This window comes from Oceanobacillus sp. Castelsardo, from assembly GCF_001659985.1.
In the GTDB taxonomy this organism is placed as follows: domain Bacteria; phylum Bacillota; class Bacilli; order Bacillales; family Amphibacillaceae; genus Oceanobacillus.
The window spans coordinates 1-57,671 of record NZ_LYCS01000003.1; the positions used below are offsets into that span (position 1 = coordinate 1).

Annotated in this window: 49 protein-coding genes (1 of these 49 running past the window's edge); 5 read left to right on the plus strand and 44 right to left on the minus strand. The window is 38.9% G+C overall.

What is annotated here, in order from left to right; translation table 11 throughout:
- Positions 1-425: 425 nt before the first annotated feature.
- From A9178_RS06815 to A9178_RS06930, 23 genes are all read right to left on the minus strand, one after another.
- Entirely contained in the window at positions 426-695 is a 270-nt protein-coding gene (locus tag A9178_RS06815) for a zinc ribbon domain-containing protein (protein ID WP_068673679.1), read from the minus strand.
- Positions 696-709: 14 nt separating this feature from the next.
- Entirely contained in the window at positions 710-8,071 is a 7,362-nt protein-coding gene (locus A9178_RS06820) for an Ig-like domain-containing protein (protein WP_068673681.1), read from the minus strand.
- A 391-nt stretch (positions 8,072-8,462) separates the two neighbouring features.
- The gene (locus A9178_RS06830) at positions 8,463-9,323 is read right to left on the minus strand and encodes a hypothetical protein (protein WP_068673685.1); all 861 of its coding nucleotides are present in this window, start codon (positions 9,321-9,323) and stop codon (positions 8,463-8,465) included.
- Entirely contained in the window at positions 9,320-11,014 is a 1,695-nt protein-coding gene (locus A9178_RS06835) for a serine/threonine protein kinase (protein WP_068673687.1), read from the minus strand. The genes A9178_RS06830 and A9178_RS06835 overlap by 4 nt, the downstream gene beginning before the upstream one ends.
- Before the next feature lie 15 nt (positions 11,015-11,029).
- A complete protein-coding gene (locus A9178_RS06840) occupies positions 11,030-11,797 on the minus strand; it encodes a PP2C family protein-serine/threonine phosphatase (RefSeq protein ID WP_068673689.1) in 768 nt (255 codons plus the stop codon).
- A 14-nt stretch (positions 11,798-11,811) separates the two neighbouring features.
- The gene (locus tag A9178_RS06845; RefSeq protein WP_068673692.1) at positions 11,812-12,996 is read right to left on the minus strand and encodes a DUF6382 domain-containing protein; all 1,185 of its coding nucleotides are present in this window, start codon (positions 12,994-12,996) and stop codon (positions 11,812-11,814) included.
- A 33-nt stretch (positions 12,997-13,029) separates the two neighbouring features.
- Positions 13,030-13,335 carry a WXG100 family type VII secretion target gene (locus tag A9178_RS06850; RefSeq protein ID WP_068673693.1) on the minus strand — a complete coding sequence of 102 codons (306 nt, stop codon included), beginning with the start codon at positions 13,333-13,335 and terminating at the stop codon, positions 13,030-13,032.
- 88 nt (positions 13,336-13,423) lie between these two features.
- Positions 13,424-13,705, minus strand: coding sequence for a hypothetical protein (locus A9178_RS06855; protein WP_068673695.1), 282 nt, complete (start codon positions 13,703-13,705; stop codon positions 13,424-13,426).
- 9 nt (positions 13,706-13,714) lie between these two features.
- Positions 13,715-14,431, minus strand: a complete 717-nt coding sequence (locus A9178_RS06860; RefSeq protein ID WP_156520717.1) for a hypothetical protein — start codon at positions 14,429-14,431, stop codon at positions 13,715-13,717.
- A 142-nt stretch (positions 14,432-14,573) separates the two neighbouring features.
- Positions 14,574-14,876, minus strand: coding sequence for a WXG100 family type VII secretion target (locus tag A9178_RS06865; protein WP_068673699.1), 303 nt, complete (start codon positions 14,874-14,876; stop codon positions 14,574-14,576).
- Between the two features lie 14 nt (positions 14,877-14,890).
- Positions 14,891-15,196, minus strand: coding sequence for a hypothetical protein (locus A9178_RS06870; RefSeq protein ID WP_068673700.1), 306 nt, complete (start codon positions 15,194-15,196; stop codon positions 14,891-14,893).
- A gap of 12 nt (positions 15,197-15,208) precedes the next feature.
- A complete protein-coding gene (locus tag A9178_RS06875) occupies positions 15,209-15,427 on the minus strand; it encodes a hypothetical protein (protein WP_068673702.1) in 219 nt (72 codons plus the stop codon).
- 12 nt (positions 15,428-15,439) lie between these two features.
- Complete coding sequence (locus A9178_RS06880) at positions 15,440-17,122, minus strand: Mbeg1-like protein (RefSeq protein WP_068673705.1); 1,683 nt, start codon at positions 17,120-17,122, stop codon at positions 15,440-15,442.
- A 2-nt stretch (positions 17,123-17,124) separates the two neighbouring features.
- Positions 17,125-17,832, minus strand: coding sequence for a hypothetical protein (locus A9178_RS06885; RefSeq protein WP_068673707.1), 708 nt, complete (start codon positions 17,830-17,832; stop codon positions 17,125-17,127).
- Positions 17,833-17,965: 133 nt separating this feature from the next.
- Positions 17,966-18,703 carry a peptidylprolyl isomerase gene (locus A9178_RS06890; RefSeq protein ID WP_156520718.1) on the minus strand — a complete coding sequence of 246 codons (738 nt, stop codon included), beginning with the start codon at positions 18,701-18,703 and terminating at the stop codon, positions 17,966-17,968.
- Positions 18,704-18,824: 121 nt separating this feature from the next.
- Positions 18,825-19,568: a hypothetical protein gene (locus A9178_RS06895; protein WP_156520719.1), complete on the minus strand. Its 744-nt coding sequence runs from the start codon at positions 19,566-19,568 to the stop codon at positions 18,825-18,827.
- A gap of 806 nt (positions 19,569-20,374) precedes the next feature.
- Positions 20,375-20,680 carry a WXG100 family type VII secretion target gene (locus A9178_RS06900; protein ID WP_068673712.1) on the minus strand — a complete coding sequence of 102 codons (306 nt, stop codon included), beginning with the start codon at positions 20,678-20,680 and terminating at the stop codon, positions 20,375-20,377.
- Between the two features lie 77 nt (positions 20,681-20,757).
- Positions 20,758-21,060, minus strand: coding sequence for a WXG100 family type VII secretion target (locus A9178_RS06905; RefSeq protein WP_068673714.1), 303 nt, complete (start codon positions 21,058-21,060; stop codon positions 20,758-20,760).
- Positions 21,061-21,137: 77 nt separating this feature from the next.
- Positions 21,138-21,467, minus strand: coding sequence for a hypothetical protein (locus A9178_RS06910; protein WP_068673716.1), 330 nt, complete (start codon positions 21,465-21,467; stop codon positions 21,138-21,140).
- An 80-nt stretch (positions 21,468-21,547) separates the two neighbouring features.
- Positions 21,548-21,970, minus strand: a complete 423-nt coding sequence (locus A9178_RS06915; RefSeq protein ID WP_068673718.1) for a hypothetical protein — start codon at positions 21,968-21,970, stop codon at positions 21,548-21,550.
- A gap of 127 nt (positions 21,971-22,097) precedes the next feature.
- The gene (locus A9178_RS06920) at positions 22,098-22,349 is read right to left on the minus strand and encodes an EsaB/YukD family protein (RefSeq protein WP_068673720.1); all 252 of its coding nucleotides are present in this window, start codon (positions 22,347-22,349) and stop codon (positions 22,098-22,100) included.
- Positions 22,342-26,928 carry a type VII secretion protein EssC gene (essC, locus tag A9178_RS06925; RefSeq protein ID WP_068673722.1) on the minus strand — a complete coding sequence of 1,529 codons (4,587 nt, stop codon included), beginning with the start codon at positions 26,926-26,928 and terminating at the stop codon, positions 22,342-22,344. The genes A9178_RS06920 and essC overlap by 8 nt, the downstream gene beginning before the upstream one ends.
- An 849-nt stretch (positions 26,929-27,777) precedes the next feature.
- Complete coding sequence (locus tag A9178_RS06930) at positions 27,778-28,872, minus strand: glycosyltransferase family 4 protein (RefSeq protein ID WP_068673724.1); 1,095 nt, start codon at positions 28,870-28,872, stop codon at positions 27,778-27,780.
- 153 nt (positions 28,873-29,025) lie between these two features.
- Here A9178_RS06930 and A9178_RS06935 point away from each other — a divergent pair, with 153 nt between their 5' ends.
- The 4 genes from A9178_RS06935 to zwf all read left to right on the plus strand — a co-directional run bounded on the left by A9178_RS06935 (position 29,026) and on the right by zwf (position 32,541).
- On the plus strand, positions 29,026-29,430 hold the full coding sequence (locus A9178_RS06935; protein ID WP_231889804.1) for a hypothetical protein: 405 nt from the start codon (positions 29,026-29,028) through the stop codon (positions 29,428-29,430).
- Between the two features lie 306 nt (positions 29,431-29,736).
- Positions 29,737-30,477, plus strand: a complete 741-nt coding sequence (locus tag A9178_RS06940) for a threonine/serine exporter family protein (RefSeq protein WP_068673728.1) — start codon at positions 29,737-29,739, stop codon at positions 30,475-30,477.
- Positions 30,478-30,495: 18 nt separating this feature from the next.
- Entirely contained in the window at positions 30,496-30,939 is a 444-nt protein-coding gene (locus tag A9178_RS06945) for a threonine/serine exporter family protein (RefSeq protein WP_068673731.1), read from the plus strand.
- Between the two features lie 123 nt (positions 30,940-31,062).
- A complete protein-coding gene (zwf, locus tag A9178_RS06950; RefSeq protein WP_068673732.1) occupies positions 31,063-32,541 on the plus strand; it encodes a glucose-6-phosphate dehydrogenase in 1,479 nt (492 codons plus the stop codon).
- A gap of 605 nt (positions 32,542-33,146) precedes the next feature.
- Here zwf and A9178_RS06955 read toward each other — a convergent pair.
- The 12 genes from A9178_RS06955 to spoIIQ all read right to left on the minus strand — a co-directional run bounded on the left by A9178_RS06955 (position 33,147) and on the right by spoIIQ (position 45,725).
- Entirely contained in the window at positions 33,147-36,230 is a 3,084-nt protein-coding gene (locus A9178_RS06955) for an efflux RND transporter permease subunit (RefSeq protein WP_068673734.1), read from the minus strand.
- A 3-nt stretch (positions 36,231-36,233) separates the two neighbouring features.
- A complete protein-coding gene (locus tag A9178_RS06960) occupies positions 36,234-37,097 on the minus strand; it encodes an efflux RND transporter periplasmic adaptor subunit (RefSeq protein WP_068673736.1) in 864 nt (287 codons plus the stop codon).
- Between the two features lie 353 nt (positions 37,098-37,450).
- The gene (locus A9178_RS06965) at positions 37,451-37,948 is read right to left on the minus strand and encodes a competence protein ComK (RefSeq protein ID WP_068673738.1); all 498 of its coding nucleotides are present in this window, start codon (positions 37,946-37,948) and stop codon (positions 37,451-37,453) included.
- Between the two features lie 138 nt (positions 37,949-38,086).
- On the minus strand, positions 38,087-38,431 hold the full coding sequence (locus tag A9178_RS06970; RefSeq protein ID WP_068673741.1) for a hypothetical protein: 345 nt from the start codon (positions 38,429-38,431) through the stop codon (positions 38,087-38,089).
- Between the two features lie 134 nt (positions 38,432-38,565).
- Entirely contained in the window at positions 38,566-38,988 is a 423-nt protein-coding gene (gene fabZ, locus A9178_RS06975; RefSeq protein WP_068673743.1) for a 3-hydroxyacyl-ACP dehydratase FabZ, read from the minus strand.
- A 132-nt stretch (positions 38,989-39,120) separates the two neighbouring features.
- Positions 39,121-39,462, minus strand: coding sequence for a DNA-directed RNA polymerase subunit beta (locus A9178_RS06980; protein ID WP_068673745.1), 342 nt, complete (start codon positions 39,460-39,462; stop codon positions 39,121-39,123).
- A 301-nt stretch (positions 39,463-39,763) separates the two neighbouring features.
- Positions 39,764-40,597, minus strand: a complete 834-nt coding sequence (locus A9178_RS06985; protein WP_068673746.1) for a flagellar hook-basal body protein — start codon at positions 40,595-40,597, stop codon at positions 39,764-39,766.
- Between the two features lie 66 nt (positions 40,598-40,663).
- Positions 40,664-41,464 (minus strand): flagellar hook-basal body protein, encoded by an 801-nt coding sequence (locus A9178_RS06990; protein WP_068673748.1) that lies wholly within the window; start codon positions 41,462-41,464, stop codon positions 40,664-40,666.
- A gap of 23 nt (positions 41,465-41,487) precedes the next feature.
- Positions 41,488-42,486, minus strand: coding sequence for a rod shape-determining protein (mreB, locus tag A9178_RS06995; RefSeq protein ID WP_068673750.1), 999 nt, complete (start codon positions 42,484-42,486; stop codon positions 41,488-41,490).
- A gap of 262 nt (positions 42,487-42,748) precedes the next feature.
- On the minus strand, positions 42,749-43,030 hold the full coding sequence (gene spoIIID / locus A9178_RS07000; protein WP_068673752.1) for a sporulation transcriptional regulator SpoIIID: 282 nt from the start codon (positions 43,028-43,030) through the stop codon (positions 42,749-42,751).
- Positions 43,031-43,491: 461 nt separating this feature from the next.
- Positions 43,492-44,493 carry an AimR family lysis-lysogeny pheromone receptor gene (locus tag A9178_RS07005; protein WP_068673754.1) on the minus strand — a complete coding sequence of 334 codons (1,002 nt, stop codon included), beginning with the start codon at positions 44,491-44,493 and terminating at the stop codon, positions 43,492-43,494.
- A 350-nt stretch (positions 44,494-44,843) separates the two neighbouring features.
- The gene (spoIIQ, locus tag A9178_RS07010; protein WP_068673756.1) at positions 44,844-45,725 is read right to left on the minus strand and encodes a stage II sporulation protein SpoIIQ; all 882 of its coding nucleotides are present in this window, start codon (positions 45,723-45,725) and stop codon (positions 44,844-44,846) included.
- Positions 45,726-46,006: 281 nt separating this feature from the next.
- On the opposite strand from spoIIQ, the gene A9178_RS07015 reads away from it, so the two are divergent.
- Complete coding sequence (locus tag A9178_RS07015) at positions 46,007-46,912, plus strand: nuclease-related domain-containing protein (RefSeq protein WP_068673758.1); 906 nt, start codon at positions 46,007-46,009, stop codon at positions 46,910-46,912.
- 806 nt (positions 46,913-47,718) lie between these two features.
- On the opposite strand, the gene spoIID is transcribed toward A9178_RS07015, so the two are convergent.
- The 9 genes from spoIID to atpA form a co-directional block, all read right to left on the minus strand.
- Positions 47,719-48,885 (minus strand): stage II sporulation protein D, encoded by a 1,167-nt coding sequence (spoIID, locus tag A9178_RS07020; protein WP_068673760.1) that lies wholly within the window; start codon positions 48,883-48,885, stop codon positions 47,719-47,721.
- Between the two features lie 210 nt (positions 48,886-49,095).
- Entirely contained in the window at positions 49,096-50,013 is a 918-nt protein-coding gene (locus A9178_RS07025; RefSeq protein ID WP_068673762.1) for a S66 peptidase family protein, read from the minus strand.
- A 143-nt stretch (positions 50,014-50,156) separates the two neighbouring features.
- On the minus strand, positions 50,157-51,485 hold the full coding sequence (gene murA, locus A9178_RS07030; RefSeq protein ID WP_068673764.1) for a UDP-N-acetylglucosamine 1-carboxyvinyltransferase: 1,329 nt from the start codon (positions 51,483-51,485) through the stop codon (positions 50,157-50,159).
- A 34-nt stretch (positions 51,486-51,519) separates the two neighbouring features.
- Positions 51,520-52,227, minus strand: a complete 708-nt coding sequence (locus A9178_RS07035) for a YwmB family TATA-box binding protein (RefSeq protein WP_068673766.1) — start codon at positions 52,225-52,227, stop codon at positions 51,520-51,522.
- A gap of 99 nt (positions 52,228-52,326) precedes the next feature.
- On the minus strand, positions 52,327-52,557 hold the full coding sequence (locus tag A9178_RS07040; RefSeq protein WP_068673768.1) for a DUF1146 family protein: 231 nt from the start codon (positions 52,555-52,557) through the stop codon (positions 52,327-52,329).
- Between the two features lie 1,242 nt (positions 52,558-53,799).
- Positions 53,800-54,198: a F0F1 ATP synthase subunit epsilon gene (locus A9178_RS07045; protein WP_068673770.1), complete on the minus strand. Its 399-nt coding sequence runs from the start codon at positions 54,196-54,198 to the stop codon at positions 53,800-53,802.
- A gap of 116 nt (positions 54,199-54,314) precedes the next feature.
- Positions 54,315-55,724 (minus strand): F0F1 ATP synthase subunit beta, encoded by a 1,410-nt coding sequence (gene atpD / locus A9178_RS07050; RefSeq protein ID WP_068673772.1) that lies wholly within the window; start codon positions 55,722-55,724, stop codon positions 54,315-54,317.
- 33 nt (positions 55,725-55,757) lie between these two features.
- On the minus strand, positions 55,758-56,615 hold the full coding sequence (atpG, locus tag A9178_RS07055) for an ATP synthase F1 subunit gamma (protein WP_068673774.1): 858 nt from the start codon (positions 56,613-56,615) through the stop codon (positions 55,758-55,760).
- A gap of 389 nt (positions 56,616-57,004) precedes the next feature.
- On the minus strand, positions 57,005-57,671 hold the final stretch of the coding sequence (gene atpA / locus A9178_RS07060) for a F0F1 ATP synthase subunit alpha (protein ID WP_068673776.1). The gene runs 842 nt beyond the window's last position; 667 of the gene's 1,509 nt are visible here — the last part of the coding sequence; the start codon falls outside the window, past its right edge — the gene reads right to left on this strand; its stop codon occupies positions 57,005-57,007.

A 57,671-nucleotide genomic window follows, 5' to 3' on the forward strand; every position in this document is an offset into this window, starting at 1 on the left:
GGGCTGATATAACGGGGCGAGCGCTGATATAATGGGGGCGAGTGCCGATATAACGGGGAGAGTGCTGATATAACAGCGGCTTGTGCTGATATAACAGGGGCGAGCGCTGATATAACGGCGACGAGCGCTGATATAATGGGGGCGAGTGCTGACATAACAGCGGCGAGCGATGATATAACGGGACGAGCGCTGATATAACGGGGCGAGTACTGATATAACAGCGGCGAGCGCTGATATAACGGCGACGAGTGCTGATATAAGGGGACGAGCGCTGATATAACAGCGGTGAGTGCTGATATAATGGGGCGAGGGCTGATATAACAGCGGCGAGCGCTGATATCCCGAAACCGAGTACCGATATCCCTCCCACAATCCCCCCTCCCAACACAAAAAGCAAGCTGGCACCAAAGTACCAGCTTGCATCATCATCTCGGAGTCCTACACCCCGGACAAACCTTCTCCGTTGATTCATATTGATTCCCACAGTTCCTGCAAAACACAACTCCCGCTTCGAAGGCCCGTCCATCAGAGGAAGCCGGCTCCCCAACAGGGGCATCGCCGCCAAGCTGCTGTGAATCACGCACACCAGCAGCTGAGCCCCGTTTCCTAATAACAAAAATCATCGTTACAATATTAATCAAAATACTAACCATAAGGAGGATATTCGTTAATGAAAACACTTCTTCCATGGCCATAAAGACATTCCTCCTTATCCAACTTTTTCTTCTGTTTCACTTTGTTCCGCATTTCCGTTATTTCTGTTTCTAAATAGGAAGTATCCTAGTACGGCAGCAATCAAGACACCTACTCCTCCAAGGGATCCAACGAATAATGGTGTGTTGTTATACCAGCGTGCAACCAGGTTCGTCGTAACTAGGAAGCCACTTACTTCCGTAACGACCTCATTTCCAGCTGCATCCGTCGCTAGCACTTTCACGTCTTGCGGTGCGTTTGCGCTTGGAATTTCAAACACAACGTTTTCGCCATCTACTTCATACTCTATTTCTTTATCATTAAGCGTAATAGCAACATCATCTAATACAAGATTATCTTTTACAGAAATCGTTGCTTTTTTGTTATCGACTGGATATTGTTTGCCATCTTCCAAATCGATTGGTACGACAACTGGGTTTGTTTTATCGATACCAAAGGCAATTTCTGCTTTCTTCGCTTCATCGATGTTTTCGTTAATGTTTCCAGCTACGTCCTCTGAATAAATCGAAACGGTATATCTGCCATCGCCTGCAAAAAGTTCTTTGTTAATCGTGTACGTGTATTGGCTCCATTCGCCCGGGCCACCAGTGTTGGTAATCGTATAATCCTTGCCTGCTTCCAAGTCTTGCGGGTTACCATTCTGTGTCATTTTTATTGTAATCGAATCTTTTTTCAGGTTGTCAACGTTCGTTTCTGTTAAAACGATGTCGCGTTCTTTTTGCACATACTTCCCGATCATTCCGTCTAAACTATCGTCAAATGCATAGACAGATCCGAAACGGTTGACGGAAAAATGAATTTCTTCTTTCGTTTCATTTCCCGCAAAGTCGGTTAATGTTGCCGTTAATGTGTAAAGATCATCATTTTCCTTTGTTTTTTCAAAGTTCTTGAATGTGAAAACTTGTCCATTCCCTTTGTTGGAATAGCTTCCGTCGATTTTCACGTTATTGCGGTTTGCACCTTTTAACGTAATCGAAACGGCATTCTTATCAAAGTTCGTATCGGAATAAGTTACAACTGGTACGACTTTTCCATTATTTGCGGACCTATCTTTCACCCCTGTAATCGTAAGTTCCGGTTCGGTTTGGTCCACGTAAAATTCTTGCATGTCAAAGTCGTCCGCCACGTTTCCGGCCATGTCCATAAAGTCAATGTCAAAGCTATACAATGCATCTGCACTATACGAAATCGTCGCCGTGTGAACATCGCCACTACGGGACCAGCCACTTGCTGATGGGAAGGCAATTGCTTTTCCACCATCTGTCGCTGTTCCTTGAATTCGGATACGGCTCGGATCGAAGTTATGTTCCTTCACGGAAATCGTTGCGGTTCTTGCTGTGTTAAAGTAATTTCCATTCACTGCATCGTTTGTATCGTAGGAAACATTGATTTCCGGTTTCGTTTTGTCGATCGTGAATGAATCTTGTTCTACAGGTGCCGCTTTGTTTCCAGCATTATCTTGATACTGAATATCAAACGTGTAATCCCCATCGGCACTGTACGTAATCGTTGCGGTGTGCGTCGTTAAATCTGGATTACTAGCATTTCGGCTCGTCGACCAACCACTCAATCCAGGAATGGAACCATCTGTGTTAGTCACACGGTATTCCACATCTTCCGGTTTAAAGTTACGCTCTGTAATAACAATCGTTGCGGTTCGATTTTCATTATAAAAATCAGCATTATCCGCATCAGGCATGTTGTTATCATACGAAACTTCAATCGATGGAGCTGACTTATCGATACTAAAGGTCAAATCGTCCTCCGACGTATTTCCTGCTCGATCCGTCATTTTCACTTTAACCTTGATGTCATTACTGTCATTGTTTACGGTAATGGTCTTCTTCATTTCGGTTACAAGGTTTTTATCGGATTTCATTTGTTTCCAGCCTTGACTATCGCTACCTTTTTTATAGGTTTTATCATTGTTAAGAACAAGACTTCCACTTTGGTTATTGCCTGTATCATACGGTGCGATAACCGACCACTCAATTTCACTAATTCCAGAATACGTATCGGTTACCGTCAAATCAACGTTCACATTACCAGAATAAAGGTCCTCGTTATTATGGTCCTTCGCTGGTGCGGTCGGCTTCTCGATTGCGATATGTTTTTCTTCTTTATGTTTCCTCGCATTTTCCAAAATTGCGCCATCTGGTGTCACGTAAGCACCGGTATTTTGCACGTAATCTGTCGCTTGGGCAAATATTTGTCCTTTGAATGATTGTGGCACGTTAAAAGTAACATCCCGCTTCGTCGTAATTGGAGCAATGCTGCCAATCTGAGATTCTTTTATTTCTTTAAACGAACCATTTTTCCAGATGGCATAGTATTTTCCATTGTCATGATCCTTCAAGTAAACGGTGATGGCCTTCAAGTTACTCGTAAATTCCTTGTCTACTTCCGGATCTTCAGCACTAATTTTCACTTGGGTTGCTTCTTTAAAATAGAAGCCGTAATCGGTAAGTTTTACGGATTTACTTAAAGCATCCGTTGTAAATCCTTTAGAACCTTTTGTTGAAAAAGTGTAATCCAAAATTACTGGATCGGTTTCATCTTTGTATGTTTTCGTTTCTGCCGTATTTTCATTTCCAGCATTATCAATCACATAAACCGAAACGTTGTAAGACCCATCATCCTTAATTTCAATTCCTTTATCGTCCGTACTAATCCGGTAAGGCTCTGGGCTCTTCGTAATTTTCTCACGTTCAGAGTAGTCATACTCATATTTTTTCCCATTCACATCAATCGTCACAGTATTAATACCGGAATCTTGATCTTCCACCGCTATTTCAAACGTAACTTCCCCATTGTATTGATTTTTATAAGAAGATACCCCTTTTTTCGGAATCACATCAATCGATACTTCTGGTTTTTCCTTTTCGATGATGACATTTCGATTCGTTTCTGATGCGATATTTGAGTTTTCCGCTGTAACAGGATACGTTTCTACATTATGTGCCACGTCCGTAATTTTCACATCAAAAGCTTCATTGAAATAGTCAGCATCTAGCGTGAACGTTGCCTCTCCTGTTAATTCTTCCGGATTGATGTTAATTTCTTTTTGCTCAATGGCTTTCTCATTTGCTAAAAGCTCTATCGCTTCGATTCCCGTTGTCCCATCGATTGTTTTCACATCAATTGTAATTTCTTTATTAAAGAATGTACCAAACGTTAGGAAGTTTAAGACCTTGGCAAAATAATTATCGTTTTTCTGCTTGAAAGTTACTGCCTCCCCATCCACTAATGTTGCAGGGGTTTGGTCCACGAAAAATTCTTCTGCAGCAAAATCTTCCACAGGTTTATTTCCTGCCGTATCCGCTACATCAATGTCATATTCATAAAATGCATCTTCCTCGAATACCATCTTAGCTACATGTACATCTTCAGCAACTTCTTCCCAGTCACTTAAGTCAGGTAACGGCTGTTTTTCCTCACCTTTAATCGTTGCGCCCGTCACATAAAAACGATTCTCATCAAAGTTATGTTCGTTTACGGTAATCGTTGCGGTGCGTTTTTCTTTATAATAATTTCCATTAGCTGCATCATTATTGTCATACTCCACACTCACTTCTGGAGGTGTTTTATCAATCGTAAATGCATGCTGTGGGACGGCGGCTGCTTTATTTTTCGCATTGTCCGCGTAAGAGATGTCAAACGTGTAATCCCCATCTTCCGTATAGTTGACAACTGCGGTATGCGTTGTGGAATCAGGGTTTTTACTTTCTATCGTTTCCCAAGATTCTATTGCTGGAACAACATCACTGTCCGCATTCGTAATTTGATGAACAACATCTTCTGGATTAAAATTACGCTCCGTAATCGTGATCGTTGCCGTACGATTTGCGTTATAAACGTCCGTGTTTTCCGGATCAGATGTGTTGTTGTCATACTTAATGTCAATCGTTGGTACAGTTTTATCAATGCTGAATGTCATTTCTTCCTCAGAAACATTGCCAGCCCGATCCGTCATTTTCACTTTCACAACAATATCATTACTGTTGTTGTTCACTTTAATTTTCTTTTGCATCTCGGTGACAAGGTTGTTATCTGTCTTCGTTTGCTCCCAACCTTCTGCATCACTGCCATCCGTATAGCTTTTATCATTGTTGATCGTCAGTTTTCCACCTTGATTATTTTCGGTATCATATGGCGCAACTACTGACCATTCAATGTTTTCGATACCAGAGTAAGTATCTGTAACCGTAAATGTAACATCGACATCTTCGGAATAAAGTTCTACATCGTTTATGTCTTTTTTATCGGTAGCGACTTTATCCATCGCAATATGTTCTTCTTTTTCGTGCTGCTCCGGACTTTCGACAATCGTGCCCTGTGGTGTTTCGAATTTACCAGTATTTTTCACGTTGTCGATCGCTTTGGCAAAAATTTGCCCTTTGAAAGATTTCGGAACATCAAATGTTAAACTTGCCTCTGTTTGAACTGGAGTAATTTTTCCAATATCCGCTTCGGCTACTTCCTTTAAGGAACCATTCTCCATTACGGCATAGTATTTTTTCGTATGATGGTCTTGTAAATAAATGACCATCGACTGAACGCCACTAGCATGTTCGAACAACACTTCTTTATCCTCAGCTGTAATCGTCACTCGAACCGGTTTCTTGAAATAAAAACCATAATCCGTTTTTTCCACTGTTTCTTTAAAATGAGTTTCCTCCGCAATCACTTCATATTCGCCTATAGAAGTTTCTGCAGAGAATGTGTATCCTTTGATCGTAGGACTCGTTTTATCAATATAAATCGTTTTTTCCGCGGTGTGTGTATTTCCCGCATTATCCACTACATAGACGCGAACATGATATTTTCCGTCACGGCTTTTGATATCCTTTGAATCTGTTGAAATCGTATAGGTGTCCTCTTGTTTTTTCTCCTTGTTGTAATGATACTTTTGATAAATTTCATCATTCACATAAATCCATACCGAGTTTAAACCAGAGTCCGCATCCGCAACAGACATATTGAATAGGACATCTTGGTTAAATTTCTCCCCTTCTAAAACTTTAGGAGTTTCTGTATTTGTTGTTAGCTCGATTTCGCCAGTTGGAGCAACTTTATCAACCATAAAGACCCCATTATTATCCGCTGAAATATTGGAATTTCCGTTCGTTACTTTGTACGTTTCTTTGTTGTTCGTATGATCTGTCACTGTAACAGAAAGGGATCCAGAGAAGCTTTCCGCATGAATGGTGAAAACTGCTTCAGCACCTTTGCCCTTCGCTTCAAAGCTATTTTGTTCAATGCTTGGATTATCTGTGCTTTCAGATGTCGCTAGAGAAATAGACTGAATCCCTGAAGCTTCGTCCTGCACTTTTACCGTTACTTCAATTTCTTTATTAAAATAGGTTCCAAATGTTAGGAAGTTTAAATACTCAGCAAGTGCACTGTCATTCGTTTGCTTGAATGTCACTGCTTCCCCATCGACTAAAGTCGGGTTCGTTTGGTCAACATTCACATTCACCGGCTTCACTTCAGAAACATTCCCAGCCTTATCCACTGCCCAAACACTATAAATACCACTATAATCTTCATCGGCCGGTTTGAATTCAAAGGAATGATCTTCTGGATCGTATGTCGCTTCCTCAGCCTTTTCTGGTGAGTACTCCCCTTTGCTGTAAAATACGTTGGCAATTTCCGTGGAATAGTTCACCTTATTAAAAGTCTGTTCTACGTTATCGATTTTTCCAGAAACGGTCACATTGCCACTGAACCAAACCTTATCATTGCTTTCCTTTTTATTATCCCCAGTTACGTCCATCTGTTTAATTTCAGGTGCTTCTGTATCAAAGAGAATATGAAGGTCTTTATCAAAGGATACGTTGTTCACCAAAAACCCGTTTCTTAAGTTGACCTCATTCACACTCACGTTTTCCTCAAACTTAATTTCCTTTTTCCAACGTCTATCCTTTATTCGCTTATATGGATCTACCGGTGTCATCTCAACTTTTGCATCTTTGGAATAAATATATACACCCGTCTCATCATCGGAATCTATTAATTTTCCTGATGTCGGATTAATAGAAACATAGTCTTTCCACGTTCCTTTGACCGTTGGGATTTTTTCAAATTCCACCGTAATTTCACGGTTTTCGGTAATTTCCTTTATTTCGTACGTGTAATGTCCATCATCATCAAGGGTGACATTTGGATTATCTTCTAAATTCACCACGTCTCCATTATCGAGAAGAGTTTTCACTTTGTATGATTCATCTGGAAAAATCTTGACGCTTGTATTACCGTTGTACTCTACTTCAGAATGCTTCGACGTCATTTTTCCATTTCCGCCTTTTACTTCCGTTGTAACATCGTACACATTTATAGCAAACGTAATTTCGACTTGATGATCTCTCTCTACATTTTTAAACGTATATTTATATCGATTTTCCCCGTCAGCAAGTGCGTTCAGATTTTCTCGTTTACCATCAATCTTAATTTCCTCTACATGATAACCTGTATTCGGTGTCACGGTAAAAGAAGGCGAAGAACCATGCTCAACATCCACCGTCCCCTCAGCCGCATCAATACTTTGGCCATCTTTATCTTTGATGGTTCCATTACCATCACTCGCAAAGGAGATAGAATAAACTTTCACAAATTCCACTTCAATGGTTGTATTCGCAGAAACCTTAATCGTTTCTTCGTATTTTTTTTGGTCCGATATGGACTTTTCTACCCCGTTAACTTTAACTTGTCCAATAACAGAGTCTGAAGTTGACGTAATGTTAACTTTTACATCTTTTCCTTCTTCTATTTTAATTGGTTCGTTATATTTTTTATTATTTAATTGAATCGAACCTTCTCCTGAACCGTTTTTATTAACGGTCACTTCATATTTGGTTGGAGGAGTTGGTTCTGGCTCTGGCTCAGGTACCGATTCCCCCGGATTTTCCGGTTCAGTTGGAGGCTCCGTGTCTACAGGAGGGCTAGATTCCTTCACCGATTTCTCTCCTGTTGTTATATTAAAAATAAGTTCCTCTTTTGATCCGTTTGCTATCTTATGGGAAAAGCTCTTTTCTCCCGCTTCCCCAGGCAATGTCACAACAAACTGGAAGTCATTATTACCTTGCAGATCAGCAGCCGTTATCTCCGGGAATGAAACTCTCCCATCCTGATCCGTCTTAGCCTCCACCTTTACAACACTATCCGTATTATTACCAGATACCGTCGCCCCTGCTATCGCACCTTCATTGCCCACAATTTGCAAAGTGAACACATCGGCCTTACTTAAACCCTCAGCCGTCGCAACGATTACACCTAATGGTAAATTATATGTAAACATCAGAAAGGCAAGAAGCATGGACAACAAGCGCGTAAAACTTGCTTTTTTCTGCTTAACCATCTGTTTCTCTCCTCTTAATTAGGTTTGATTGATTGTTTAGATAAACTTTATAACATGTTTATGTGTTGGGATATGGTGTTTGAGCGTGTGTATCTGGTAGTCGGGAGCGAGAATCCGGTAATCGCGTGTGTTAATCCAGGATTCGCGTTCTGGATATCAGCATTCGTGCCCCTGATATCAGCATCCGCACCTCTGATATCAGCTCTCACTACCCGGATATCAGCAATCACTACCTTGATATCAGCAATCACTACCCAGATATCAGCAATCACACCCCGGATATCAGCAATCACACCCTAGATATCAGCAATCACACCCCGGATATCAGCAATCACACCCCGGATATCAGCATCCGCACTTCTGATATCAGCAATCCCCCTACTCCCACTAATCAAATAACCTCATCACTATGTACTATCTTCACATCTTTAACTACTTTAAATTCAATTTCCTCTTGATCCTCGCTAGTTAACTCCCCAGTCTGATCCAACACCGTCGTTTCCCCCGGCATGCCATCCGCTAACACCTGGGTTCCATCCGCTAATACCTGAGTTCCGTCTGCCAATACTTGGGTCCCACCCGACAATACCATGGTTCCGTCTGCTAACACTTGAGTTCCATCAGCCAATACCTGTGTCCCATCCGACAACACCTGCGTACCGTCTGCTAACACTTGGGTGCCTTCCCCTAACTCTCGCATACCGTCTACCAACACTTGGGTGCCTTCCCCTAACTCCGGCATACCATCCGCCAACACTTGAGTTCCATCCACCCCCCGATTCACACGTTCCTCATCCGCAGCACTCTCAGCAAAACTCCCACGCCGTAAATCCCCAAGCACAATAGGTGGTGAAGTATCCTCCGTCTGTCCTTTAACAAATCTCACACCTGCTAATCCATCAGATATCTCCCCTGAACCATTCACACGACCAGATCCACCAGTTCCTGTCATTCGGCCGGAAACATAGGCCCCTGCTGTACCCCCTGTCCGCCCAAGCCTCCTCGATTTCCGTACTGGCTTCGTCAACTCACCACGCTCCACATTATAAGCACCCGGCTCATAACGTTTCTGCCCAGTTTTCGTATTCTGCTCGCGGATGGCTTGGATTTGTTTCTCAGCAGTTTTTCCGGTTAAATCTCCGATAATAGCCAAGACGTCCATTTTGAAAAACATAATGACCGCGGCAATGAGGAGGATTCCGAAAAGGGAATATCCGACGATAGAAATGATTTGCCATGTGGTTGCATTCATTTGATTTCCTCCCTAGATGCATTCTCGATCGCCTTTTCAGCTGTTGCAAAGCGATTAATAATGGATTCTTTCATTGTTTCGGTTTTATCTGTTGTAACGGAAACTTGATTAGTACTTTCCTTAATCGACTCAAAAACTGCTCGGATTTCCGATTCCTCAATTCCATCTGCTTTCAATTTTCTAGCATACGTTTCGATGGAATACATCCCCAATTTATAGAGTTCTAGTTTTACAATCTCATTTTCATCCGGGTTATCGGCAAGCCTTTCGATTAATTCCTTCAAATTTCGCCAGTATGGGCGGTATTTCCCTTTATCCGAAGCTTCTTCAATATGAAGGTTAATATCTTGATTAAATTTGCCAATGTCACTATAAATGGTGGCCATTTCAAAGTAAGATTTATCTGATGAGCCATAGCGGACAGCATCTTCAAACCACTGTACCGAGCTCTTCATTCTTGTTACTTGATTATCACTCGTCTCGGTTTTCCCATAATCGTAGTAATACCAATAGATTTTTCCTAACTCGAAGGCTAAATCTGCATAATCTTCATTTTCTCTTAACTTAGATAAATGGACGTTAATCTTTTTCTTTAGTTGAGCTTCTTCTTCCACGGTAAAATTGGCATCATTTTTAAATGCATCAAGGAGTCCTAGATAACCTTCCGTTACGTTTGGCTTAATATCGATGGCATTTAAATAGTTGTCAATTTTATTCGTGTCGGTTGAAGCAGTTTCGGCCACCCGCATCATTGCACTGAAATCGGAATTATTCGTATGATTTTTCATCACTTGGCCAAAAATCCCGATAAATAAGCAAAGAAAAGCAGATGCTGCTACGATACTAAATTTGCGTAGCTTCCCTTTTTGCTTTTCCCGATAAACATCGTCCATTTCTTCATAATGATTCAATGCATATAAAAGTTCGGCACAAGATTGGTACCTGTCCTCTGGATTGAGCTGCGTACATTTTTGAATGATTCTTTCTAAACCACCAGATAAATGGGGATTCCAGTACCGAATTGGGTACAGCTCATACGGTGGTTCGCTCGGATTTTGACCCGTAATTAGGTGATACAATGTGACACCAAGACAGTAAACATCCGTTCGTGGATCTGTTTGTCCTTTGCCACCAAATTGTTCCGGTGCGGCATACCCTTTTGTCCCTAGGCTAACCGTATCCGCTAGATTCTGATCTTTGAATTCCCTCGCAATCCCGAAGTCTATCAGTTTAATGTTTCCGTCTGGCTTGAGCATGACGTTCCCGGGTTTCATATCCCGATAAATGATGGCGGGATTTCGTGTATGTAAATAATCGAGTACTTCACAAAGCTGCTTCGCCCATTCGATGACAATTTCCTGTGGCTGCGCTCCATACTCATCGACAATCTCACTGAGGGGCTCCCCTTCAATGTAGTCCATAATGACAAAGATGACGTTCCCTCTGTCAATTATGTCGACAATACGTGGCAACGATGGATGGTCCAATCTTTTAATCATATTTGCCTCGGCGATTGCACTTTGGACGATGACATCATTGTTTTTATCTTTTGCTGTTTTTTCAATCTCTTTTACTGCCCACTGTTTGTTCAAACGTTTGTCCATCGCTAAGTAAACTTTGGACATGCCACCTTGGCCAATAAGCTTCAGTATTTCATATTTTCCATCGATTACAGATCCTATTTCCGCCACCCGAAGTCCCCATCCTTACTGTATTTTCACAACCAAAACAGAAATGTTATCTGTTTCCTGTCTTTCCTTTACTAACTCCACCATTTCCACCGCTCGCTTCTCCATCGTTACCTCATCTTGCAGCTTCTCTGGATCAAATGCTTGGAAAATTTCCACATCTGTTAAAACATGTCGAAACCCGTCTGAACAGAGCACGTACACTTCTCCTGCACCAGCTCTCCCTCGTATAAATTCGGCTTGAACCAATTTGGATGCACCAATACATTGTAGTAGTACGTTTCTCCTCGGATCATTCCTTGCTTGCTCGACGGTTAAAGTGCCTTGTCTAACTGCTTGTGCGACAACCGTTTGATCTTCTGTTAGTTGGTGGATATTCGTGTCTAAGCGATAAGCACGCGAATCCCCAACATGACCAATGAGCATAAACTTAGAATCAACGAGTAACAAAGCAGTCAAGGTCGTGCCAAGATTCATTTTCACCTTTCTACCGTATGTTGCTATCCGCTGATTTTGTTCCTTAATGATCCTTTCCCAGCGGTACTCGATATCATCCCAGTCTTGATTTACAAGTTGCTCGGGAAGTTCATCCTCAAACCATTTGGAAAACGCCTGGATCACACTAGCACTTGCCACTTCACCCTTCGCAAGTCCACCCATTCCATCACAAATGACCGCAAGCATGACCTTGCCAACAGATGTCTCGGAAATTTTTACACACAAACTATCTTGATTCGTTTCTTTCTGAATACCAACATCGGTATGTGCGGCTGTTAAGATTTCCATGACAGAACCCCCTACTATACGTAAAATACAAAATCCTCATTTGCCAGTCTTATTTTCGTCCCAGAAAAAATTTCTACCTCTTTATGAACCGGGATAACCCGATTGTCGACATACGTTTTATTCGTTGAGTTATGATCGATAATATAATAGCAATCGTCTCTCGTAATAATGTCTGCGTGACTGCGACTAATCGCATTATTATTGGAAATAAAGTAATCACAGTATTTCTTTTCTTTTCCGATTCGAAAGGCCGGTTTATCGACGACGACCTTTTCTTCATTACTTTTCCTAATCAGATAAGGGTATGTTGGTTCCTCATAATCCTCTACGCCAAGAACAGTCGTACCACCCGCATCATCCGTTCCTAAGACCGTTGTTTCACTGAATACATTTTGTTTTTCTATGTCAGAAGATGAAGACTCTTGTAGTCGGGAACCGCAAGAAGTACAAAAATTCGCGCCTTTCTCATGCTTCTGCCCACAATTTTGGCAGACAGCTGCTTTCCCTTCACTCGTATGTTCAAATGGATTGTAGGCGATATGACTCGAAGCTTTCTCTACTTCCTTCACTTCACTCGAATTCTCTTTTTCATCGTTATCCGTAGAACCTGAAGGAACATAAGACTTCTTCTCCACTGTTTTACCCATTAATTCAAATAGTAGCTTCTCCAAGCCTTGGATGGAGAAGGGAATGAAACTGTTAAAATAGCGAATGTATTTCGTGACATAGTCATGTTCCTCGAATTTGGTAAAAACAACGTGATATGGAATATCCTTAAAAAACTCCTCGATGTTCTTCGCATGCTGATTGTTGACAATCGGCCAAAAGATGCATTTCACTTTCTTTGTCATCGGATCTAAAAAAATGTAATCCATATCTAACATGAGATTCGTAGCATTCATCAGATCATGTTCACATTGCTTCACTATTTGAACGAGTTGACTGACGATATTTAAAAACATCTTCTTATTTGTAATCGCAGCAAAGAACGTTTTTAGTGTGATCATGCCGTCAATGGAACAGGTTAAGTTAACCCCTTTTTTCACATGCTCCTTGTGAACTGGAAGCAAATGATCGTAAAAGCCAGCTGAAATTAAATTTAACTCGCGCTCGATAATTGCTTCTGGATGGTTGATCCGTTTGATAACCACATATCTATTATTCTGTTTTTCCAAGGTTATTTTCGCTGTTTTAGCCATTCTTATCTCCTACCTACTATCTAATAACTCATCCTATAACCTATTCGCTCTATTCACTGCTTTCGATTGAGCATCTTTATACTGACTTGCTGCATACCTTAAGAATTCAGCATATTTTTCTAATGATTTGGTCATGTTTTTTGAGGTTGAATCTTGACTGGTCAGTTTCCCCCATTGATTCTTAAATGCCAGGGAATCATCCCCTTGCCAAGTCGAAGCAAGTGCAGTTACTTGTTGTTCTGCTGAAGTCATTTTTTTATGATGTTTAGTAATATATGTATCTATCGATTTCGCTGTTGTCTCCATTTTACTATGATTCACGTAAGTATAATTGCTCATTTTCTACTATTCCCCAAATCAAACCATTATTTAAAGGCATCAGCCAACGACTTATTTACCGTTTCTACTTCTGAATACCCATCATCTACTAGTTGGCGTAGAAACCATTGTCATCTTTACCATTTTTATTATGAACCTCTACGATACGCCAATGCAGTATGTCATCCTTAACGTTTGCATGTTCTGGTAGGTTTAACTTTTTTTCGATGTTTTTTACGACACTTTCCTGACCATGTCGTTCCGCGAACGTTATAATTTCTTCAATCGTTGGGGAATCTCCTGTCTTATAGTACATTTTTTTTATAACTTTATCTAAGTCTTGATAAGCTATATCTGTTGCTATTTTTAAATGTTGGTCTGAATTTTCCATTCACTCCTCCTATAAGTGACGTTTTATCTCTTCATTATCCGTTACAATGCCTTCTTCTTCTATAACTAATAAAAAGTTGTTTACCACATCATAATCATCGTACCACGCATCACTCACCCATGGATTTTCATTAAATTCTTGCACGGCTTGATCAAAATTATCACTAGAAATTATCCATATATTTGTTTGTAATGGTGTTTTCTTTAGTTGATTATTATAGAGTGACTCATAAGCCTGTATGAGATCATCCGGTTTCATATTTTCATTCTCCTCCAAAATCACATCACCAACAAAATACTTTGGAGAATGAGAGTCAATTGACTCCGATAAGCTTATTTCTACTGATTGAACTGCCTTTTCCGAAATCATATCTAACCTTGCCACAGAATTGATACCCTCTTTATCTAATACCTCTGTATACTGGCTTTCCAGTTCTTTCGCTAATTTCCGACGTGGGTAATCCTCAAACTCAATGTTATCATCGTTATCCATAACAACTTCAAAAACCACATCATTATTTTTTTCCCTTACATAAGTTGTCACAGTATCATTTGTCGCTGTGCCAAATCGATTTCCAAGGGCTGTTACCTCAAACTCTCCATCGTATTTTTCTTCTAATTTTTTCACAACTCTATCTGCTATATCATCATCAACTTTACTACATCCTAATAGGCCTAATATAGAGAATGCCATGAAAATGACACCTACCCTTTTTAATATTTTCATTTTATAAAACCTACTTTCCTTCACGGTGGTGAGATAGCCATCGTCATAAATAGAGTGAACACCAAGAAGAAGATACCACTTTTTTTCCGAATCATTTTCGAAAACCTACCTTCTATCTAGGGCAACTTCCACACAAAGCATCTTATAAACGATTAGCCAGATCAATCGCTTTTTTCTGAGCCTTTTTATACTGATCCCCTACAAAACGTAATGTTTCCGCATACTCTTCTAAAGCCTTCTCCGTTTGTTTAGAAGTGGATGACGGATCATCTATCTCATTCCATTTAGACATAAATTCATCCGAATCTTGTCCAATCCAGTTCGCTTTTAGATTCGTGACCTGACTGCCCGCTTCTCCCATCCTTTGTTTATAGGACTCTACATAGCTGTCAATCTCTTTTGCTGCCCAATCAAAATGTAAATGATTCACTTCAATGAAAGGCATGTGCCGCTCCTCCTCTATTTAAAAGCATCTGCTAATTTTTTATTAGTAGATTCGGTTACTTCATATCCATCCGCAACCTGTTCCACTAAAAATCGAAAATAGTTGTCCATCACGTTATGGCGATTCTCTTTCAATGCTGTTTGAATGGAAGAAAAGTGACCAAGGATGTGAGAGGAAGCTTGACTATTCCAACTGTTATTGATTCGTTTTACCGCATCTTCTACACCTTTAAAATCCTTTGAAATTTCTTGATTCAGATAGTTGATACGATATGCCGTGTTGACAACATTTCCCGTATTTATAGAAAGATCACTTGCCATTTACGTTCCCCCTTATCGTCCTTTTGATTCCAAATGAGCTTCGGAAAGATTAGAGGGATCGACCCGGCCTAGTGCATTCTTTGCTCTTTCGCAATCATCAATGAAATCTTGAATCCGTGCGGCAGCAACTTCACTTCCGATCCCACTAAATTCAGACTTTAGTCCAGATTGGATACTCTCTAGCTCATTAATAATACTATTAAGTTCAGATCTCACACTAGATAGACTCATATGTGCCCCCTATTAAACACCCATAATTTTATTTTCTGCAGATTCAAAGGCTTCTGCCGTCTCTTGCATATAATTAATGACCTTGTTCATTTGCCTAGAAGTAGGTAGCTTTTCTGCAATCATAAGCTGAAGGATGTCTAAGAACCCTTCTGTTAAATACAACATATTTAAATCGGAATCAACGGACCTAATCCTTGCTCTTAGTGAATCAAGACGCTCTGCATAGTTTTTCAATTTATATGTATCGACTTTGATGTATGTAGATGTTGCATGTGCCTTTGGTCCCCGCTCAAATAAATCAAGAAAGCTGTCCCATAAACTTTTCGCTGCATCTACTAGGAAATCGCCAAAATCTCGTAATTCTTCCGCTGCCCAGTCTACAACACTAGCAATCGCATCACCTATCCATCCAATTACTTCCGGAATAACAACGTTTACTACATATTCGACCAGGTCTTCTATCAGTTCGTTTATTAGAACCGCTAATAAAACAACGGTAACTGCTGCGACGGTTGCTACCGCAAATGCTGCTACAGAGGCCGCTGCAGTAAGTATGCCTGCAGGTCCCAATTTGACCGCAATGGCACCAAGCCCAACCACTAATGTATTCCCAGCAGTAGTTAAAGAACCGTCTTCGTTCACGAGCCATTCTTTTACTTTTGGTCCCCATGTCGTAATTTGAACGACTGTCTCCACAATAACCTTACCTGCTGTAGGGCTAATAAGATCATCCAAACCTTCTGTAAGTGGCGAACCAAGAAACGTGTTTAACGAAGTAGACTTTTGTAAAAACGGATAGGTTTCATCCACATTTCCATCTTTGTCAAATTTCACAAAATCGGTACTATGTTGAACAGGACCATCTTCTTTCAATTTCGCATGAACATAATCAATACCAGGAACGTATTGTAATATACCACCAACTACGGATTGCTCGATATGCTTCATATCAATATTTTCTGTTGCGATTTCAATACTTTCTCGATTCTCCCACAAGTATTCCTTTGCAAACCCCGGCCCATCATAACTAATCGTTTTCGTTATTTTATCTGCAACACCTTGGGAAGCTGCATAGAACGTTGCATGCTCTGCTAGATTTCCGCCTAGGGAATGCCCCGCAAAATAAATATCCTTTTCCCCATTGAAATAACCTTTTTGTATTAGTTCATCAATAAACACATTCGCATCCTGTTGCTGATCCGTCATTTCTCCAGCAATTAGTGCCACATCAGCCTGAAGCCAATCTTGATGTAAATTTTGCATTTCACCAATTTCTTCACTTCCACGGAAGGATACAATAATCTCACCATCACCCGTCTCAATGACCGTACCATAAAAACCTGAACCACTTTGATTATTCCCATCAAAAGTTTCGAGGATTTTCCAATCCAGCGCTTCTTCTGGTAACCCGTTTATTTTATCCGCATTCAGCGTTACAAGTTCATCTCCGTGCGTGTCTTTCCCTTCTACTAACCCATCAAAATAACTTTGGGGAAAATTATAGTTTTCTGGTGTTTCAGGAGGGATCTCTAAAAGCTCACCAACGGTATATGAATCCGTATAAGAATCTTCTACTCCCGGAATGTTACTCTTCGGTGCGTTGGATACCAATAAACCAAGATCTAAATAAGCGATATCCGTCGCATATTTCATATCTTCTTCCGATACGGAAACAGTTTTTTCAGAATCTGACACCTTTATTCACCTGCCTTATTATATCTGGGATCTGAATGATGAATAAAATTATAGCCGTTCCCATCTGCCATCGCATCAATCTCATCTACTAAATCATAGTCACGGAACCATGAATCCCTTACCTCAGGTAATGTTCGATAATCTTTTGCCGCTTCCTCGTATTCATCTGCAGGAAGAATACGGATTCCTATTTGGTACATGGTCTCATTCGTTGCCTGGTAAGCTTTCAATAACGCTTGTTCAAATTGTTCTCCTTTCACGTCCCCCGTATCTTTTACAATCATGTGAGCCGAAAAATAGCGTGGCTGATATTTATCCACATACTCTCCAATCGAGATGGATGTATCTGTTTCCTTCGCACTACTTTGTTCCGTTCCCATAATAAAGGTATACGTCTCACTCTCTATTCCTAAAGGTTCCAACTCTTTCTTCATGATCTCGTTAAACTTTTCACTGATTAGGATTGGAACATAAGCATCACCTATTAACTCCCCATCCTTTGTCGTAATCGTTTTAAATGCTAAACTTTCTTCACCCTCAGGATGTAAAATCGTTGTAATGGTATCATTCGTTGCTGTACCGTAACGTTCCCCAATGTGGGTTGCTACGAATTTTTGATCGTATTTTTCTTCAACCAAACTAACTGCTTGATCCGCCTGTTTTTGATCCATTTCACTACAACCAAGTAAACTAAATATGGATATCGCCATTATTATGACACCCACCTTTTTCCATAGATTTTTATACATATTATTCCTACTTTCCTAGTTTGAAAAATATTAGACCATTTAAGATAGGAGATCTTTGTCTCAAATTATATGATTTGTTCAGATACTGAAAAGATTATTGATCTGCCTTATACCTAGGATCAGAGTGAAAAATGAAATGATAGCCATTCCCATCTGCTACTGCATCCATTTCATCCACATAGTTATAGTCTTCATACACGGAAGACGATACTTCTGTTAACTTTCTATACTCCTTAGCCGCTTCTTCGTATTCATCTTCTGAAATAATACCAATCCATATTTGATACATATTCTCTTTACCAGCTTCATAAGCTTTTAACAATGCTTGCTCAAATTGTTCGCCTTTTATATCCCCTGTATCTTTCACAATCATATGAGCTGAAAAATAAGCTGGTTGATATTTGTCCACATACTCCCCAATGGTAATAGATGTGTCTGTATCCGTAGAACTATTCGCTTTAACACTTACCGTGTGGGTCTCACTTTCTATTCCTAAAGGTTCCAACTCCTGCTTCATTATTTCATTAAATTGATCACTAATTAAAGCAGAAGTATAACCGTCTGCTACAAGCTTGCCATCTTTTGAAGTTATCGTTTTAAAAGTTAAATTTTCTTTCCCTTCAGGGTGTACAATCGTTGTAATCGTATCATTGGTAACTGTTCCATAACGCTCGCCAATGTGGGTTACAACAAATTTTTGATTGTATTTTTCTTCTAATAGGCTAACCGCTTGATCCGCTTGTTTCTGATCAACTTCACTACAACCGAGTAAACTAAATATGGATATCGCCATAAAAATGACACCCACCTTTTTCCATAGATTTTTACGCATATTAATCCTACTTTCCTTGTTTGAAAAACCTCGCATTCACTCAGAAGGCTTTACTTGTTATTCTAATTTTCCAGGAATAATTGATATCTGTTACACGTTTCATTTTGGTCTAATATAAACATTACGAATCATGATCCCCGATAGCGGAATGGCCCCCAGAATACCTAAAGTTATATCCATTCGGATCTGCTACCGCATCGATTTTCTCCACTACATTGTAATCAAGGAACCACGAACTAGATACATCTGTCAGTTTTATAAACTCTTCCCTAGCCTTTTCATATTCCGCTTCTGGAATGACACGAGCCTGTACTTGGTATATCGTTTCCGCCCCGGCCTCATATGCACGCGTTAACGCTTGTTCAAACTGCTCCCCAGTAATATTCCCCGTACCTTTTACAATCGCTTGGGCTGAAAAAAATCCTGGTTGATATTTTTTAACATATTCTTCAATCGTAATGGATGTATCTGTTTCACCACTACTGTTTGTCTTCATGGCTAATGTAAATGTCTCACTTTCTATGCCTATAGACTCCAGTTCTTTTTTCAATATATTATTAAATTGATCGCTGATTAATTTAGGTATATAGCCGTCCCCGATTAATTCTCCATCCTTCGTCACTTTTGTTTTAAATATTAAATTTTCTTTCCCTTCAGGATGTACAATCGTTGTAATGGTATCATTCGTAGCTGTACCGTAACGTTCCCCAATGTGGGTTGCTACGAATTTTTGGTTGTATTTTTCTTCTAATAAACTTACCGCTTGATCAGCTTGTTTTTGATTAACTTCACTGCAACCGAGTAAGCTAAACATGGATATGGCGATTAAAATGATACCCAACTTTTTCATTAATTTCTTACGCATCATATTCCTACTTTCATTGTTAACAAACCTTGCACCCACTTTTTGGCCGGCGAAAGCCTTAGTTGCATTTATACAAACCTTTCCAATGGCGTAAGTAATCGGAACGCGAGAAAAGGTTTTATGAGTGACGATGCTGAGGACTTTTACTCTCATTCCGGCACTCATCTACCTTATGAGTGACGATTCCGAGGATTTTTCCTTTCTTTCCGGCACTCATCTACCTTATGAGTGACGATGCTAAGGATTTTTCTTCTCCTTCCGGCACTCATTAACCTTATGAGTGACGATGCTAAGGACTTTCCCTTTCTTTCCGGCACTCATTAACCTTATGAGTGACGATGCTGAGGATTTTTACTCTCATTCCGGCACTCATCTACCTTATGAGTGACGGTGCTGAGGATTTTTCTTCTTATTCCGGCACTCATCTACCTTATGAGTGACGATGTTAGGGATTTTTACTTTCATTCGGGCACTCATCTACCTTATGAGTGACGATGCTAAGGATTTTTACTCTCTTTCCGGCACTCATTAACCTTATGAGTGACGATGCTAAGGACTTTCCCTTTCTTTCCGGCACTCATTAACCTTATGAGTGACGATGCTGAGGATTTTTCCTCAGCATCGTCACTCATTAACCTTATGAGTGACGATGCTGAGGATTTTTCCTTTCATTCCGGCACTCATAAACTTTGCTAGGGCTTTATCATTAGCTGTCTTATGTAAGAAAAAAATCCCTCTTCTTTTCAACCTGCAAAAAAATATAGAATGTGAGGAAAGGCGATAGAATCTATCGCCGTCCTTTTTCCTTATTTAAAAGCGTCAGCTAGATTGGTGTTCGCTGTTTCTGTTTCAAAGTATCCTTGTTCTACATTCAATCTTAAGAATTTCACATATTCATCCAAAATTTCGTAATAGGTTTGGAAATATTTGTTTGCAAATTCCTCATAAGAAGAAACCGTTGCTTCTGAAGCTTCCCCTTGCCATGTGTTTTGTAAATTTTGGATTGTTTGTTTACTGTTTGTTAGTTCGTCATGTAGTTGTTGATTTAAACGTTCGATAGTAGATGCAATATCTGAAACCTGCGCCGTACTTACTTTAATTTGTCCAGCCATTATTTATCTTTCCCTTCCATTTATAAGTTCATTAATTGTAATCTTTTCGTGTATTCGTTCATGAATTAGTTATGATATTAGTTCGTTAATTTTCTTACTTGAACCTTGTTATTTTCTTGGATTGCTGCATAGTTGGAACGTTGTTGTTCTAGCGCTTGGCTTGCTGTCATAAGCTTGTCCGCCATGTTTTTCAAATCATCATTGAAACCATTAATTTGATCCACAAATGCTAGGTTGTCTTCCCCTTCCCAAGCTTCTCCCATCGTACTTGCTGCTTGCATTAATTGGTTATAAATACTAGTGTACGATTCAGAAAGCTCCTGCACTTTTTGAGAAGCTGTTCCTAATTCTTCTGGTGTTACTCTAATTCTTTTTGCCATAATGATTCTCTCCCTTTTGTTTTAGTTAAAGGCTGTTATGTATTGGTTGTTACTATGTGGGATGGGTTTGATTGCGTTTAGATTCGCAAACCTCGGTACGAGATATTGGCTTGCTTGTTAGTTATCGGTACTCTTGCTGGGATATCAGCACTCACTCGCGGTTTATCAGCACTACCACTGGATATTTCAGCATTCACTCGTGTTTTATCAGCACTACCACTGGATATTTCAGCACTCACTCGCGGTTTATCAGCACTACCACTGGATTTTTCAGCACTCACTCGCGGTTTATCAGCACTACCACTGGATTTTTCAGCACTCACTCGCGGTTTATCAGCACTACCACTGGATATTTCAGCACTCACCCGTGGTTTATCAGCACTATTACTGGATATATCAGCACTCACTCACGGTTTATCAGCACTACCACTGGATATTTCAGCACTCACTCGTGTTTTATCAGCACTACCACTGGATTTTTCAGCATTCACTCGCGGTTTATCAGTACTCTTGCTGGGATATCAGCATTCACTCGCGGTTTATCAGTACTCTTACTGGATATATCAGCACTCACTCGCGGTTTATCAGCACTACCACTGGATATTTCAGCATTCACTCGCGGTTTATCAGTACTCTTACTGGATTTATCAGCACTCACTTGCGGTTTATCAGTACTCTTACTGGATATTTCAGCACTCACTCGTGTTTTATCAGCACTGCCACTGGATATATCAGCATTCAATCGTGTTTTATCAGCACTACCACTGGATATTTCAGCATTCACTCGTGTTTTATCAGCACTACCACTAGATATATCAGCACTCACCCGCGCTTTATCAGCACTACCACTGGATATTTCAGCACTCACCCGCGCTTTATCAGCACTACCACTGGATATTTCAGCACTCACTCGCGGTTTATCAGCACTACCACTGGATATTTCAGTACTTCATCAGGATATTTCAGCATTCAACCAAACACCATTCAACCTCGCCCTCAACCTCCCAAAAACAACCGTCAGCCTTCCTCAAAAAAGTTTATATTAGCATGAGTCTCGAGCCGTTTTGGATGCCGAGCTCGGAGACTGCCATGTTAATATTGAATATCATTCCTGTTTTTGCATCGCATAGTACTGCGTCTTGTGTTGCTTTGTATTTCCCCGCAGATAAGTCACTCAATAAAGAGGACACGAGTTGTAACACTTCACTTAATCGACTTTCCACCGGGATGTAAACATCAAAACTCTCATTTGCTGCGGGTAGGAAAATTTCAACAAGGACTTTATTCATCGCCATTCTCCTTTTCCGAGTTTAATAGTTTTACCATTACACCCTTTCCTTTGATCAAGGAGAAACCAAAAGCCGACGGGATATCATCACGCATTTCTGCAGTGAGTTTCGTAGGTTTCAAATGATACTGTTCACTAATCCCGGATCCTACCCAAATTCCATCGCCAGGATTAATATGTCGCTTGTACCATTTATCAAACGTAATGCTTGATAGGTTCTTGGATTGTTCCGACAAAATAAACGTTATGTTATATTTCGCCTCGCCTTTTTCAAGGATGAGTCCAAGTTTCTCTGCGCCTTCATTAGACAGTGCATTTTTCAATGCAACGATGGAGTTAATGATAATGACTTTATGTTCAAACTCTTCCGGCTCCACACCGTGCTCTAGCGCGTCTTTGTACGTATTATTTCGATACACAACCAGATCAAACATCGCAGTAACCGCTTGTTCAAACTCAGTTGTCGTAGCGTAATAAGTAGCTCGAGTCTCTCTATTCGTAAAGCTCCCGACCCCATCGATAACGGTCACATCATCGTCATAATGATCCGCGATGAACGTAGCCAAGTCTTGCGCGAATCGTTGATGGTCATTTTCTGCTGATAAAATCATTTGAATGTAATTTTTATCAAACGGATAGGAATGTACTTTCAAGGAATGCTTCTCTACCCCAATTGGTACGGTTAACCCTTGGTTTGGTTCCACATATTCGCTTAAAAACTCCCTATCTACCTGTTCTGGTAAAATAGGAATCTTCTTCGCGCTCGTTCCTTTCCATTCTTCCTGAAGTTTGATGGATTCGCTTTGGATAAATTGGAATGGAACAGGTTTTTCCGTTATATGAGCAATTTGGAATTCATAGATTTCCTCTTTTTTCACTAATCCTCGACCCTTATGCTTGGATGGGAATAAACCATTTGTTTTGCCAAGTATTGCCGAATAATCCGCTTCATCATTGACCTGTAGAACGAGTAATTGCTTAAAGTTTTGCATTAACCGGAAGCGAACCGCATTCGTTCCTAGTGCCGTTAACACAAAGTAAATTCCGTATTTCTTTCCTTCCCGTGATAAATAAGACACCGCTTCTTCCTTCTCTTCATACGTTTCTGTGAAGGCCGCAAAGTTATTAATCGCAACAACAATGGAAGGTATCTTTTCTCCAGTAGCTCGCACATAAGAAGTTAAATCTCCTCCATAGTCTGCAAAGCGTTTCTTACGGAATTCCACTTCTTTTTGCAACATTTTAAACAAATTACTTACCTTTTCACTGTCATAGGATAAAATGACGTCCCCAACATGTGGTGCTTTCGCAAATGCTCGTAACGTTTCCGAAGCAAAATCCAATAGATAAATGTTTACTTCTTCTGGCGTATGGTCCTGCATTAAGGAGTACACCATCGTGTTTAAAAATGTTGTTTTCCCACTACCTGCTGAACCATACACAATCGTATTTCCTTCTTCTGAAAGTGGCAGACGAAGCACACCTTGTCTTTGTCTTGCTGGATCGTCGTATTCCCCAATGACAGGATTCAAATCGAAAGAAGCATCACGCGTTATCTTGTATTTCTCTTTCACACGTTCGAGTAAAATCATCGCCGGAATTGGCTCCAACCATAATGGCCGCACTTGAATCTGTTCTTCTGCTGCGATGTTGTTCAGGTAATCGGTAATCACATCCAATTGTTTCTTCGGATTGGTGAAAAATTTCCTTTTATCGACTTTTGCTTGTTTCAGCGAACGACCATTTCGATCAATGACGACAACCGAATCATCCTTCTCCACGACAACTTTGTCAGATGGATAATACGGAGCACCCGCCCACGCGGATTGACCCATTTCAAATAATTCATTATACCCAACTTGAAGGTAGAATCGCCCCGTATCCGTAAGTTCAGCAGCGTCCGGACGTTTCAGCATGTCCATACTATCCGCTTTTTCTTGCACTTTTAAACTGACGCGGAACTTACTGTTACTCCAAATTTGATCATCCACGACCCCGCTCGGTTTTTGCGTTGCTAGAATTAAGTGAATTCCCAAGCTTCGGCCAATACGAGCGGCACTTACTAGTTGTGTCATAAATTCGGGTTGTTGTGTTTTCAATTCCGCAAACTCATCGGAAATAATGAATAAATGTTGTAATGGCTCGACAACGATCTTTTCCCGATACAGTTTTTGGTATTTGTAAATGTCAATATTACTTTCGCCCACTTTTTTACTCGCTTCAGCAAAAATCGCCTGTCTTCGTTTTAATTCACTTTCAATCGATACGAGCGAGCGCTTGATCGCCGCTCCATCTAAGTTGGTTATAATGCCAGCTGTATGTGGCAGGTTTTCAAAAGACTTCGCCATGCCCCCACCTTTATAGTCAATTAAAATAAAGGCAACTTCATCTGGATGATAGTTCACAGCCAACGATAAAATGTAAGCGATGATGAATTCACTTTTCCCGGAACCCGTCATCCCCGCAACTAGCCCATGTGGTCCGTGGAATTTTTCATGAAGGTCGAGTTTAAACAAATCCCCTAGCGTATCAACCCCAACCGGAGCTTCCAAAGATTTCGTTGGGTCATTGTCCTTCCAACGTGTGAGTGCATTCAAATGCTCTACTTTTCCTACCCCAAACATTTCGAGAAATGTCACCGTCTTCGGTAAATTAAAGGAATTCTCCGCTGCATCGAGTGGAATATTCGCTAGCTTCACACTTAGATCCGTAGCGTCTGCACCTAACTCAAGGTCTGGTTTAAAGGATGTTGTCTCCCCGGTAATATCACTCTTATCGAATAATTTCCCAGTTTGATTGTCATCGAGTTCGACAACCATCGTACATTCTTTTGGTAAATTTTTAATTTCATCGTAAAAGGTTAAAACACTTATATGTAAATTCTCTTTCTTCGCATAAACCTGTTTCAGCATTTCCGCACGGTTCGCTAGCTTTTTACTCATCGCAAACACAATATAGTATGGCGTAATATCTTCCATCTTACTTTCGTTTGTAGCGATGCGTGTTTCAATTTCATTTTCTATGTACGCTGAAACTTCTTTCATTTCATTCTGATTCGTAGCGATGAACCGGAACTTATTATCATTACTCCACACATGCGGCAACCACTTCGTAAAACCAAAATCTTCTTCCTCTTCCTCATCATAAATAAAGATCATTTTGACTTCATCGTAGCTATATAATGTTGCCAATTGGAAGATAAGGCCTTTTGCAAAGGAAAGAGTCTGCTTTCTATCGCCAATCACACCAGAAATATGATTTTCAAATAAGGATAACGTGATCGGAATGTCGTTTAAAATTTTTGGTGATTCACATAACGTGTACAATTCTTCTTGCAAATTATCATCATCAATCGAGAACTTTTTCTCCGAATAATTAATATCCGCATTTAAAAGTCCCTGACCTAAACCAATTCTCAACTTCAAGAAGTCGTTCTGTCCAAATCCACGTTCCCATAAATTCCGGTCGACATTTTCAATTCTATGTATGAGTTCCGTCACAGGCGGATGATTTTCCCGCAAAATTTCTTCCTGTTTCTCTATTTCTTCATTAAAAAGGACAGCAATTTTATTCAAATATTGCTTGTACTTTTCTTGGCGAACCTTTTCCTTTTTGCGCCTGCGCTTTCGATCGAACTTTTTCGTCAAAATCGGCCAAAGAATCGTACCGAGTAACATGCTGATGGACATAACTACGGAGGGAATCGCTCTTGTGAAATCCCCATATTCCATCGCACGATTGACAGCAAAAATCGCCGTAGCCATCGACGCCATTCCCATCGTCATCGAAGGACCTAACACTAACATTAACGGCATTTCTTCCCCAATCGCGTCTGGTGGCGGTGAATCGACTTTAAACTGTTTCCTCTCGACATCCCTCTTAAAGCGAGGAGATCGATAGAAATAATCTACCTCAGGTGCCTCAAATTCCTCTTCCTCATCAATTAATTCCACTTTTTGACTAACAAAAGGCTTTAACATCTGTTGAGACACCGTACCATCCGGATTGTTGAAGGAAATAAATTGACTCCCAATAATCAGTTTAAAACCCATGATGTATATCACATCACCAATATGTAATGCCGTATGCTCCCGCTCCACTCGTCTTCCATTGACAAACGTACCATTCGTACTCCCTTTATCCGTCACCGTCCACTCCCCATGATGTACCGATAAAACCGCATGTTCCGAGGAGACAAATTTATTATTCAAAACAATATCGTTTTGACTCGATCGACCAATGGAAATGTCGACATCTTTTCCAACTAAGAATTTCGTGAACTTTTGTCGATCATACGTACTAGGCTCTGTGAAAATATAGGACGTATTCTCACTATCCTCTTTTTTAATAGGATAAATACTCAAAGGTTCGAGCACCGTATTTCGAACCGGTTTGTCATTACCGCCAATCAGTTTTACTTCCTTATTCGACTTTAAAATCCACTCCCCATTAATTCCCTCAATCCCCATTACCTTTTTCTTCTTGTTATCAAAAAATTCATCAATCCAATACTGCCCTCTTACTTTCTCAGGTAATGTAATGGAATGGATATTCTCTCTGTTTAATAAAGTAACAATCATTTTCAAAATCCCCTCTAGACCGTCCGGAAAAACCATATATATGTGGGTTTGACATAAAATGTCATCATTACAATTTATTGGATACCAGTACTTGTACAGAATATCAGCATTCACTCGCAAGATATCAGCACTCGTATCTCAGATATCAGCATTCGCTCACTGGATATCAGTACTCGTATCCCAGATATCAGCATTCACTCACTGGATATCAGTACTCGTATCCCAGATATCAGCATTCGCTCACTGGATATCAGCACTCGTATCCCAGATATCAGCATTCACTCACTGGATATCAGTACTCGTATCCCAGATATCAGCATTCGCTCACTGGATATCAGCACTCGTATCCAAGATATCAGCATTCGCTCACAAGATATCAGCATTCGCACGTATCAATAGAAATGAAACACAGTTCCCTAGGATAAATGTCCTAATTCCAATTTTTTTACATGTAAAGTTTATGTAAATTTATACAACTTTCTCCAAAAAACACTATAATTTAGTAAAAATCTAGTAAATAGGATGTTCCGCCCACTAACCCCTATCTTTATCCTCATCTAGTTGCCCTATATTAAATAGGTACTGAAACATGACAGTTTAATCAGATAGGTTTTTATACATAAAATCATTCTATTAAAACTTACCTATACGAAAAAGTGCTAAAAGTCGTAGGATAATTGGTACGCGTATGTTACATTCGCCCCATACAATTGGTAAATATTTCATAATACATTCAGCTGGTTGTGGAATGCATAAGTTTGATTTTTAGATAAAGACAGAATAATTAACGGATCCTTCTACAAATAACGAACAAAAAAGGCGAGAAACTACAAAATGTAGAATCTCACCTCAGCCACTTTCTTCACTTTCCTTACATCGTTTCTTTTTTCGTATAAATTTTAAAACTCCGTCGATAATTGGCCGTTTTCCGCCCAAAACAATTCCTGTTAATTCGGCAAATATATGCAATACTAAATAAACAAGCAAGGATACAACGATTAATGTCGTTAATTGTGCATAATTAAATAAAATAGCGAGTCCTCCGAAAAGGATGCTAAAAGCATAAATAATCATTACAGTTTGTCGATGTGTGAAACCCGCTTCAATTAATCGATAATGAATATGCTTATTATCCGGTTGCATAATTTTTTCCTTATTCTTGGCTCGACGATAAATTGCAAATAACGTGTCGAAAATTGGGACAGCGAGCACAATAACCGGAATGATGAAGCTAAAGAATGCTACTTCTTTAAACAATCCTAATATCGAAACAACGGATATCATGTACCCGAGGAAATTCGATCCGCTGTCACCCATATAAATTTTCGCTGGGTAGAAATTATGAAATAAAAATCCGATATTTGCACCAATTAAAGCAATAGAAAGATAGGCTACCATCACTTGTCCATCCATCAGTGACATAATAAAAATACTAATAAGGGCAATACCCGATACTCCGGTAGCAAGTCCATCTAGGCCATCAATTAAATTAATGGCATTCGTAATTCCTACAACCCACAATACAGTAATTAACACACTAAAAAATCCGAGTTCAATGGTCCCAATAAAGGGTACCGTAAATCGTTCAATAATTAACCCAGCATTCACTAGAAAAGATGCCGCAATTAATTGTCCAGTTAGTTTTGCAATTGGAGTAATCGCATACTTATCATCGATTGCCCCAGTTAATAATACAACAAACCCACCAATTAAAATTTCTGGAAGTTGATGATGGCTTGGATGAATATTAATTATTGCCAGAAAAAAACCTGCAAAAATAGCTAATCCGCCTAATCTCGGAGTTACAACTTTATGAATCTTACGTTCGTTTGGAAAATCAACTGCTCCTATTTTAATAGCTAATTTTTTTACTGGAATTGTTAATAATAACGATGCAACGAGTGCGATAAAAAATGCGATCGACAAATCGACATAATTAAACATATTATTCTCCTAATGTTGCAATATCTTCTACTTAGTTTTACCTTTTCCTACTAAATTATAGCTAATTCTAACTGATATTAGAAATTTAAATTGCTTTTTTCATTCCCAGGCAGGAATATTTATGGTAATTTATGTCTTGGGAGGTGACAAATTTTGACATACATACCTGTACTAGCTGCCGCGATTGCTGCGATTGGAATTTTATTTTTTTTCAAAAGAAATTTAGAAAAGATTAAAGAAAACCCAGCAATGATAGAGAAATACCAGACGAAGCTTTTCATCGGTTCTGCCATTAGTGAAGCTATCCCAATTGTTTTAATCATTATAGGATTCGTAAATATCGAACCAATTGGGTCGGTCGATGAACTAATTGTGCCGTTCACCATCATTATCGGACTTATTGTATTTGCTATTATTTATATTTTCTTACAGTCACGCATAGATGTAGATGAAAACGCAAAATCCGTAGTACGAAACTTCGGATTAATATCAATCGGGCTCGTAATAGCAATCCCAGTAATATCATTAGTCATGCTATTGATGATGGTACCTCAATGAGACAGAGGGACAGGTACCTCGTCCCAAAGTTTATAAATAATGAAGAACAGGAATCCTCGTCTCTACGTTTCACGATTTCCTACCTACACGATTGACTGTAATGAGGATTCCTCCAAGAACACCAAAACATCATTCCCCATAACCTAACAATATTCCCCAGGAAATATTCATTTTCATGGATATTTCCCATTATCCTCTATAAGACTACCCGTAGATACAATTACTGCAAATCATTTCTATTCCCTTTCCTTTCTACCCAAGTAGACTTATAATATATTCAAATTATTTGATTGGTAGGTAATTTAAATGGAGAAAGCTATGATTGAGAGGGTGTGTATGCTTGCTGGAAAAATTATGCTTGTTAGCGGTGCGGAGACATACCGTGTGGAAGATACGATGAATCGAATCGCCAATTCATTTGGGGCTCCAAATGCGCAAAGCTACGCAACTCCTACAGCAATAAACTTTGCTATTGGGGCTGATTCAGAGGCGAAAATTTTACGTATTCAGAAACGATCAACAGCTGATTTAAATAAAATTGCGGAAGTGAATAGCATTTCTCGCAAAATTACTGCTGGTGAGATAGACTTAGGAAAAGCCTTTATTCTATTACAAGAAGTGGAAAAAGGTCAGTTGTACCCAGCTTGGTTGCAGATCCTTGCTGCCGCTATAGTCAGTGGTTGTTTCGCCGTTATGTATGGTGGGGATTGGGATAACTTTCTGCCAGCATTAATTGCAGGAGGGATAGGATTTGCCGGAATGATAGGATTTGAAAGATTTGTCGAAATCCGCTTTCTAGCAGAGTTTCTCGGTGCCTTTTTAATCGGAATCTCTTCCCTTCTTTTTATCCATTACAGATTTGGTACTTCTCTCGACCTTGTAATTATTGGTGCAGTTATGCCGCTCGTTCCAGGCTTACTCATCACTAACGCAATGCGAGACTTAATGGCTGGTCACTTGGTGGCAGGGGTTTCTAAAGGCGTCGAAGCATCATTAACTGCGGTTGCGATTGGTGCTGGTATTGCAACGATTTTTGCTTTTATGTAAGAGAAGGAGGGCTATCCCATGCTAATAATTTTGCCACAGTTAGTCACGAGTTTTATTGCTTCAGCAGGTTTTGGTATTATATTTAATGTACCAAAGCAATCTATCATTCAAAGCGGTCTCGTTGGGATGTTTGGTTGGATCTTTTATTATTCACTTACCGCTTATGGAATGGATGTTGTCCCGGCTACAATATTTGGTGCAGTTTTAGTTTCCATACTAAGCTATATCTGTGCTAAAATTTACAAAACACCTATCATCGTCTTTACAGTTTCTGGAATTATTCCGCTAGTACCAGGTGGGGTTGCTTATCGAGCAATGCGACAATTCGTGGAAAATAATTATGATTTAGCAGTGCAATTATCCGCACAAGTAATGCTTTTAGCCGGCGGAATTGCAATTGGACTAATGTTTTCAGAAGTGGTCAATCAGATTGTAAAGAAGATTTTTATTAGGAAAGATTAACACAAAAGTCGTTATAAAATTCCAAATAAACTTTTATATAAAAAGTTTTATTAATCATTTGCTATAATTTTCTGTTTTCTCTATTATAGTAAGTATATACTTTTTTAAGCGGGGGAATTCAAAATGAATGAAAATACACAGCAACCCAAAGTTGTTTTTGTTATATTTGGTGCAACTGGAGACTTAGCGAAGCGTAAACTATTCCCTTCCATTTATAACCTTTATAAAAAAGGTAATTTAAGTGAAAACTTCGCAGTTGTAGGGTTGGCACGTAGACCTTGGACAAATGAAATTTTGCGCGAGAATGTAGAAAGTTCTATCCGCAAAGCTACTTCTACTGAAGAAGAGTTAAGTGATTTCATTTCCCATTTCTATTATCAATCGTTTGATGTTACAGATGATTCTACATACGATGGTCTAAATAAATTGATCATCGATTTAGAAGGAAAATATGAAACAGATGGTAACCGTCTATTCTATCTAGCAATGGCACCTAACTTCTTCGGCTTAATCGCGAAAAAACTAAAAGAATATGGTCTAAAAGAATCTGCTGGTTGGACTCGTCTAATTATCGAAAAACCATTTGGAACGAATTTAGATACAGCGAAGGAATTGAACAATGAAATCCGCGAAGCATTTGAGGAAGATCAAATCTATCGTATTGACCATTACCTAGGAAAAGAAATGGTCCAAAATATTGAGGTCATTCGTTTTGCTAATGGAATATTCGAGCATTTGTGGAATAACCAATTTATCTCGAATATCCAAATTACGGCAAGTGAAGTACTTGGGGTAGAAGATCGTGCTCGTTACTACGATGAATCCGGTGCTGCACGTGACATGTTGCAAAACCACATTTTACAAATGGTTGCCCTTCTTTTAATGGAGCCACCAATTAAGTTAACAACGGAAGAAATTCGTTCAGAAAAAATCAAAGTACTTCGTGCGCTTCGAAAAATCGGCCCTGATAAAGTGTACAAATATTTTGTTCGTGGACAATATGACGCTGGGGAGATTGATAATGAGGCTGTACCAAGTTACCGTGAAGAACATGAAGATCTTGCTTTCTCCAATACAGAAACATTTGTAGCAGGTAGACTTCTTGTCGATAACTACCGTTGGGCTGGCGTACCAATTTATGTACGTACTGGAAAACGCATGGCAGAGAAAACGATTAGTATCGTCGTTCAATTTAGAGATATTCCAATGAACTTGTATTACGAATCACATAAGCAACGATATCCAAACTTGCTTAGAATTAATATCCAACCTGATGCTGGCGTTACCCTTACGATTAACGCGAGTAAAGAAGGAACTGGATCATTAGCAGAGCCAATCGAATTAACATACAATCAAAATGATGTTCCTGGAATCAACACTCCAGAAGCATATGAAAAATTATTGTATGATTGCACGATTGGGGATGCAACAAACTTTACCCACTGGGATGAAGTAGCATTATCTTGGGAATTCGTTGATCCTATTTTAGAAACATGGGCAGCGAAACAACCAAGCTTCCCTAACTATAAATCCGGATCCATGGGACCAAAAGCAGCAGACGAACTGCTTGAAAAAGATGGTTTCCATTGGTGGGACGTTTAATATAAGAACCCCCTCATTCGCTTTTTGCGTGTTGAGGGGGTTTTTGTTACTTTTAGTAGTGCCAGACACCCTGGATTCACCGCTACCATCGGGATGAGTGACGATACGAAATAGAAATCATATGATAGCGCAACTCATAGGACCGATGAGTGACGGAACGAGATAGAAATCATATGATAGCGCAACTCATAGGACCGATGAGTGGCGGAACAAGATAGAAATCATATGACAGCGCGACTCATTGACCCGATGAGTACCGGAACGAAATAAAAATCATATGGTAGCGCGACTCATAAGCCCGATGAGTACCGGAACGAAATAAAAATCATATGGTAGCGCGACTCATTGACCCGATGAGTACCGGAACGAAATAAAAATCATATGACAGCGCGACTCATTGACCCGATGAGTGACGGAATGAGAAAGAAATCCGAATATAGCGCAACTCATTGACCCGATGAGTGACGGAATGAGATAAAAATCATATGATACCGCTACTCATACAAGAGTCGCGCGCTCATACATGAAGTTGAGCACTACGAACAGCCCCATCCCAAAACCCCACAAAAAACAAACCCACGCTATCACCTAGCGTGGGCCTCCCTTTATTCTTCTACCGTCTTTTTCTTTTTTCTTCTCGTAAACTTCGCTGTGAAGTTATCTAAAATAATATAAATAACCGGTACGAAGAATAATGTAAATAGAGTCGAAGCACTTAAACCAAAGATTATCGTAACTGCAAGTGGTTGCTGCATTTCAGCTCCTTCACCGAGTGCTAATCCTAATGGTATCATAGCAAGCACGGTTGTAAGAGTAGTCATTAAAATTGGTCGTAGCCTACTGCGGCCGGCCTCGACAATTGCTTTATTTCTTGTCATTCCTCGTCTTCTTAAGATATTAATATAGTCTACCAGAACGATAGAGTTGTTCACTACGATACCAGCGAGCATGATGATACCGATAAATGCCGGAATACTTAATGGCAGTCCTGTTATTAAAAATCCTATAATTACCCCGATTACCGTGGTCGGCAATGCGAACATAATGATGAATGGGAATAGGAAGTTTTCAAATTGAACAGCCATGACCGCGTACACTAGGAATATGGCAAAAATGAGCGCTAATGCCAGTTGCCCAAATGCTTCTACCATATCTTCCGCTTGCCCGCCGATAGAATAACTATATCCTTCAGGGAAGTTCATCGCACCTAGTTTTGCATCGATATCTTGCATGACACTTGCAAGATCACGGCCTACGAGGGCACTAGATACATTCATTTGTGGTTGTTGGTTTTCCCTTTGTAATGTAGCCGGTCCTTGTACTTCCTCAAAGGATGCTACTTCTTCTAATGGAATGACTCCACCGTTCGTTGACTGAACGTTCATGTCTTTAATGTCATTAATCGTTGAGCGTCTTTCCTCTGGATAAATTAACGTAACGTCAATCTCTTTTCCAGCCTCACGATATCGTGTTGCAATTTGTCCGTTAAACTGTAATTGGATTTGACCAGTCACTTGTGATGGAGTTAACCCATACATAGCAGCTTTGTTTTCATCGACATGGATTTCCATATGTGGGATTCCATCTGATGCACTTGATGTAGGGTTAAAGACCCCATCTACCGTTGAAATTTCATGGGCTACTTGTTCAGACAGATCACGTAAAACATCATGTTCTGGACCATTTAAAATAATCTGAACGGGGTCCCCCATACTCATACTTACTCCGCCATCCATTGCACTTGCGGTTATTTCAGCACCAGGGATTTTTTGTAATTCTTCATCCATATTTTGCACAATTTCAGTCGTAGATTTCGTTCTTTCACTGGCGGGGGTGAGCATTAACGTATAACTCGCACCACCATTCGATCCACCAGCTCCCATCATTCCACCTGATGAACTAACGATGACATAACTTACATCTAAAACTTCATCGTATCCTGCTAGTACTTCATTAACTTGTTCCACAATCTCATAAGTGTTCTCAAATTTTGTTCCCGGCTCTGTTTCCACGTTAATCATTGCTTGCCCTTGATCAGATGACGGAATAAACTCCGCTCCTACCAGAGGAATAAGTACTAAACTTCCAACAATCATTAAGGTAACAACGATAACACTTGTTTTACGATATTTCATTACTTTCTTTAGAGCCTTACTGTATTTGTCTCGTAACCAGTCTAAGAATCTATCAAACCAGTATCTGCGCCCTTTATCTTCCATTGCTTTTGCTAAAAGTTTAGAAGATAACATTGGCACTAATGTAATTGCGACAACTAATGATGCAATAAGAGAAAAGGCAACTGTCATTCCAAGTGGCATGAACAAGTCTGCTGCGATTCCATCTACAAAAACCATAGGTAAAAATACGACAATCGTTGTTGTTGTTGATGCAATAACTGCTGGAGCTAACTCTGACGCACCTTTAATCGCGGCATCTTTCAAACTTTCTCCATTTTTTCGATACGTATAAATGTTTTCTAAAATAACAATCGAGCTATCTACCATCATCCCAATTCCAAGCGCTAATCCACCTAACGTCAGGACGTTTAATGTATATCCTGTAAAGTACATGAGCGCAAAGGTAGAGATAAGCGCAATTGGAATCGATAGTCCGATAACAAAGGTTGCACGAATGCTCTTCAGGAATAGTAATAGGATAAAGAAGGAAATGACGCCACCGATAATAATATTGGATAAGACACTATCTACTGACATTTGAATGAACTCTGATGTATCGATAATGACATCTAAATTTACATCATCCCCAAGTTCAGCTTGAATCTTTTCCAAGTTTTTCTGTACGGTATCTGCAACCGCTACTGTATTTGCATCGGTTTGCTTCATAATGGATAAAACTATTGACTCTTTCCCATTTACTATCGAAGCTGAACTCTCTTCTTTATATGTATCTTTGACTTCAGCAACGTCTTCTACATGAAGGACGGCTCCTGACTCGGTTTGAATGACCGTTTCACGAATATCATCTATCGAATCAAATTCGCCTGTCACCCGTAACTGCAAGTCTTTATTTCCTTTATCCACCGTACCAACCGAAGCAGATTGATTACTTTCCCCGAGTGCTTGCTGAATCATTTGTGTGGAAACACCATATTGTTGTAATTTGGCTGGATCAACTACTAACTGTATTTCTCGAACCTTTGCCCCTTCTACTGTTACAGAAGCAACTCCTTCTTGTCTTTCAAGGAAAGGGACAATTTGATTATCTGCAAGCTCCGTTAATGTTGCAGCGTCTTTCCCCGTTAAACCGATATACATAACGGGCATTGCCTCAGGGCTGAAGCGTAGAATACTTGGATCCCCTGCTTGTTCTGGAAGCATCCCTTTAATTTGGTCGATTTTTTCCCGAACATCAAGCATGGCCTGGTCGAGATCGGTTCCATTCTTAAACATCATCATAACAAGCGATGCACCGGATTGTGATTGAGATTGAACGGTGTCTATCCCCTCAACAGTACTAACTGCTGATTCGACTGGGCGAGAGATTAAATTCTCTACATCCTCTGGTGCTGCATCTTCATAATTGGTTGCCACTACAGCGATTGGTAGTTCAATCTCTGGAAAAAGATCGACCGCCAAGTTTCGGACAGAAACAAAACCTAATGCTATAATGGCAAGCACAATCATAATGACACCGACAGGACGATTTACGGAAGTTTTTATTAATTTCACGATTTACTCGCCTCCTGTAACGTTCACTTCAGCGCCATCGGTTAATGTTAACTGTCCCGTCGTAACAACTAGTTCTCCTGCCTTCACTTTACCTTCTATAGCAGTAACATCTGACTCCGTTTCTAACACTTTTATTTCTTGTTTGGTTGCTACATTATCTTTTACAATAAAAATAAAACTCTTATTTTCTTCACTCACAACGGCTGAAGTAGGAACTAGAATAGCAGATTCCATTTTCTTTTCGGGTATACGAATATCAGCAACAACCCCAGGTAAAATCTCTCTCTCTTCATTATCCACTGTTGCGATAACAGAATATAATCCTGTTTCATTCGGAAGTGTACCTACATTTGTAACCTTTGCTTCGTATTCTTCACCCTCAACAAATACGTCTACTTTGTCTTCTTCAGAAATGAAAGACAACAACTGTTCAGTTACGGAAAATTCAATTTTCACCGTGTCAAGATCTGCAACCATAGCAACCGGTTCTTCTGGGTCCACCATATCTCCTTTATTCACTAAAAGGTTAATGACTTCCCCATCTGTTGTCGAGCGAACATTTTGGTTTCCAGCTGCTGTGGAGATTTTGATAATAATATTATCATCTTTCACTTTTTCTCCATTTTCCACTCGTACTTCTTTTACTTCACCAGGTGCTTGAGCCATAACCGGCGCAGCATGATTCGGTGCAGTACGGCCATAAATTGACTTTTCAATAACTAAATCCTTTTCTACAGCTTCTTTCGCTTCTACTGCCACAACTCTTTCTTCTTGTTCTTCGTCTGCTGCGTTTTCATTACTCTCCGTACATGCCGCAAGTAATGAAACGATTAGTACGAAGAAAATTCCTAAAATAACCTTTTTCATCCCTCTCATTTCCCCCTTCTCGTTCTTCTTTTTTCTATGTACAAATTGCTATATTTATTCATTTTTAAATGTAATTCCCATACATACCTCCTTATTATCTCACTTTCTGATTCAGCGTTCCACCATGGCGGTTTGAAATTTTTGACATTTTAAAATAAGGATATGTATCCTCTCTTTGGCACATAAAAAAGTATAAATTATCTTATCGTGCATAAACACAACTAAGGCATTCACAGACTAAGCGAATGCCAAGTTTACTAATAGTACGATTAAGATTTCATTATGTTTCACTTTTTATTTTTAAATTTACTTTTTTAATCCCCAAAATCAACTAAAGATGCAAATATGACGACTCACCAAAGCTTTGGTCCATGCCCAAATAACGTATACCGGTTAAAATGGACGATCACTTGACTTGCACGCTTATATTGGCGGTCGAACACAGCGGCTGTTGATGGAATAAGTTCACTCGTTCCATCATGAAAGAAAACCAATGTTTGTTCATCGGTATTCCTATACTGTTTAATTTGGTGATATGCAATCCATACGCAGTTTTTGTTTCTTGTAGAAGCTGTTGGGATGAAGTAAATACCTGACTGAGGGTTGATTGGAATAGGGATCTTACTAGAGGATTTTAAAATTTCTCCTACGACTTCTCTTCTGCCATTTAACGTAGAACCAAATCGCTTACAATTATAATCGATAATTTGCTCGGGTTTATACGGGGAATAACTTTTATCATCGTCCGTTGTTTGATTTTCTTCAATAATACAAGAACGATAATATGCAGAATCCTCCTCTACTATCATTTTTGTATCTTTTGTTACCGTGTAGTACGGTGCTTTCACCATGTATATCCTCCTAACATTATTCAATTTCTTCATTATTGTACTATATAATTGGAAAATTTCAATAAAATAGGCAGCAATTTTATTGAAACAGAAGAAAAAACAGAACAACGTTAAAGTTGCTCTGTTTCACTAAATGTATTATTGATTGTCTCTGTTGTCTTTATCATCTTTGTTGTTAAGGTTTGGATCATCATTTTGGTTATCTAACCCATTATCATCAGTTTGATTATCTAAACCATTATCTTCCGCTGGATTATCGTTTCCATTATCATCTTCTTGATTCAACGGAGCCTCGTCTTCATCCGTTAATGGAGCTTCATCATCCATTGGATCTTCTGCTGGTGCTTCATCCATTTGGTTGTTATCATCTTCTACTGGCACGTCATCATCGATTGGATCATTATCATCATTATTACCACATGCCGCAACAAGCGATAAAGCCAGAATTGGTGCACCAAGCTTAATTAAAAATTTCTTCGTCATAAATGTTCCTCCTTTTTCTAGTCTCGAGTTTAGGATTACCATTTATGACAAAATCATTCATTTTTTTACCATTTTTTTAAAAAAATTATTTAATCACGTCTTAACTAGCAGGAAGACCTCCACTGATTGAAGATTCACTTTATCGCAAAGGTGATTTCTGCTTCACAAGCTATTTCACCGTCAACTGTAGCGATTCCTTTTCCTTTTCCAATCGGTCCCTTCATTCTTGTAATTTCTATTTCTAGTTTTAACTGATCTCCTGGACGCACTTGACGTTTAAAACGGCATTTGTCCACACCAGCCAAGAAGCCAATCTTCCCTTTATTTTCTTCCTTGCCAAGTACCGCAATTGCTCCTACTTGTGCTAATGCTTCGATAATAAGAACTCCAGGCATTACCGCATATTGTGGAAAATGTCCTTGAAAAAACGGTTCATTCATCGTTACATTTTTTAAGCCGACAACACGTTTACCTTCTTCCATTTCAGTAACTTTATCCACTAATAAAAACGGATAGCGATGTGGGATGGTTTCTTTTATTTGTTCTATTTCCATCATGATACTAGCTCCTTTTTAAACACGCATTTTTAGTAAAAATAAGTCTTGTCGTTATTATAACAAAATTCCCAAGTGAAACGAATTGGAAAATAAAAATAGCACTCCATCCCATGATGAAATGCTAATTCTTCCCTATTTCGGTTCCATAACAATATCTATCAAGTGTTGCCAGGTGTCGACTTTTAAGGCATCAATTGGGTTACCGTCGCCTAGAACACCATAACCTACCATTAATCCTACTACAAGAGCTGTTAAAGCGAGTGAAAGCACGACAATAATACGTAGCCAAATCGGGAACATTCTCCGTCTTGGGCGCTCGAACTTCAGAAATTTATTCTGTTTCTTTTGTTCTTTATGTTGCTTTCTTGTTTCCGCATTATTCTTCTGAGGTTTCTTTTCGGCTGTGTTCTTTTTCTCTTTCTGCTCTTTAGTTGTAGGATTTTCAGCAACTTTTTCTAACTGTTCTGTTGACATATTCGTAACTCCTCAATCCTGACAATCGCGTCCGTTCTATATATTAAATGTTATTCAAACAAGCTAATAAAAATACCTATTAAATTTCATTTTATATATAAAATATTATCACAGGATAGCACTGTATATCTAGAACTATTTTAATAACAATTGAAAAAGGAAAAAATCCAGCTTCATCCATAGGGCCCACAACCGGTATACACTTCGCTTCAAGGATATTTACAGGACTCTTTTGAGTTGTTTACTAGCTAATTTCCCCCCAAAAAAGCTTTGTGTATACAAGTTGCTTCGTATAAAACGTTTAAGACCGCAATCCATTCACAAGTCCCATCATTTGATCTGACATGGAAATGGTGCGGGAATTAAATTGATAAGAGCGTTGGGTAAGGATTAAGTCTGACATTTGTTGGGATATATCTACATTGGATTGCTCTAGAGCATTGCTTTGGATTAGTTTCGTCTGTGTTTGGACGTCCTGAATAATATCCGCAAGATTATAATCGAGCTCTTCTAGATTCGGTAAGCGGAACATATTTTGTCCTGCTGCCTCTAATACATTGGGACGAATTGCTTCCACTATATCGATTGTCCCTACTACTTCCACAAAACTTCCACGCTCCACGACAACTTGTCCATTGTCACGAATGGAAATGGAATCAAAACCATCTGCAAAAGTGATTGGACCATTTTCGCCAAGAACGGGATTTCCATTTTTTGTCGTCAATGTTACGGACTGTTCATCCGTACCTGGACTTAAGTAAAAAGCCCCATCACGAGTATACATCGTTTCCGTTTCCCCATTATTTGTAACTTGGATTTGGAAAAGCGCATTTTTATTTAATAAAGCAGTATCTAAAGACCGGTCGGATGAAACAATTGATCCTTGGTCCAAATTTAAAGTGGTCGCACCTAATCCAGCACCTGAGCCAATTCGAATACCATCAGGAGTTAGACGTTGTTCTCCATTGTCCGGATTATTTAAATTATCAATCTGTTGGTAAAGCAAGGAGGAAAATTCAGCTCCACGAGATTTGTATCCTGTTGTTTGGCTATTTGCGATATTATTCCCAACGATGTCCAACTTGTTTTGTAATTGATTCATCGTTACTGCTGCTTGTATCATCATACGAGACATTAAAATTCCCTCCTAAAAGTCGTTCAAAAAATCCGGTGAAAAGACACTCCTAGATTTCACCGGTCATTAGATTCTTCCTATTTCACTAACCGCTTTTCCCATGCTTTCATCATAAGCCTTTAATACCCGCTGATTTGTTTCAAATAAACGATAGGCATTCATCATTTCCGTCATCGTCTGTACGGCATCCACATTCGAACCTTCAAGGAATCCTTGTTTCATTGTAAAATTAGCGTTAGCAGGAACAGCCCCCGCTTCCCCATTAAACAAGTCATTACCCTCTTTTGCCATATCTAGTACATTAGCTGTATAAGCAATGCCTAATGGAACATACTGTGTATTCGTTTCAATTACTCCATCTGGCGTAACCGAAAATTCCGTACCGTCAATCTGAATCGGATTCCCTGTTTGATCTAAAACATAATACCCTTGACCCGTTACAAGATATCCTTCACCATCTAACGTAAAGTTACCATTTCTTGTATATCGAACGTCACCCGCTTCATTTTGTACTGTAAAAAACAATGCTCCATTGTCATCAGGAACGTCACCTTGAACAATGGCTAAATCCGTCTGAAGTTTCGTTTCGCGAATATCGCCTTGCTGAAAGTTGGGTATCGTTTCTTGCACATATACTCCAGTATTTAATGACCCGATAGGTTTTGTCGTTCCTATCTTGGAGCCATTTTTCACAGGTGTTTGTTGTGAGCTTATTTGTTGCATCAGAAGCTCTGGAAAAGCCCGCATTGTCGCTTGATCTGCTTTATATCCTGGAGTATTTGAATTTGCTATATTGTTTGCTAACGTCTCTTGTGCACGTTGTTGGGCTAGCATCCCACTCGCAGCCGTATAAAAGCCTCTTAACATCTAAATCGCCTCCAAATAAGGGCTTAGATTATTCTTTTTTCGATTTTATCGATATTTTCAAGCATCATCCCTGTACCTTTTGCCACACAGTTCATTGGTTCTTCGGCAATAAATACAGGAACCTTTAATTCTTCTGCTAAAAGCTGATCAATTCCGTGGATAAGCGCACCGCCACCGGTTAAAATAATTCCACGATCAATAATATCAGCTGACAATTCTGGTGGTGTACGTTCCAAAACAGATTTCGCCGCTTGAACAATTAAATAAACAGACTCGCGAAGGGCTTCCTCGATTTCAACAGATCCCACAGAAATAGTACGTGGAAGACCTGAAACCATATCACGACCACGAATCTCCAATTCTTCTTTTCTGGAATCTTTAAATACAGTCGCAACTTGGATTTTAATTTCTTCTGCAGTCCGTTCCCCAATTAATAATTTATATTTTTTCTTAATATATTGAAGAATCTCGATGTCAAATTTATCTCCAGCCATTTTAATCGATTCGGAAGTAACAATACCTCCCATGGATAGTACCGCAACATCTGTTGTTCCACCACCGATATCAACAACCATATTCCCGCTTGGTTGGAAAATTTCCATTCCCGCACCGATTGCAGCAACTTTAGGCTCTTCTTCTAAATAAATCTTTTTCCCACCGGATTTCTCTGCCGCTTCTTTAATTGCTTTTTGCTCCACTTTCGTAATATTCGTTGGACAGCAAATGAGCATTCTTGGTTTTGAAAGAAGTCCTTTAACATTGATTTTATTAATAAAATGCTTTAGCATTGCCTCTGTTACGTCGAAATCAGCAATTACCCCATCTTTTAATGGACGAATTGCTTCAATGTTTCCTGGCGTACGACCAACCATACGTCGTGCAGCCTCCCCAACCTCTAGGACTTTCCCAGTGTTGCGATCCATTGCAACAACAGATGGTTCATTCAAAACAATTCCTTTACCCTTCAAGTGTATAAGTACATTTGCCGTTCCAAGGTCAATTCCAATATCCCTAGAAAACATGTATCTAGATCCTCCTAGTTTATTAACTTGCATCTGTCCGAAAACATAATGCTACTAATAAAATATTTTACCACAAAATTCTACAATTAACTGCTTTTATCGAAAAAGATTTTTGGTGAATTTTTTAATGGGAATTGGGGATAAGGGTGGTAGGATTTCCAATATTTGTGAAATCGTTATCCATTATCTATCTAAAGAATTTTTACCTTTTAACATGAAAATAGGACGAGAAATCTCTCGTCCTACCCTACTACACTTCTCTTTATCCCACCGGCTTAGGAGTATCCTTACTCGGTGGGCTTACTTTATATTTCTTCCTTGTTGCTTCCCCTCCACGAAGATGTCTAATCGATTTGTGATATTCTAGGACTTCTTTTACCTGAATGGCTAATTCGGGGTTAATTTCTGGTAAGCGTTCTGTAAGATCTTTATGAACTGTGCTTTTGGAAACACCAAATTCCTTTGCTATAGTTCGAACTGTTTTTCTTGTCTCCAAGATATAATTACCTATTTTAATTGTTCTTTCCTTGATGTAATCGTGCACACCGTTCGCCTCCCTAAGTTGATAACTTCCGAGGTGTCTAAGAACCTGAGACAAGGTGTTTATCATAATGCGGCATGTTCATTCATACGAATAATAATCGGAGCGACAACGTAATCTATGTAACTATTAAGTTTTTAATCACAACTAAATAACGAACTCTATACGAATATTCTGTAATTTTTGCTGACATAATACAATAATCTGCTTTCATTATCATGTCCATACTACCAGCCACAATAAGCTCTCACCTCAGACGTTGCTAAATGACTGATTTGTATTCATTTTATTACGCTTACACTCCATTTATGATAAAAATTCAACATTTAAGCATTTAGACAAGTTGTATTTTTGAAAAAAGGGTAGAAACTATAAAAATTAAGCTGACTTAAATAGTAATTTGCTTTGTATGACAAAAAAAGCTGACACAACTAGATGTCAGCTTTTTGCTAAAATGCCTTATTTCATAGTATTTTCAATTCATGTAATGGTAAACGACAAAAGAAATTATCGTTTCGTTTATATACAAAATCCTTATATGATTGAATTAATAACGATTTGTCTTGCTTCGCCTTACCTAAATAATATTTTTCAAATGGTGTATTGATTGGAACCTGTTCTAATATTTCAATCGCCTTTTTATAATTTCCTTTCATAATTTCTAAATGTGCTTGTTCACTTTTATTGGTGGTCGTAATATTGTCTGTTTTGTTAAAATAAGCAGCTAAAAAAGGAATCTTTGTTTGCTCAATAAACTCAATTTTCGATGTCATATCATTGTCTTTTGCGATTTTTAATGCTTTCCGCAAGTGAAACATTCCTTGTGAATAAGAATCAAACGTATAGGATTCCCCCAGTTTAATATGAGTTTCTACTTGTATTTCTGGATTGCACGTCAAATTCAGTAATTTATACCCATGTTTTCTAGTCATAATAATTTCATTTTGCATTAATGTGTAAGTAAGTGTTACGAGATGATACCTAATTTTAAAATTTTCCACTAAAAAATAATCGTCAATTTGTGGGAGAAGCTCCTCATATCTACAGATCGCATTTCCTAAATCATGGTAACTATGCATGTTAAATTGTATGTTTACTTTAGCGAACTCAAGTAGACATAATAATTCCGGCTCATTTGTTTCAATCTGATTAATTCTTTCTAAGACTTCAATAGGTTTATAGTTTCCTTCCCTAAGTTGTAGTTGAATTTTGTAAACTTCTGCCCACTTTCTATTGGATGGGTCAAAGGATTGTTTATTTTTTTCAATTAAAGACCTTAATTCACGAAGATACCCATTTATAAATAAAAATTCCATCCCCTTTTTTTGAATTTCTTTAGAGGTAGAATCTAAACAAAACTGTCTCATCTGTTCCATTGCCATTTCTTCACTATATTTTTGCCTAAGTGCGTCCTGAAGTTGAATTAACGAAACCATTTCCGAATATTCTATCTTACCTGTTACCATTCTCAACTATATTCCCCTCTCTTACTATATGAAAAAAACCTTTTATCTCATCTTTTTTTACATGTTTTTATTTTTATCTCTATTTTTTTATTCTTCTAGTCTATTTTCTTTCTTTATTTCTCTTTTCCCTGTTTTCTGGTCATATTCTTGTAAAATTACCTAAATTTAATCCATTAATTACAACACCTGTACCATCATAGCACATTTTTTTCGAAATTTAAGAAAAATCGTTCGACAATATCCGAGTTTTTCCCTATTTTCGTTCCCTTTTTTCTTTCATTTAAACTAAATTTTCCTAAACAAGGAAAAATACCCTAGCAAACGTTATGCTAGAGTACTTTTTCCATTTTTTATCGATTAGCTGCATTGTCAGAATTTGTTTCCGAATCTGCATTAGAATCTTCTTCTTTATTTTCATTTGTTTCAGATTCATTAGCTTCGTCAGATTTAGCTTCATCAGACTCAGCTTCTTCATTTACGGCAGTGTCTTCATTAGCTTCAGCTTTTTCTTCTGTTTCAGCTTCTTCAGTCACTTCTTCACTTTTAACTTCATCTAAACTACTAACTGGTTGATTGAAGTAACTTTCTGGATTTACTACTTGTCCAGCTTTTCTTATTTCAAAATGTACATGTGTACCATTGTCTTTTCCGAAAATACTTTGTCCCGCTGTTCCTACTTGATCCCCTTGTTTTACTTCATCCCCTGGAGTTACTTTAACTTCCTCAAGACTTGAGTAATAAGTCATAACTTCATTACCATGATCTACTACAACAACATTACCTAAAAGCGGATCTTCTTTTACTTCCGTCACTGTCCCGCTCAAAGATGCAACCACATCAAATGATTCTTCTGATGCAAGGTCAATTCCTTTGCTTTGATAGTATCTATTATTATAAAATACTAAAGCATTCTCTTGATCTTCTTCAGATGCACTATAATCATAAAATTTAGTTACGATTTCTGCTTGATCAGGATCTGTCAAAGGAGATTGAATAACTTCTTGTTGGCTTGTTACTGGTTCAGCTTCCTCATCTGTTGATGTTGGAATGGATTCCTCTTGTTCATTTTGAATTTCCTCATCAGCAGTTGGAACAGAGCTGTCTAAATTTTGATACCATACAACAACAGCTAATAGAAGTGCAGCAAGACCTAAATATACAGCAGGGAAAAACCATTTTTTCCGGAAAATTTGACTCCATTTATTTTTTGGAGTTTCTCTGTTTTCTTTCATTAGAACATCACCTCAGCACTCATTGTTATCAGAAATAGAGAAATATATACATTTCCAGGGAAAAATTATTCGATTTTATGCATTTTTTTAAAATAGTAGGGGAAAGTAAGCGTTTGAGCGGTGTCTAGCATACAATCTTCCAAAAGTGCGTTGCTTGTATAGGCTAGCTCCTAGAAAAGAAGTGCAAAAACTTTGTTTAGTCCGTTTTCATATTTCTTTCTTCTTTTGTAAGAATCGAATATAATAGACTTAATATTATGAATAAGAAAGGAAAGAAATAGATGCTTTATAAACCTCGCACCAAACCGATTACTCTAGAAATACTCGAATTTTTAAATCTCCGTATGAAATTAACTACAAAAGATAAACAACACTATTTCAGCCAATTAAAGGGCTATGAAGGGGAAGTCATTTTTGATAGCTTCACTGAAAGACTTCAGTGTGAATGCTTCATAGTAAATGATTTATTATTAGAAACAAATAATAGTACCTTTCAAATTGATTCTCTTCTTATTTTGCAAGATGGAATCTATCTTTTTGAAGTGAAAAACTTTGAAGGGGATTATTATTACGATTCAGAAAAGATATTCAAGAAACCCAACACAGAAATTGTGAATCCACTTCACCAATTGAGCAGAAGCGAATCCCTACTACGACAGTTACTCCCTAAACTAGGTTACCCCCTTCCAATACATGCTTCCATTGTATTTATTAACCCGGCCTTTACCTTATACCAAGCACCTCTTAACCAACCTATTATTTTTCCAACACAAATTAAAAATTACTTAAGTAATATAAATGCAACCCCATCCAAATTATCAAAATGGCACGAAAAACTTGCTGATCAATTATCGTCATTACATATGACTGAATCGCCATATGCAAAAATTCCTTCCTATACTTATAACCAACTTCGAAAAGGGATTACCTGCTTTAAATGTCATTCATTTTCTGTTTCAGTGGAAAATAGAAAATGTGTTTGCCACAAATGTAGTTATAAGGAATCCATTTACAATGCCATATTAAGAACAGTAAAGGAATTCCAACTTCTATTCCCGAATGAAAGGATTACAACCAACATCATTCAGGATTGGTGTCAAATTGTGCAATCCAAACAAATAATCAGAAGAACATTAGCAGCACACTTTGATGTCGTGGGGGTAAATCAGTGGACTTACTACGAATAAGTTACTATTTTATGACGTTCCAGCAGTCATCGCACCTATGACTCGCGCTATCATTTGTTTTCCCTCTCGTTCCGGCACTCATCGACTCCATGACTTGCGATACCTTTTGATTTCTCTCTCGTTCCGGCACTCATCGCACCTATGACTCGCGCTATCATTTGTTTTCTCTCTCGTTCCGGCACTCATCGGACCTATGACTTTCGCTATCATTTGTTTTCTCTCTCGTTCCGGCACTCATCGGCTCTATGAGTTGCGATACCTTTGAATTTCCCTCTCGTTCCGGCACTCATCGGCTCTATGAGTTGCGATACCTTTGAATTTCCCTCTCGTTCCGGCACTCATCGGCCCTATGAGTTGCGATACCTTTGAATTTCTCTCTCGTTCCGGCACTCATCGGCCCTATGAGTTACGATACCTTTGAATTTCCCTCTCGTTCCGGCACTCATCGCACCTATGACTCGCGCTATCATTTGTTTTCTCTCTCGTTCCGGCACTCATCGGCCCTATGAGTTACGATACCTTTGAATTTCCCTCTCGTTCCAGCACTCATCGCACCTATGACTCGCGCTATCATTTGTTTTCTCTCTCGTTCCGGCACTCATCGCACCTATGACTCGCGCTATCATTTGTTTTCTCTCTCGTTCCGGCACTCATCGGCCCTATGAGTTGCGATACCTTTGAATTTCCCTCTCGTTCCGGCACTCATCGCACCTATGACTCGCGCTATCATTTGTTTTCCCTCTCGTTCCGGCACTCATCAATACCCCGGAGCTTTTAGGGCGTTTTTACACAAAAAACCCCTCATTTCATTTAGAAACGAGGGTTGGTGCAGTATCATTTACCGTGCTGATTTCTATATCTTTATAATAGTGATGGACAATGTCTTCATACGTTTTTCCTTCTTTGGCCATAAAGTTCGCTCCGTATTGACTCATTCCTATGCCATGTCCATAGCCTTCTGTTGTAAATACGAAATGTCCATTATTTTGTTTTATCTTAAAGTCGCTTGATTTTAAGTTTAGCTTTTCACGGACTTCTCTTCCTGAAAAACTATTTCCTTCTATTCCAATTTCCTTTACACGACCACTTTTCGTTCTTGACTCTTCTATATATGCCGGCTTATCCTTTGGTAAACTGATACCCAATGCCGCTTCTACTTCTTCAGTTGTAAATGTATCTTGATTAAGATACTTAGGTGAATCTTTATCCCACGGGCTTTTAACACTTCTTAAATATGGAAGCTCATTTTCCCAATAATCTTCGGAGTTTTCCGTGTAACCATTACTAGTAGAGAAAAATGCTGCTGTTATAGGGGCATCTTTATACGTTAAAATTTTTCCCTTTGTCGCATTAACTGCTTCTTTAATTTTATTCATTTTCTTTGAGTATTCACTACCCCATTGTTTTAGAAGTTCCTCATCACTTTTATATACTTGATGTTGGACGGTGTCGGTTACATCATATTCTTCATTTTTTTCACCATGTAGTAAATGATTGACCGTATACGTTCGAGCTGCGAGCGCCTGGGCTTTTAATGCTTCTAACTCAAATTCTGCTGGCATTTCTGCAGCAATTACCCCAGCAATGTAATCTTCCAGCGGTATATTTTCAACCGTTTCTGTTGCAGTTCGTTTCACCTCTACCGTAAATGGTGATGAAGCAGTTTCAACGGATTCTTCTTTAACCTCTTTTGCCCCTACAGTCCCTTCCTGTTCACTACTTCCAAATGGTGCAACAATGATTGTTGGAATTACTAGAATGAACATAATCAAAGCAGATAGAGTTAGTATAGTTGGAAGCCTCCACTTTTTTGCAGATGAATTAGTCTGATATACAGAATGTAGTTGGGTGACTTTATTCAATTTGCTTTTCTTTTTAGATTGATGAGATGACTGCTTCTTTTTTAGTTGTTTGACAAGATTAGAATTTTTCTTTTTTTTGACTGGTTTGTATGGATAATGATGTCCTTTCACAGCTTTCCTCCTTTAGTATATAGTCATTTGATTAATCTAGTAATCCTATTATTAAATCTATACAAATTCCGTTTTTAATAGAACCAGAAATTAAACTTTCTAGATTCTATTTTAAAATACGCAATCTAGAATAGAGTTAAAGCTTGTGGAATTGCGCTTATTGACTTTTTTTGTCACATTCCCTTACATACTTCGACTTTCTTTGCAAAACTATTTAACTCCAGGGTCAATGACTAATTGTTTATTATATGTGGATAACTTAGCATATGCACCTAAGGGAACGGCAAAATGTGGATAACAATGACCAATCTTGAAACCACCCATAACCGGAATGCCTATATTTGAAAAATAATCGTGAAACACTTCTTCTATTGTTAAAGAATGGTTCAATTTCGATTCAGCGTTTGCAAAGTCACCGATCACAATGCCTCTCGCTTCTCGTAGTTTACCAGATAATTTTAATTGATTTAGCATACTATCCACCCGATAAGGTTCCTCCCCTATATCTTCTATGACGAGGATTTTATCTTTTGTATCGATTTCAAACGGGGTTCCCAACGTACTAATCAGTAAGGACAAATTTCCACCTACTAGTTGGCCTGCAGTTTCACCGGGATAATGTGCACAAAGTGGGGATAAGTACTCTGAGTAAATGAGGCACGTAGGTTGGAATAATTGATTAAACATCGTTGCTGAGAAGTAATCAAAATGGGGTTTTGCAATATCAGATGCTACCATTGGTCCATGAAAAGTTACGAGGCCCGTCTGTTGTCGAATCGCTGTATGTAAATACGTAATATCACTGTAACCCCAGATAATTTTAGGATTACGTCTTACCCATTCATAATTAATAGAAGGAACAAAACGGGCTGTGCCATACCCACCACGGGCAAAAATAATCGCTTTTATATTTGGATCAACAACCATATCATGAAAGTCTTCTAATCGTTCTTTATCGGTTCCAGCTAAATATCCATACACGTTATCCACATGTTGTCCTAGCTGTACACAAAGTCCAAGATTTTCAAAAAAAGGAATACCCTTTTTGATATCTTCTAAATCTACTGGTCCCGCCGGCGCTATAATACCGATTGTATCCCCCTCACACAATCTACTTGGAAAAATCATCTTTTTCACACTCCTTGCTTAAAAACTATATGAAGAATTTTGTAAAATATGATTACTTCTCGTAACAAATGGAAAAAACAAAAAATCGCATGGATGTTATTAATCCATGCGATTCCGAGTTATGTTTATTTTATTGTCCACTTTTACGACAATCTTGCAATCATTCTTTTGTTCTCTTGGTCTACTATCAAAACGTTTTTGTCTTCATTTACACGTTCAATGTTTGCACCAAGAGAGGCTAGTTTTCCTGCTAAATCCACATAACCACGATCTAGATGTTTTAATTCGGTTACTCTAGTATATCCATCAGATACTAAGCCAGCTAATATGAGCGCAGCAGCAGCACGTAGGTCAGTTGCAGCAACTTCTGCACCTTGTAACTCTGAAGGTCCCTCAATAATTACGCTACGTCCTTCAATTTTCATTTTTGCATTCATACGTCTAAATTCTTCCACATGCATAAAGCGATTTTCGAATACTGTTTCGGTAATCACGCTAGTTCCTTTTGCTTGAAGCATTAAGGCCATTAATTGTGATTGCATATCCGTTGGAAAACCAGGGTATGGTAATGTTTTAATATCTGTTGCCTTTAACTTTCCTTCTTTCGGTCCGATGACACGTAACCCACGTTTTTCTTCTTTTACGGTAACGTTCATTTCTTCTAATTTAGAAATAACGGAACGAAGATGGTCTGCTTCTGCATTTTCTATTAAAACATTTCCACCAGTAATTGCAGCTGCTACCATAAATGTACCTGCTTCAATTCGGTCCGGGATAATAGAATGATTGGCACCTTTTAATTTTTCCACTCCAGTAATACGAATCGTTTCCGTACCTGCACCAACAATCTTAGCACCCATTTTATTTAAATAATTTGCCAAGTCTACAATTTCAGGTTCTTTTGCACAGTTTTCTATTATAGAAGTTCCATCTGCCAATGCAGCAGCCATAATAATATTTTCAGTTGCACCAACACTTGGCATATCTAAATAAACTTTTGCTCCTTTAAGACGTCCATCAACTTTTGCTTCAACAAAACCATTGCCTACATGAATGTCAGCACCCATCGCTTCAAAGCCCTTTAAGTGTAGGTCAATTGGTCGTGATCCGATTGCACAGCCACCTGGCATTGCAACTTTCGCATGACCATAGCGGGCTAAAAGTGGTCCCAGCACTAATACAGAAGCGCGCATTTTTCGTACATACTCAAATGGAGCCTCTGTCGTTAATTCCTTGGAAGCATCAATTTCTACTGTATTTTTATCAGGATCAAAGTTAACATCAACGTTCATACTTCTTAATACTTCATTTATTGTATATACATCTGCTAGAACAGGCACTTCAGTAATGATACTCTTACCTTCACTTGCAATTAAACTTGCAGCAATAACCGGAAGAACCGCATTCTTGGCACCTTCTACACGAACAGTACCATTTAATTGGTGTCCGCCTCTTACGATGATTTTTTCCATGTTACAAATCTCCTTCAGATCCATTTTCACTATATTAATATTCATTTATTAGGATAGGTGTTCCTAAAGTCACTTCTGTATGTCCATTTTTTTCTTGGGTTATTGCAATTTGGACGTTTGTCGGTATTTCTTCTATTGTTATCTTTTCATCCCATTTTTCTGTATATCCATAAATATATTTACGTTCTATATTTGTTGTTGTGTCTAATTGTGTTTTTGTATGTTGAAGATTTAAAAAATTCATCAATTCTTTTTCAAATACACCATTATGTATTATACCACCGGACTCAGTTTTAAGCCACGAAAATATTCGTTTATTACTTGTAAAATATTTACTTAATATGGAATGAATGACACTCTGATACTCAGATTTTATCTCTTGATTCCAAGTATTTCCTTCGATAACTACTGTTAGTTCAGGATAACTTTCTTTCATTTTAGGTAATATAACATTATATGTTACGTTAACACTCTTCCCTTTATGAGTGTCTCTAAACTGAAATTTTATTATATTTTCATTTTCTATCCTAGAGCCTTTATAACTATTTTTTAATTCATTCAAGATTTTATTAATAGAGCTCCCATTCAACTTTTCCTTGGTAATAACTTGCCACTCTTTAACAGGTAATTGTTGATCTGTAACAAAATCAGCTAATTGTTCTATTTCTGAAATACCTTTTCCTTGAACGGAAGCAACTGAAGTGATCATAAATAATATAGAGATTAGTAACATTCTTTTCATAAAAAACCCCCCCGGTTAATTCTGCTATTCACAGTATTGACCCAAGAGGTTATTATATATACTTATAAAGTTATAGAATACTAGAGTTATTCTTATACATTAAAACAAGAAGATAAGATCATTTGACCACTGTACAATTTCTAAGAAAAATCGGCTTACACCAGAACCAATTACAATTGCAATAAAGAATAATAAAATCCTCGCCTCTGTTACCTTTCCCTTTTTAATAATTGATGAAATATCCACTGTTAATAGCACGCGCCACGTAATGTATATAAATAAAAAGTGCGAAAAAATACTGACTAATGCCCATTGTCCAATTGATAACATATACAACCACCTTATTCTTTTTCTACCTGTTACTTTGCCACGAATAAATAAAAAAGTCAAAAATAGATAAAGAGTATAATTTTTTAGACCTTTTTGTCCAGATAAAAAAGATAAGCCTACGCATCCAATACTCGCCCCACTGTAACGATTCGAATAAATACAACTAAAGTATCTGACCAAAAGCATGTCGAATGAGAAGTTTTTTAATAGAATAATAGAATCATTTCCTAGGAAATAGCGATTAAAGTAGAAAAATTAATTTTCCTGCTAGTTATAAGACTATTTATAAGAAGAATGTGGGTTTTCGGAGAATTGCGTCGGTATGGATTATACAAAACTAATGAGAGGCCAATAAAAACTCTATAGATAGTCAATAAAATTTCTTATCGTTTTTAAATACGGATGCGTGCGCGACCTTTCCTAATGAACCCATAGTGACAGCCTTCTTCTCGGTTGAATACTTTCAAATTTCTAGTCAAGTCAACCGTGACAACACCTCTCTCGGTTGACTTCTTCCTTAATTTCCCTCCAAGTCGACCGTGACGGCACCTCTCTCGGTTGACCTCTTCCTAATTTCCTGCCAAGTCGACCGTGACAACACCTCTCTCGGTTGACTTCTTCCTAATTTCCATCCAAGTCGACCGTGACAACACCTCTCTCGGTTGACTTCTTCCTAATTTCCATCCAAGTCAACCGTGACGGCACCTCTCTCGGTTGACTTCTTCCTAATTTCCTGCCAGGTCAACCGTGACAGCATCTCTCTCGGTTGACTTCTTCCTAATTTCCTGCCAAGTCAACTGTGACAACACCTCTCTCGGTTGACCTCTTCCTAATTTCCCTCCAAGTCGACCGTGACGGCACCTCTCTCGGTTGACTTCTTCCTAATTTCCTTCCAAGTCAACTGTGACAACACCTCTCTCGGTTTACTTCTTCCTAATTTCCTGCCAGGTCAACCGTGATAACACCCCTCTCGGTTTACTTCTTCCTAATTTCCTTCCAAGTCGACCGTGACAACCTCTCTCTCGGTTGACCTCTTCTAACTTTCCCTCCATGTCAACCCTGACAACCAGTTTCACGTTAATAGCGCTTGTCATTATTGATATATTCTTTGGATATTACAAAAATATAAACAAAACATAATTCCTCTATAGCAAAAGTGTACACGATTATATTGATACAACTAACCTAGGGTTCAATGAAACAAAAAATCCCCTGCAACAAAGTCGCAAGAGATTTTTACTATTATTTACTTGAAACATCTAAACGGTTAATTGCGCGTTGGAGTGCTAATTCAGCCCGTAGTTTATCGATATTATCTTGACTTGATTGAAGCCGGCGTTCTGCTCTTTCTTTGGCTTCTCTTGCACGTTCTACATCAATATCAGATGGCTTTTCAGCTGATTGTGCAAGGATAGAAACTTTGTTTGAGCTAACTTCCATGATGCCTCCATTTACAGCAAGTTTATCCTCACCGTTGCCCTTCTTTAAACGAACAGCAGCAATGGATAATGGAGCAACAATAGGAATATGGTGTGGCATGATACCAATTTCTCCACTTTCCGCACGACATACAACCATTTCATATTCATCTTCCAAAACGGGACCATTAGGAGTAACAACACTCACAGTTAGTGTTTTCAATGTAATCCCTCCTAGGATTTGCATAGAGGAAGAGATAACGATTCACGTTACCCCTTTGTTCCCTCTTTTAGAACTAATTTCAGAAGCCACGCTAAGCGGTCGCCTCCGCTTTTCATTTAGCCTTGCAATTGTTGTGCTTTTTCTACAACTTCTTCGATGCGGCCTACTAGACGGAATGCGTCCTCTGGTAGGTCATCATATTTACCGTCAAGGATTTCTCTGAATCCTTTCACTGTTTCAGCTACTGGAACATAAGAACCTGGTTGGCCGGTAAACTGTTCTGCAACGTGGAAGTTTTGGGATAGGAAGAATTGGATACGACGTGCACGTGCAACGACTAGTTTGTCCTCGTCACCTAATTCATCCATACCTAAGATAGCGATAATATCTTGTAATTCTTTGTAGCGTTGAAGTGTTTGCTGTACTTCAGTTGCTACTTTATAGTGTTCTTCCCCTACGATTTCAGGGTCAAGTGCACGTGAAGTAGATTCTAATGGATCCACCGCTGGATAGATACCTTGCTCAGACAATTTACGGTCTAAGTTCGTTGTAGCATCTAAGTGTGCGAAAGTTGTAGCTGGTGCAGGGTCAGTATAGTCATCCGCAGGTACATAGATAGCCTGGATAGATGTAACGGATCCTTTATCAGTAGACGTAATACGTTCTTGTAGTGCACCCATTTCCGTAGCTAGTGTTGGTTGGTAACCAACGGCAGATGGCATACGTCCTAATAGAGCGGATACCTCTGAACCAGCTTGTGTAAAACGGAAAATGTTGTCGATGAATAGTAACACGTCTTGTCCTTGTTCATCACGGAAATATTCAGCCATTGTAAGTCCAGTTAGAGCTACACGCATACGTGCTCCTGGTGGCTCATTCATTTGTCCGAAAACCATGGCAGTTTTTGTAATAACGCCAGAATCTTTCATTTCATAGTAAAGGTCATTACCTTCACGTGTACGTTCTCCAACACCTGCGAATACGGAAATACCACCGTGTTCTTGCGCGATGTTGTTGATTAATTCCTGAATAAGTACGGTTTTACCTACACCCGCACCACCGAATAGACCAATCTTACCACCTTTAATATATGGTGCAAGTAAGTCTACAACCTTAATACCCGTTTCTAAAATTTCAGTTTCAGTAGAAAGGTTTTCGAATTTTGGTGGTTCACGGTGAATTGGGTCTTTACGAATTCCTTCAGGTAATGCTTCGTCTAGGTCAATTTTATCACCTAAAACGTTAAATACACGTCCTAAAGTTACTTCTCCAACCGGTACAGAAATAGGGCGTCCTAGGCCAGTAACTTCTGCTCCACGTTTTAATCCGTCTGTAGATGACATTGCAATCGTACGGACAGCGTTATCGCCTAATTGTAAAGCAACTTCTAATGTAAGTTGTTCACTTGTATTTTCATCTGTTTCAATGTTAACAGTAAGGGCATCATAAATTTCTGGGAGAGCAGCGTCATCAAATTTCACGTCAACAACTGGTCCCATAACTTGTGTTACATGTCCTTTGCTCAAAAAAATTCCCTCCTAGCGTTTAGATGGAAAAAATTATTCAAGTGCAGCTGCTCCACCAGCAATCTCAGCAATTTGTTGTGTGATTTGCGCCTGACGAGCACGGTTATAGGACAATGTTAATTCACCAATTAGATCATTAGCATTATCTGTCGCACTACGCATAGCTGTCATACTTGCTGCATGCTCACTTGCTTTACCATCTAGTAATGCACCGAAAATTAAACTTTCAGCATAAAGTGGTAATAATACCTTCAATATTTGTTCTTCGCTTGGTTCATACTCATACTGACCAGTGATACCGCCTTGTCCTTGCAAATCTTCAATTGGCAACAATTTATTCATTGTTGGTACTTGAGATATAGCACTTACATAGTGGTTATAAATGATGTTTAATTCATCAATTTCCTCATCCGTAAACATTTGAACCGTTGCTTTTGCAATATCTTTAATATCTGCAAATTGTGGATGGTCTGCAACACCGATAATACTATTAGAAACTGGAATGTTCCGTTTTCTGCAATAGTCAAACCCTTTCCGTCCAATGACGATAACGGTATATTCATCAGGTGAGTTATGACGCTCACTAATTGTATTTTGTAATAGTTTTAATACATGACTATTATATCCACCAACTAGACCACGATCCGAAGTAATAACTAAATAAGCGGTTTTCTTTACTTCGCGTGTTTCAAGCATTGGGTGAGATGCATCCGTTCCTTTTGCAATATTTGCAACGACCTCTTGCATTTTCTCACTGTATGGTACATAACCTTTTGCATTTTGTTCTGCTTTGTTCATTTTAGATGCAGAAACAAGTTCCATCGCACCTGTAATTTGCTTTGTTTTCTTTGTTGAATCTATTCTTGCTTTTATATCTCTTAGTGATGCCAATTTATTTCACCACACTTTCGGGAACATGAGGATAGATGTCAGAAATCGGGGTTTTTCGCACCGATTTCCGCATCTTTATTCTAATATTATCCGTCTAGCTCCAGCGCCCAGCAACTAGCAGATCTTTTTGGTGGGGCGAGCGTTAGCGCAGTCCCAAACTTCACACTTCTTCACTACGATAAGTTAACATCGGTTAAAGTTTAAGGAAGGCCGACTAAGTACGGCCTTTGCGGCCAACGTCGGCATACCCCTATGAAGGGGCATGTTTCCTTTATCTCATTGCAGTAGGAGATTGTCCGATTAAGACCGCCGCTTTGCGCGGCAACTTCGGACCACCTGGCATGGCCAGGCGCAGTTTGTACGTTGCTAGACGGGCGCTTGCGCTTTTGTTAATTAGATGTTAAAAATGTTTTCTTAAATGATTCGATTGCATCGTTCATGTCAGTTGCTTCTGGTAGGTTTCCAGTTTCACGAATAGAAGCTAGTAATTCGGCGCGGTTAGAATCTAACCAGTTGTTCATTTCTTCTTCAAAGCGAAGAACGTCTTCTATTGGAATGTCATCTAAGAAGCCTTTTGTTAATGCATAAATGATCATCACTTGTTTTTCAACAGCTAGTGGTTTATGCAATCCTTGTTTTAGAACTTCTACTGTGCGTTGACCACGATTTAATTTCGCTTGAGTTGCTTTATCTAGGTCAGAACCGAACTGACTGAATGCTTCCAACTCACGGAAAGAAGCAAGGTCTAGACGTAATGTACCTGCAACTTTCTTCATCGCTTTAATCTGTGCGGAACCACCAACACGTGATACAGATAGACCAGCGTTAATAGCAGGACGCACACCTGAGAAGAATAGGTCAGATTGTAAGAAAATCTGTCCATCTGTTATCGAAATTACGTTGGTTGGGATATATGCTGAAATATCCCCAGCTTGTGTTTCAACAAATGGTAGTGCAGTTAATGAACCGCCACCTTTTGCATCACTTAATTTAGCTGCACGCTCTAGTAAACGTGAGTGTAAGTAGAATACATCCCCAGGGAATGCTTCACGGCCT

Excerpts from the sequence above, each read along its gene's own strand:
- A9178_RS06815 (WP_068673679.1), bottom strand. The coding sequence starts at position 695 with ATGGCCATGGAAGAAGTGTTTTCATTAACGAATATCCTCCTTATGGTT.
- A9178_RS06820 (WP_068673681.1), bottom strand. The coding sequence starts at position 8,071 with ATGGTTAAGCAGAAAAAAGCAAGTTTTACGCGCTTGTTGTCCATGCTT.
- A9178_RS06830 (WP_068673685.1), bottom strand. The coding sequence starts at position 9,323 with ATGAATGCAACCACATGGCAAATCATTTCTATCGTCGGATATTCCCTT.
- A9178_RS06840 (WP_068673689.1), bottom strand. The coding sequence starts at position 11,797 with ATGGAAATCTTAACAGCCGCACATACCGATGTTGGTATTCAGAAAGAA.
- A9178_RS06845 (WP_068673692.1), bottom strand. The coding sequence starts at position 12,996 with ATGGCTAAAACAGCGAAAATAACCTTGGAAAAACAGAATAATAGATAT.
- A9178_RS06850 (WP_068673693.1), bottom strand. The coding sequence starts at position 13,335 with ATGAGCAATTATACTTACGTGAATCATAGTAAAATGGAGACAACAGCG.
- A9178_RS06855 (WP_068673695.1), bottom strand. The coding sequence starts at position 13,705 with ATGGAAAATTCAGACCAACATTTAAAAATAGCAACAGATATAGCTTAT.
- A9178_RS06860 (WP_156520717.1), bottom strand. The coding sequence starts at position 14,431 with ATGAAAATATTAAAAAGGGTAGGTGTCATTTTCATGGCATTCTCTATA.
- A9178_RS06865 (WP_068673699.1), bottom strand. The coding sequence starts at position 14,876 with ATGCCTTTCATTGAAGTGAATCATTTACATTTTGATTGGGCAGCAAAA.
- A9178_RS06870 (WP_068673700.1), bottom strand. The coding sequence starts at position 15,196 with ATGGCAAGTGATCTTTCTATAAATACGGGAAATGTTGTCAACACGGCA.
- A9178_RS06875 (WP_068673702.1), bottom strand. The coding sequence starts at position 15,427 with ATGAGTCTATCTAGTGTGAGATCTGAACTTAATAGTATTATTAATGAG.
- A9178_RS06885 (WP_068673707.1), bottom strand. The coding sequence starts at position 17,832 with ATGGCGATATCCATATTTAGTTTACTTGGTTGTAGTGAAATGGATCAA.
- A9178_RS06890 (WP_156520718.1), bottom strand. The coding sequence starts at position 18,703 with ATGCGTAAAAATCTATGGAAAAAGGTGGGTGTCATTTTTATGGCGATA.
- A9178_RS06895 (WP_156520719.1), bottom strand. The coding sequence starts at position 19,568 with ATGCGTAAGAAATTAATGAAAAAGTTGGGTATCATTTTAATCGCCATA.
- A9178_RS06900 (WP_068673712.1), bottom strand. The coding sequence starts at position 20,680 with ATGGCTGGACAAATTAAAGTAAGTACGGCGCAGGTTTCAGATATTGCA.
- A9178_RS06905 (WP_068673714.1), bottom strand. The coding sequence starts at position 21,060 with ATGGCAAAAAGAATTAGAGTAACACCAGAAGAATTAGGAACAGCTTCT.
- A9178_RS06920 (WP_068673720.1), bottom strand. The coding sequence starts at position 22,349 with ATGAATAAAGTCCTTGTTGAAATTTTCCTACCCGCAGCAAATGAGAGT.
- essC (WP_068673722.1), bottom strand. The coding sequence starts at position 26,928 with ATGATTGTTACTTTATTAAACAGAGAGAATATCCATTCCATTACATTA.
- A9178_RS06930 (WP_068673724.1), bottom strand. The coding sequence starts at position 28,872 with ATGTTTAATTATGTCGATTTGTCGATCGCATTTTTTATCGCACTCGTT.
- A9178_RS06940 (WP_068673728.1), top strand. The coding sequence starts at position 29,737 with ATGGAGAAAGCTATGATTGAGAGGGTGTGTATGCTTGCTGGAAAAATT.
- A9178_RS06945 (WP_068673731.1), top strand. The coding sequence starts at position 30,496 with ATGCTAATAATTTTGCCACAGTTAGTCACGAGTTTTATTGCTTCAGCA.
- zwf (WP_068673732.1), top strand. The coding sequence starts at position 31,063 with ATGAATGAAAATACACAGCAACCCAAAGTTGTTTTTGTTATATTTGGT.
- A9178_RS06960 (WP_068673736.1), bottom strand. The coding sequence starts at position 37,097 with ATGAAAAAGGTTATTTTAGGAATTTTCTTCGTACTAATCGTTTCATTA.
- A9178_RS06965 (WP_068673738.1), bottom strand. The coding sequence starts at position 37,948 with ATGGTGAAAGCACCGTACTACACGGTAACAAAAGATACAAAAATGATA.
- A9178_RS06970 (WP_068673741.1), bottom strand. The coding sequence starts at position 38,431 with ATGACGAAGAAATTTTTAATTAAGCTTGGTGCACCAATTCTGGCTTTA.
- fabZ (WP_068673743.1), bottom strand. The coding sequence starts at position 38,988 with ATGATGGAAATAGAACAAATAAAAGAAACCATCCCACATCGCTATCCG.
- A9178_RS06980 (WP_068673745.1), bottom strand. The coding sequence starts at position 39,462 with ATGTCAACAGAACAGTTAGAAAAAGTTGCTGAAAATCCTACAACTAAA.
- A9178_RS06985 (WP_068673746.1), bottom strand. The coding sequence starts at position 40,597 with ATGTCTCGTATGATGATACAAGCAGCAGTAACGATGAATCAATTACAA.
- A9178_RS06990 (WP_068673748.1), bottom strand. The coding sequence starts at position 41,464 with ATGTTAAGAGGCTTTTATACGGCTGCGAGTGGGATGCTAGCCCAACAA.
- mreB (WP_068673750.1), bottom strand. The coding sequence starts at position 42,486 with ATGTTTTCTAGGGATATTGGAATTGACCTTGGAACGGCAAATGTACTT.
- A9178_RS07005 (WP_068673754.1), bottom strand. The coding sequence starts at position 44,493 with ATGGTAACAGGTAAGATAGAATATTCGGAAATGGTTTCGTTAATTCAA.
- spoIIQ (WP_068673756.1), bottom strand. The coding sequence starts at position 45,725 with ATGAAAGAAAACAGAGAAACTCCAAAAAATAAATGGAGTCAAATTTTC.
- A9178_RS07015 (WP_068673758.1), top strand. The coding sequence starts at position 46,007 with ATGCTTTATAAACCTCGCACCAAACCGATTACTCTAGAAATACTCGAA.
- A9178_RS07025 (WP_068673762.1), bottom strand. The coding sequence starts at position 50,013 with ATGATTTTTCCAAGTAGATTGTGTGAGGGGGATACAATCGGTATTATA.
- murA (WP_068673764.1), bottom strand. The coding sequence starts at position 51,485 with ATGGAAAAAATCATCGTAAGAGGCGGACACCAATTAAATGGTACTGTT.
- A9178_RS07035 (WP_068673766.1), bottom strand. The coding sequence starts at position 52,227 with ATGAAAAGAATGTTACTAATCTCTATATTATTTATGATCACTTCAGTT.
- A9178_RS07040 (WP_068673768.1), bottom strand. The coding sequence starts at position 52,557 with ATGTTATCAATTGGACAATGGGCATTAGTCAGTATTTTTTCGCACTTT.